The sequence below is a fragment of the Luteimonas colneyensis genome (genome assembly GCF_014836665.1).
GTDB lineage: Bacteria > Pseudomonadota > Gammaproteobacteria > Xanthomonadales > Xanthomonadaceae > Luteimonas > Luteimonas colneyensis.
Genome location: NZ_JACSQJ010000001.1, coordinates 601,822 through 657,876, shown reverse-complemented (window position 1 = coordinate 657,876; position 56,055 = coordinate 601,822). Strand labels below are relative to the sequence as shown.

53 protein-coding genes, 1 tRNA gene and 1 pseudogene (2 of these 55 cut by a window edge) are annotated in these 56,055 nt (G+C 71.7%); 29 read left to right on the top strand and 26 right to left on the bottom strand.

Annotated elements, in window-relative coordinates:
* The 3 genes in view from H9645_RS02965 to cysS are tightly spaced (at most 59 nt apart) and all read right to left on the bottom strand, a layout consistent with a single transcriptional unit that may run on beyond the window.
* Positions 1–1,171, bottom strand: partial view of an MFS transporter gene (locus tag H9645_RS02965; protein WP_191728461.1) — the 5' portion only. It extends 8 nt beyond the left edge of the window; 1,171 of the gene's 1,179 nt are visible here — the first part of the coding sequence; its start codon is at positions 1,169–1,171; the stop codon falls past the left edge of the window.
* A 59-nt stretch (positions 1,172–1,230) separates the two neighbouring features.
* Complete coding sequence (locus H9645_RS02960) at positions 1,231–1,674, bottom strand: SufE family protein (RefSeq protein ID WP_191728222.1); 444 nt, start codon at positions 1,672–1,674, stop codon at positions 1,231–1,233.
* Between the two features lie 5 nt (positions 1,675–1,679).
* Positions 1,680–3,122 carry a cysteine--tRNA ligase gene (gene cysS / locus H9645_RS02955; RefSeq protein ID WP_191728221.1) on the bottom strand — a complete coding sequence of 481 codons (1,443 nt, stop codon included), beginning with the start codon at positions 3,120–3,122 and terminating at the stop codon, positions 1,680–1,682.
* A gap of 102 nt (positions 3,123–3,224) precedes the next feature.
* Between cysS and H9645_RS02950 the strand changes: the two genes are divergently transcribed.
* The 9 genes from H9645_RS02950 (at position 3,225) to H9645_RS02910 (ending at position 12,298) form a co-directional block, all read left to right on the top strand.
* Entirely contained in the window at positions 3,225–3,704 is a 480-nt protein-coding gene (locus tag H9645_RS02950; protein WP_191728220.1) for a hypothetical protein, read from the top strand.
* Positions 3,701–3,865, top strand: a complete 165-nt coding sequence (locus tag H9645_RS02945; RefSeq protein ID WP_191728485.1) for a hypothetical protein — start codon at positions 3,701–3,703, stop codon at positions 3,863–3,865. Before H9645_RS02950 ends, H9645_RS02945 begins: the two co-directional genes overlap by 4 nt.
* Positions 3,866–3,945: 80 nt before the next feature.
* The gene (locus tag H9645_RS02940; RefSeq protein ID WP_191728219.1) at positions 3,946–4,962 is read left to right on the top strand and encodes an N-acetylornithine carbamoyltransferase; all 1,017 of its coding nucleotides are present in this window, start codon (positions 3,946–3,948) and stop codon (positions 4,960–4,962) included.
* 133 nt (positions 4,963–5,095) lie between these two features.
* Positions 5,096–6,304, top strand: coding sequence for an argininosuccinate synthase (locus tag H9645_RS02935; RefSeq protein WP_191728218.1), 1,209 nt, complete (start codon positions 5,096–5,098; stop codon positions 6,302–6,304).
* Positions 6,301–7,434, top strand: a complete 1,134-nt coding sequence (locus H9645_RS02930) for an acetylornithine deacetylase (protein WP_191728217.1) — start codon at positions 6,301–6,303, stop codon at positions 7,432–7,434. The genes H9645_RS02935 and H9645_RS02930 overlap by 4 nt, the downstream gene beginning before the upstream one ends.
* A gap of 216 nt (positions 7,435–7,650) precedes the next feature.
* A complete protein-coding gene (locus H9645_RS02925) occupies positions 7,651–8,988 on the top strand; it encodes an acetylglutamate kinase (protein WP_191728216.1) in 1,338 nt (445 codons plus the stop codon).
* Positions 8,985–9,947: an N-acetyl-gamma-glutamyl-phosphate reductase gene (argC, locus tag H9645_RS02920; protein ID WP_191728215.1), complete on the top strand. Its 963-nt coding sequence runs from the start codon at positions 8,985–8,987 to the stop codon at positions 9,945–9,947. The genes H9645_RS02925 and argC overlap by 4 nt, the downstream gene beginning before the upstream one ends.
* On the top strand, positions 9,944–11,236 hold the full coding sequence (argH, locus tag H9645_RS02915) for an argininosuccinate lyase (RefSeq protein WP_191728214.1): 1,293 nt from the start codon (positions 9,944–9,946) through the stop codon (positions 11,234–11,236). The genes argC and argH overlap by 4 nt, the downstream gene beginning before the upstream one ends.
* Positions 11,237–11,317: 81 nt before the next feature.
* The gene (locus H9645_RS02910; RefSeq protein WP_191728213.1) at positions 11,318–12,298 is read left to right on the top strand and encodes a magnesium transporter CorA family protein; all 981 of its coding nucleotides are present in this window, start codon (positions 11,318–11,320) and stop codon (positions 12,296–12,298) included.
* On the opposite strand, the gene H9645_RS02905 is transcribed toward H9645_RS02910, so the two are convergent.
* Positions 12,295–13,596 (bottom strand): MFS transporter, encoded by a 1,302-nt coding sequence (locus tag H9645_RS02905; RefSeq protein ID WP_191728212.1) that lies wholly within the window; start codon positions 13,594–13,596, stop codon positions 12,295–12,297. The genes H9645_RS02910 and H9645_RS02905 overlap by 4 nt on opposite strands.
* An 86-nt stretch (positions 13,597–13,682) precedes the next feature.
* Positions 13,683–13,759 (bottom strand) — tRNA-Pro (locus tag H9645_RS02900).
* Between the two features lie 133 nt (positions 13,760–13,892).
* Here H9645_RS02900 and hisS point away from each other — a divergent pair.
* From hisS to hisIE, 12 genes and pseudogenes are all read left to right on the top strand, one after another.
* A pseudogene (gene hisS / locus H9645_RS02895) lies at positions 13,893–15,239 on the top strand (histidine--tRNA ligase); the annotation flags it as partial.
* 125 nt (positions 15,240–15,364) lie between these two features.
* Positions 15,365–17,266: an HAL/PAL/TAL family ammonia-lyase gene (locus tag H9645_RS02890; protein WP_191728210.1), complete on the top strand. Its 1,902-nt coding sequence runs from the start codon at positions 15,365–15,367 to the stop codon at positions 17,264–17,266.
* Positions 17,263–17,619 carry a hypothetical protein gene (locus H9645_RS02885; protein WP_191728209.1) on the top strand — a complete coding sequence of 119 codons (357 nt, stop codon included), beginning with the start codon at positions 17,263–17,265 and terminating at the stop codon, positions 17,617–17,619. The genes H9645_RS02890 and H9645_RS02885 overlap by 4 nt, the downstream gene beginning before the upstream one ends.
* 219 nt (positions 17,620–17,838) lie before the next feature.
* Positions 17,839–18,165: a YerC/YecD family TrpR-related protein gene (locus tag H9645_RS02880; RefSeq protein WP_191728208.1), complete on the top strand. Its 327-nt coding sequence runs from the start codon at positions 17,839–17,841 to the stop codon at positions 18,163–18,165.
* Between the two features lie 11 nt (positions 18,166–18,176).
* The gene (gene hisG / locus H9645_RS02875; protein ID WP_191728207.1) at positions 18,177–19,091 is read left to right on the top strand and encodes an ATP phosphoribosyltransferase; all 915 of its coding nucleotides are present in this window, start codon (positions 18,177–18,179) and stop codon (positions 19,089–19,091) included.
* Complete coding sequence (gene hisD, locus H9645_RS02870; protein ID WP_191728206.1) at positions 19,088–20,383, top strand: histidinol dehydrogenase; 1,296 nt, start codon at positions 19,088–19,090, stop codon at positions 20,381–20,383. The genes hisG and hisD overlap by 4 nt, the downstream gene beginning before the upstream one ends.
* Entirely contained in the window at positions 20,380–21,459 is a 1,080-nt protein-coding gene (gene hisC, locus H9645_RS02865; RefSeq protein ID WP_191728205.1) for a histidinol-phosphate transaminase, read from the top strand. Before hisD ends, hisC begins: the two co-directional genes overlap by 4 nt.
* Positions 21,456–22,526, top strand: coding sequence for a bifunctional histidinol-phosphatase/imidazoleglycerol-phosphate dehydratase HisB (hisB, locus tag H9645_RS02860; protein ID WP_191728204.1), 1,071 nt, complete (start codon positions 21,456–21,458; stop codon positions 22,524–22,526). The genes hisC and hisB overlap by 4 nt, the downstream gene beginning before the upstream one ends.
* On the top strand, positions 22,523–23,122 hold the full coding sequence (gene hisH, locus H9645_RS02855; protein WP_191728203.1) for an imidazole glycerol phosphate synthase subunit HisH: 600 nt from the start codon (positions 22,523–22,525) through the stop codon (positions 23,120–23,122). The genes hisB and hisH overlap by 4 nt, the downstream gene beginning before the upstream one ends.
* Positions 23,119–23,904, top strand: coding sequence for a HisA/HisF-related TIM barrel protein (locus H9645_RS02850; protein ID WP_191728202.1), 786 nt, complete (start codon positions 23,119–23,121; stop codon positions 23,902–23,904). Before hisH ends, H9645_RS02850 begins: the two co-directional genes overlap by 4 nt.
* Positions 23,898–24,671, top strand: coding sequence for an imidazole glycerol phosphate synthase subunit HisF (gene hisF / locus H9645_RS02845; protein ID WP_191728201.1), 774 nt, complete (start codon positions 23,898–23,900; stop codon positions 24,669–24,671). The genes H9645_RS02850 and hisF overlap by 7 nt, the downstream gene beginning before the upstream one ends.
* Positions 24,664–25,269, top strand: a complete 606-nt coding sequence (gene hisIE / locus H9645_RS02840; RefSeq protein ID WP_191728200.1) for a bifunctional phosphoribosyl-AMP cyclohydrolase/phosphoribosyl-ATP diphosphatase HisIE — start codon at positions 24,664–24,666, stop codon at positions 25,267–25,269. The genes hisF and hisIE overlap by 8 nt, the downstream gene beginning before the upstream one ends.
* Positions 25,270–25,305: 36 nt before the next feature.
* Here hisIE and H9645_RS02835 read toward each other — a convergent pair whose 3' ends face one another.
* On the bottom strand, positions 25,306–27,135 hold the full coding sequence (locus tag H9645_RS02835; protein ID WP_191728199.1) for a sensor domain-containing diguanylate cyclase: 1,830 nt from the start codon (positions 27,133–27,135) through the stop codon (positions 25,306–25,308).
* Positions 27,136–27,267: 132 nt separating this feature from the next.
* On the opposite strand from H9645_RS02835, the gene H9645_RS02830 reads away from it, so the two are divergent.
* Positions 27,268–28,866 (top strand): calcineurin-like phosphoesterase C-terminal domain-containing protein, encoded by a 1,599-nt coding sequence (locus H9645_RS02830; RefSeq protein ID WP_191728198.1) that lies wholly within the window; start codon positions 27,268–27,270, stop codon positions 28,864–28,866.
* 60 nt (positions 28,867–28,926) lie between these two features.
* Here the strand turns inward: H9645_RS02830 and mtnC are convergent, their stop codons facing one another.
* From mtnC to H9645_RS02805, 5 genes are all read right to left on the bottom strand, one after another.
* Complete coding sequence (mtnC, locus tag H9645_RS02825; RefSeq protein ID WP_191728197.1) at positions 28,927–29,619, bottom strand: acireductone synthase; 693 nt, start codon at positions 29,617–29,619, stop codon at positions 28,927–28,929.
* A gap of 259 nt (positions 29,620–29,878) precedes the next feature.
* On the bottom strand, positions 29,879–30,433 hold the full coding sequence (locus H9645_RS02820; protein ID WP_191728196.1) for a 1,2-dihydroxy-3-keto-5-methylthiopentene dioxygenase: 555 nt from the start codon (positions 30,431–30,433) through the stop codon (positions 29,879–29,881).
* A 12-nt stretch (positions 30,434–30,445) separates the two neighbouring features.
* Positions 30,446–31,090, bottom strand: a complete 645-nt coding sequence (locus H9645_RS02815) for a methylthioribulose 1-phosphate dehydratase (RefSeq protein ID WP_191728195.1) — start codon at positions 31,088–31,090, stop codon at positions 30,446–30,448.
* 270 nt (positions 31,091–31,360) lie between these two features.
* Positions 31,361–32,662 (bottom strand): amino acid permease, encoded by a 1,302-nt coding sequence (locus H9645_RS02810; RefSeq protein WP_191728194.1) that lies wholly within the window; start codon positions 32,660–32,662, stop codon positions 31,361–31,363.
* Between the two features lie 22 nt (positions 32,663–32,684).
* On the bottom strand, positions 32,685–34,175 hold the full coding sequence (locus H9645_RS02805; RefSeq protein ID WP_191728193.1) for an amino acid permease: 1,491 nt from the start codon (positions 34,173–34,175) through the stop codon (positions 32,685–32,687).
* A gap of 193 nt (positions 34,176–34,368) precedes the next feature.
* Between H9645_RS02805 and H9645_RS02800 the strand changes: the two genes are divergently transcribed.
* Positions 34,369–34,941: an NUDIX hydrolase gene (locus H9645_RS02800; RefSeq protein WP_191728192.1), complete on the top strand. Its 573-nt coding sequence runs from the start codon at positions 34,369–34,371 to the stop codon at positions 34,939–34,941.
* Positions 34,942–35,202: 261 nt separating this feature from the next.
* Here the strand turns inward: H9645_RS02800 and serA are convergent, their stop codons facing one another.
* Complete coding sequence (gene serA / locus H9645_RS02795) at positions 35,203–36,435, bottom strand: phosphoglycerate dehydrogenase (RefSeq protein ID WP_191728191.1); 1,233 nt, start codon at positions 36,433–36,435, stop codon at positions 35,203–35,205.
* Positions 36,436–36,541: 106 nt separating this feature from the next.
* On the opposite strand from serA, the gene H9645_RS02790 reads away from it, so the two are divergent.
* The 3 genes from H9645_RS02790 to H9645_RS02780 all read left to right on the top strand — a co-directional run bounded on the left by H9645_RS02790 (position 36,542) and on the right by H9645_RS02780 (position 40,239).
* Entirely contained in the window at positions 36,542–37,936 is a 1,395-nt protein-coding gene (locus H9645_RS02790) for an FAD-binding oxidoreductase (RefSeq protein WP_191728190.1), read from the top strand.
* Positions 37,937–37,944: 8 nt separating this feature from the next.
* Positions 37,945–38,247, top strand: coding sequence for a DUF2388 domain-containing protein (locus H9645_RS02785; protein ID WP_191728189.1), 303 nt, complete (start codon positions 37,945–37,947; stop codon positions 38,245–38,247).
* Positions 38,248–38,373: 126 nt separating this feature from the next.
* Entirely contained in the window at positions 38,374–40,239 is a 1,866-nt protein-coding gene (locus tag H9645_RS02780) for a DUF7844 domain-containing protein (protein ID WP_191728460.1), read from the top strand.
* A gap of 127 nt (positions 40,240–40,366) precedes the next feature.
* Here the strand turns inward: H9645_RS02780 and yeiP are convergent, their stop codons facing one another.
* The 7 genes from yeiP to H9645_RS02745 all read right to left on the bottom strand — a co-directional run bounded on the left by yeiP (position 40,367) and on the right by H9645_RS02745 (position 48,524).
* Complete coding sequence (gene yeiP, locus H9645_RS02775; protein ID WP_191728188.1) at positions 40,367–40,933, bottom strand: elongation factor P-like protein YeiP; 567 nt, start codon at positions 40,931–40,933, stop codon at positions 40,367–40,369.
* 9 nt (positions 40,934–40,942) lie between these two features.
* Positions 40,943–41,713 carry an SDR family NAD(P)-dependent oxidoreductase gene (locus H9645_RS02770; RefSeq protein WP_191728187.1) on the bottom strand — a complete coding sequence of 257 codons (771 nt, stop codon included), beginning with the start codon at positions 41,711–41,713 and terminating at the stop codon, positions 40,943–40,945.
* Positions 41,714–41,745: 32 nt separating this feature from the next.
* Positions 41,746–44,307 carry a sensor domain-containing protein gene (locus H9645_RS02765; RefSeq protein WP_318240478.1) on the bottom strand — a complete coding sequence of 854 codons (2,562 nt, stop codon included), beginning with the start codon at positions 44,305–44,307 and terminating at the stop codon, positions 41,746–41,748.
* Positions 44,304–45,203, bottom strand: a complete 900-nt coding sequence (locus H9645_RS02760) for a hydroxymethylglutaryl-CoA lyase (protein WP_191728186.1) — start codon at positions 45,201–45,203, stop codon at positions 44,304–44,306. The genes H9645_RS02765 and H9645_RS02760 overlap by 4 nt, the downstream gene beginning before the upstream one ends.
* A 1-nt stretch (position 45,204) precedes the next feature.
* A complete protein-coding gene (locus tag H9645_RS02755) occupies positions 45,205–47,214 on the bottom strand; it encodes an acetyl/propionyl/methylcrotonyl-CoA carboxylase subunit alpha (protein WP_191728185.1) in 2,010 nt (669 codons plus the stop codon).
* A 58-nt stretch (positions 47,215–47,272) separates the two neighbouring features.
* Positions 47,273–47,656: a GxxExxY protein gene (locus tag H9645_RS02750; RefSeq protein ID WP_191728184.1), complete on the bottom strand. Its 384-nt coding sequence runs from the start codon at positions 47,654–47,656 to the stop codon at positions 47,273–47,275.
* Positions 47,657–47,741: 85 nt separating this feature from the next.
* Positions 47,742–48,524 (bottom strand): enoyl-CoA hydratase-related protein, encoded by a 783-nt coding sequence (locus H9645_RS02745; protein WP_191728183.1) that lies wholly within the window; start codon positions 48,522–48,524, stop codon positions 47,742–47,744.
* An 87-nt stretch (positions 48,525–48,611) separates the two neighbouring features.
* Between H9645_RS02745 and H9645_RS02740 the strand changes: the two genes are divergently transcribed.
* Genes H9645_RS02740 through H9645_RS02730 form a run of 3 tightly spaced genes read left to right on the top strand, consistent with a single transcriptional unit; the run spans position 48,612 to position 51,000 of the window.
* Positions 48,612–48,914, top strand: coding sequence for a FeoA family protein (locus H9645_RS02740; protein WP_191728182.1), 303 nt, complete (start codon positions 48,612–48,614; stop codon positions 48,912–48,914).
* A complete protein-coding gene (gene feoB, locus H9645_RS02735) occupies positions 48,911–50,773 on the top strand; it encodes a ferrous iron transporter B (RefSeq protein ID WP_191728181.1) in 1,863 nt (620 codons plus the stop codon). Before H9645_RS02740 ends, feoB begins: the two co-directional genes overlap by 4 nt.
* Positions 50,773–51,000 (top strand): DUF6587 family protein, encoded by a 228-nt coding sequence (locus H9645_RS02730; protein WP_191728180.1) that lies wholly within the window; start codon positions 50,773–50,775, stop codon positions 50,998–51,000. The genes feoB and H9645_RS02730 overlap by 1 nt, the downstream gene beginning before the upstream one ends.
* A gap of 154 nt (positions 51,001–51,154) precedes the next feature.
* Here the strand turns inward: H9645_RS02730 and H9645_RS02725 are convergent, their stop codons facing one another.
* The 7 genes from H9645_RS02725 to H9645_RS02695 form a co-directional block, all read right to left on the bottom strand.
* Positions 51,155–51,529: a hypothetical protein gene (locus H9645_RS02725; protein ID WP_191728179.1), complete on the bottom strand. Its 375-nt coding sequence runs from the start codon at positions 51,527–51,529 to the stop codon at positions 51,155–51,157.
* Entirely contained in the window at positions 51,526–52,077 is a 552-nt protein-coding gene (locus H9645_RS02720) for a bactofilin family protein (RefSeq protein ID WP_191728178.1), read from the bottom strand. The genes H9645_RS02725 and H9645_RS02720 overlap by 4 nt, the downstream gene beginning before the upstream one ends.
* A gap of 134 nt (positions 52,078–52,211) precedes the next feature.
* Positions 52,212–53,819, bottom strand: coding sequence for a carboxyl transferase domain-containing protein (locus tag H9645_RS02715; RefSeq protein ID WP_191728177.1), 1,608 nt, complete (start codon positions 53,817–53,819; stop codon positions 52,212–52,214).
* A gap of 48 nt (positions 53,820–53,867) precedes the next feature.
* Positions 53,868–54,296: a hypothetical protein gene (locus tag H9645_RS02710; protein ID WP_191728176.1), complete on the bottom strand. Its 429-nt coding sequence runs from the start codon at positions 54,294–54,296 to the stop codon at positions 53,868–53,870.
* 80 nt (positions 54,297–54,376) lie between these two features.
* On the bottom strand, positions 54,377–54,766 hold the full coding sequence (locus H9645_RS14280) for a hypothetical protein (RefSeq protein WP_191728175.1): 390 nt from the start codon (positions 54,764–54,766) through the stop codon (positions 54,377–54,379).
* A 117-nt stretch (positions 54,767–54,883) separates the two neighbouring features.
* A complete protein-coding gene (locus H9645_RS02700; protein ID WP_191728174.1) occupies positions 54,884–55,222 on the bottom strand; it encodes a hypothetical protein in 339 nt (112 codons plus the stop codon).
* 124 nt (positions 55,223–55,346) lie between these two features.
* Positions 55,347–56,055 carry the 3' portion of a thiolase family protein gene (locus H9645_RS02695; protein ID WP_191728173.1) on the bottom strand. The gene runs 467 nt beyond the window's last position, so only the last 709 of its 1,176 coding nucleotides appear in the window; its start codon lies beyond the right edge, outside the window — the gene reads right to left on this strand; its stop codon occupies positions 55,347–55,349.

Below are 56,055 nucleotides of genomic sequence, written 5' to 3'. Positions count from 1 at the left end.
GCTCGCGCAGGTCCAGCCGTCGCAGCTTCGGCGCCCGCCACGCAGTCACCGCGGCCACGGTCATGGTGACGCAGCCGCCCAGCACCACCGCCGGCACCAGCCCCAGCAGCCGCGCCATCGAGCCGGCGTAGAAGGCGCCGAGCTCGTTCGACGAGCCCACGAACAGTCCGTTGATCGACGACACCCGTCCACGCATCTCGTCGGGCGTGGACAGCTGCAGGATGGTCGAGCGCAGCACCACCGAGACGCCGTCGCACATGCCCGACAGCAGCAGGAAGACCGCCGATAGCCAGAACGAGGTCGACAGCCCGAAGCCGATGATGCTCAGGCCGAAGCCGACCACGGCGGCCAGCAGGATGCGCCCGGCGTGCCGCGTCGGCGGACTGCGCGCCAGCAGCACGCCCATGGCCACCGCGCCCAGCGCCGGCGCGCTCCGCAGGATGCCCAGGCCCTCGGGGCCGTAGTGCAGGATTTCCCGGATGAAGGCCGGCGCCAGCGAGATCGCGCCGCCGAACAGCACCGCGAACATGTCCAGGGCGAGCGCGCCCAGCAGGATCTGGTTCGAGAACACGAAGCGCGCGCCCTCGGCGATGCTGCTGAAGATCGGTGCGCCCTGCAGGGTGATCGCCGGCTCGGTCACCCGCAGCCGGCGGATCGCGAACGCGGCCACCAGCGCGAACGCGGCAGCCAGGGCATAGGCCACCCACATGCCCGCCGCGCCCACGATCACGCCACCGATGGCCGGCCCCAGCACCATCGCCGACTGGAACACGATGCTGCCGAGGCTGGCCCCGCGCGCGAACTGCGGGCGCGGCAGCACGCGCGCGAACAGCGCGTTGTAGACCGGGCCGAGGAAGGCGCGCACGGCGCCTGTGAGCACCAGCGCGGCATAGATCCATCCCACGCGCACCTGGCCGAGGACGCCCGAGGCGATCAGGGCCAGCGCGATCGGCGTCAGCGCCAGGCCGATGCACGCCACCATGCCGAGCTTGCGCCGCGGCAGGTGGTCGACCAGGTAGCCGGCGAACGGCGCCACGCAGAAATAGGGGATGAGCTCGGCCAGGCCGATCAGGCCGAGCATCCAGGGATTGCGCGTGAGTTCGTAGACGTGCCAGCCCACGGTCACCGCCACGATCTGGTAGCTCATGATCGTGCAGATGCGGTAGGCCATCAGGCCGCGGAATGCTTCGTTGCGCAGCGGCGCCAGGCGACCGTCGTCCGCCGGCCCACTCACGCCAGCGCGCGCTGCGCCGTGTCGCGGATGAAGGCGAGCAGCGAAGCGAGCCCGTTGCTGCGGGTGGGCGACAGGTGCTTCGCCAGGCCGATGTCGGCGATGTAGGCCGGGTCGGTGGCGAGGATGTCCTGCGCGCTGCGGCCCGAATACACGCGCAGCGCCAGGTAGACCAGGCCGGAGACGATGGCCGAATCGCTGGCCGCCGCGAAGTCCAGGCGCGAGGCGTCGCCCGAGGGCACGATCCAGACCATCGACTGGCAACCGTGCAGGCGGTGGGCCTCGGTGCGGAATTCGTCGGGGAAGTCGGGAAGCTTGCGGCCGAGGTCGATCAGGTACTGGTAGCGCTCGGACCAGTCGCCGAAGAAGGCGAACTCGTCGCGGATCGCGGCCTGGGCCTCGGCGGCGCTGGCTTCGAGCGGGAATGGGGTGCGGGTGTCCATGCGTGTCAGCCTCGCTTCCAGCGTACGCCCTGCGGCGTGTCTTCGAGCAGCACGCCTTCGCCGGCGAGCTGCTCGCGGATCGCATCGGCACGGGCGAAGTCGCGGGCCTGCTTGGCCGCGGCGCGCTCGTCGACCAGCGCCTGGATGCGGGCGTCGTCGTCGCCCGACGCGCCGCGGCCGAACCACGCCGACGGCGCCTGCTGCAGCAGGCCGAGCGCGCGCCCGCCCGCGCGCAGGCTGGCGGCCAGCGCGGCCACCGCCTGCAGCGGGCCGCGCCCGGAGGCATCGCCCTGGGCGATCGCATTGCGCAGCACGCGCGCGTTGCCGGCGATCGCCGCCAGCTCGGCCAGCGCCTGCGGGGTGTTGAGGTCGTCGTCGAGCGCGGCTTCGATGGCGTCGGGGATCGCGGCGTCCACCGGAGCCGTGATGCCGCCGTCCGCCTCTTCGTGCTGCGCCAGCAGCGCGTCGACGTCGCGCAGCGTGCCGTACAGCCGGTCCAGGGTGCGCACGCTCTGTTCGACCAGGCCATCCGACCAGTCCAGCGGCTGCCGGTAGTGCGCCGACATCAGCGCGTGGCGCAGCGCCTCGGGCGGGTGCTTGCGCACCAGGTCGTGCACCTTCTCGATGTTGCCCAGCGACTTCGACATCTTGGCGCCGCCGAAGTTGAGCATGCCGTTGTGCAGCCAGAAGCGCGCGAAGGGCGCGCCGCCGTGGGCGCACTCGCTCTGCGCGATCTCGTTCTCGTGGTGCGGGAACTGCAGGTCGACGCCGCCGGCGTGGATGTCGATGGTTTCGCCGAGGTGGGCGGCGGCCATCGCCGAGCACTCGATATGCCATCCCGGGCGGCCGCGGCCCCAGGGCGAATCCCAGCCGGGCAGGTCGCCGGTGGACGGTTTCCACAGCACGAAGTCGCCGGGGTCGCGCTTGTAGGGCGCGACGTCCACGCGCGCGCCGGCCAGCATGTCCTCCAGCGCGCGGCGCGAGAGCTTGCCGTAGCCGTCGAAGCTCGCGACCGCGAACAGCACGTGGCCTTCAGCCGCGTAGGCGTGGCCGCTTTCAACCAGCCGTCCGATCATGGCGACGATCTCGGCGATGTGGGCGGTGGCCTCGGGCTCGATGTCCGGCGGCGCGACGCCCAGCGCGGCCATGTCTTCGCGGTAGGCCTCCGCGAAGCGGCCGGTGATGGCCGAGATCGGCACCCCCTGCTCGGCGGCGGCGGCGTTGATCTTGTCGTCGACGTCGGTGATGTTGCGCGCGTAGGCCAGCGTGCCGAAGCGGCGGCGCAGCAGCGCGGCCAGCACGTCGAACACCACCGGGCCGCGCGCGTTGCCGATGTGCACGTAGTTGTAGACCGTGGGGCCGCAGACGTACATCGTCGTGCGCGCGGGGTCACGGGGCTGGAAGTCCTCCACCCGGCGGGTGAGGCTGTTGAAGAGTCTGAGGGTCATGCCTTGGGGCCGCTGGGCAGGCCGTCGATTCTACCGGCGGGGGCGCGTGACAGCCACGATTCAGCCCTTCATCGTGGCCAGCGCCTACACTTCCGGATCGCCATGCATTCCTTCCTGCCCGCAAAGCGGTGGCTGCCGCTCCTCCTGGCTCCGTCGCTCGCGGCGGCACCGGCGTGGGCGCAGCACACCGTCATCCAGGCGGAAAACGTGCGCTACGAGTATGCGCAGGTGCTGCGCGCCGAACCGGTGTACCAGACGCTGCGCGCCACCAGCATGGTCGAGCGCTGCGAGCAGTCCAGCATGGTGTCGCCCGAGGAGGACGAGGAGCGGCGCGGGCTGTCGCGCGTGGTCGGCGCGGTGCGCGACGTGCTCACCCCGGGCCGCGGCGACCAGGTCGAGGACGGCGACGAGGACTGCCGCATGGTGCCGGTGGAGCGCGAGTTCCGCCGTCCCATCGCCTACGACGTGGATTACGTGGTGCGGGGGGTGAAGTACCGCTCCCGGCTTCCGAACGACCCCGGCAACCGGCTGCGGGTCAAGGTCGCGGTCACCCCGGTCGTGCCGGGCGGCGGCGCCGAATGATCCCCACCGCCTGCCGGTTGCAGGCCGCCGCGGCCCGTGGGAAGATTGCCGCGATGCAACATGCCTGCGCCCCCGTCCACGGTCTGCTGACCTCCGCCTACATGGCGGCGGGCATGACCTCGCGCGCGCGCCGACCGGAAGCCCACATCCACCTGGGTTGAGGACCGGCAGCACCTGCCTTCCGTTTTCAGAAGCCCGGCCCGCGCCGGGCTTTTTCGTTTCCGACTCCATGGACACCGCCATGACCACCACGCCGCAGCATTTCCTCAACACCCAGGACTGGACCCGTGCCCAGCTCGACGCCGTGCTGGCCGAGGCCGCGCGCCTGAAGCGCGACCCGCTCGGCGATGCGCTGAAGGGCAAGTCCATCGCCTTGGTGTTCTTCAACCCGTCGATGCGCACCCGCACCAGCTTCGAGCTCGGCGCCTTCCAGCTCGGCGCCCACGCCGTGGTGCTGCAGCCCGGCAAGGACGCCTGGCCGATCGAGTTCGACCTGGGTACGGTGATGGACGGCGAGGCCGAGGAGCACATCGCCGAGGTGGCGCGGGTGCTCAGCCAGTACGTCGACATGATCGGCGTGCGCGCCTTCCCGAAGTTCGTCGACTGGGCGGTGGACCGCGAGGACCGCGTGCTGAAGGGCTTCGCGAAGTACGCCACGGTTCCGGTCATCAACATGGAGACCATCACCCATCCCTGCCAGGAGCTGGCGCACGCGCTGGCGCTGCAGGAGCACTTCGGCACCAGCGACCTGCGCGGGAAGAAGTACGTCCTGACCTGGACCTACCACCCGAAGCCGCTGAACACCGCGGTCGCCAATTCCGCGCTGACCATCGCCACCCGCATGGGCATGGACGTGACCCTGCTGTGCCCGACGCCCGAGTACGTGCTTGATGACCGCTACATGGGCTGGGCCGAGGCCAACGTCGCCGAGAGCGGCGGCTCGCTCACCGTCAGCCACGACATCGACAGCGCCTACGCCGGCGCCGACGTGGTCTACGCCAAGAGCTGGGGCGCGCTGCCGTACTTCGGCAACTGGGGGCCGGAGAAGCCGATCCGCGACCAGTACCGGCACTTCATCGTGGACGAGGCGAAGATGGCCCTCACCAACGACGGCGTCTTCAGCCACTGCCTGCCGCTGCGCCGCAACGTCAAGGCGACCGACGCCGTGATGGATTCGCCGCGCTGCATCGCCGTGCAGGAAGCCGGCAACCGCCTGCATGTGCAGAAGGCGGTGATGAAGGCGCTGGCCGGGCGCTGAGTCCCGACACCCATTTCTTTCCCGTCATCACCCTGTAGGAGCAGCTACAGCTGCGACCACTCCCTCGGCGCCGTCCCGCTATTGCGGTCGCAGCTATAGCTGCTCCTACAGTCAATTCCAAGAGAACCCAGACATGAACGCAGCATCCGAATCCAGGGACATCGTGCTCGCCTTTTCCGGCGGGCTGGACACCAGCTTCTGCGTGCCTTGGCTGCAGGAGCGCGGCTGGCAGGTGCACACCGTGTTCGCCGACACCGGCGGCGTCAGCGCGGCCGAGCGCGAGGCGATCGAGGCGCGCGCGGCCGAGCTGGGCGTGGCCAGCCACGTCACCATCGACGGCGGCCCGGCGATCTGGGAGGGCTTCGTGAAGCCCTTCGTGCACGCCGGCGAGGCCTACCAGGGCCAGTACCCGCTGCTGGTCTCGGACCGCTACCTGATCGTCGATGCGGCGCTTGCACGCGCCCGCGACCTGGGCACGAACGCCATCGCCCACGGCTGCACCGGCATGGGCAACGATCAGGTGCGCTTCGACCTGGCGGTGAAGGCCAGCGGCGACTACCGCATCGTGGCGCCGATCCGCGAGATCCAGAAGGAGCACACGCAGACCCGCGCCTACGAACAGGCCTACCTGGAAGAACGCGGCTTCGGCGTGCAGTCCAAGCAGAAGGCCTACACCATCAACGAGAACCTGCTGGGCCTGACCATGTCCGGCGGCGAGATCGACCGCTGGGAGGCGCCCGGCGAGGGCGCGCGCGGCTGGTGCGCACCGCGCAGCGCGTGGCCGGTGGAGCCGCTGCAGGTGACGCTGCGCTTCGTCGAGGGCGAGGCGGTGGCGCTGGACGGCGACGCGATGCCCGGCGCGAAGCTGCTGGCGCGCCTCAACACCATGTTCGCCCAGTACGGTGTCGGCCGCGGCATCTACACCGGCGACACCACCATCGGCCTCAAGGGCCGGATCGTGTACGAGGCGCCCGGCCTGGCGGCGCTGCTGGCCGCGCACCGCGCGCTCGAGGAAACGGTGCTGAGCAAGCAGCAGAACCGCTTCAAGCCCGACGTCGGCCGCAAGTGGGTCGAACTGGTGTACGAGGGCTTCTACCACGATCCGCTCAAGGCCGACCTCGAAGCCTTCCTGGCGTCGTCGCAGCGCATGGTCAACGGCGAGGTGGTGCTGGAAACCCGCGGCGGCCGCGTCGACGCGGTGGCCGTGAGTTCGCCACACATCCTCAACGCCAGCGGCGCGACCTACGCGCAGTCCGCCGACTGGGGCGTCGAGGAGGCCGAGGGCTTCATCAAGCTGTTCGGCATGAGCAGCACGCTGTGGGCCGAGGTCAACAAGCCGTGAGTGCCGGGCCTGCCAGCGCCGACCTGCTCGACGCCGTGCTCCGCCATCTGGCGGCGCTGGTGGCATTCGACACCCGCAATCCGCCGCGGGCGATCGATGCCGGCGGCATCTTCGACTACATCCGCGCCCAGCTGCCGGACTTCGAAGTGACGGTGACCGACCACGGCGCCGGCGCGGTGTCCCTGTTCGCGCGCCGCGGCACGCCGTCGCTGCTGTTCAACGTGCACCTGGACACGGTGCCGGATTCGCCGGCGTGGACCGCCGACCCGCACGTGCTGCGGGTCGAGGGCGACCGTGCGATCGGCCTGGGCGCCTGCGACATCAAGGGCGCGGCCGCGGCGCTGATCGCCGCCGCGCAGGCGGTGCCAGGTGACGCCGCGTTCCTGTTTTCCAGCGACGAAGAGGCCAACGACCCGCGCTGCATCGCCGCCTTCCTCGCCACGGACCATGGCTTCCGCCAGGTCGTGGTGGCCGAGCCCACCGGCTGCGAGGCCGTGCTCGCCCATCGCGGCATCGCCGCGGTGCAGCTGCGCTTCCACGGCGAAGCCGGCCATGCCTCGGGCGCGCAGGCGCTCTCGGCCAGCGCCGTGCACAAGGCCATGCGCTGGGGCGTGGACGCGCTGGCCCTGGCCGAGGCCGAGGCGCACCAGCGCTTCGGCGGCCTGACCGGCCTGCGCTTCAACATCGGTCGCGTCGAAGGCGGCATCAAGGCCAACGTGATCGCGCCCGCGGCCGAAGTGCGCTTCGGCTTCCGCCCGCTGCCCTCGCACGACGTCGGCCAGCTGCACGCCCGCTTCGCCGCGCTGGCGCCGGAAGGCAGCGACTACACCGCGACCTTCCACGGCCCCTCGCTGCCGGCCGGCGACACCGCCGCGGCCGAAGAGCGCCGCTTGGCCGCCCGCGACTTCGCCGAAGGCCTAGGCCTGCCGATCGGCAACGCCGTCGATTTCTGGACCGAAGCCTCCCTGTTCTCCGCCGCCGGCCTCGACGCCATCGTCTACGGCCCCGGCCACATCGCCCAGGCCCACACTGCCGACGAATGGGTGGGGCTCGACCAGCTCCGTACCCACGCCGAGGCAATGGTGCGGGTCATCGGGGGAAAAGCGTTTGCCACGGATGAACGCGGATGACCCGGATCTACACGGATAAAGCAGAAGCTTTTCTTGTAGGAGCAGCTACAGCTGCGACCGGGAGCTCGCCTCGTCCCATTCGCCCCATCGAGCGTGGGGAGTCGCAGCTGTAGCTGCTCCTACAGAAAGAAGCAGGGCTGTTGCTCTATCCGTGTAGATCCGCGTCATCCGCGCAAATCCGTGGCAAAAAAGAAATCCAACACCGAAGTGACAACCATGCAAGCACACGCACAGACCCGCCAGACCATCGTCCGCCTGCTGTCGAGCATGGGCAGCGCGAAGGAGATCAGCCAGTACCTGAAGCGGTTCTCGCAGGTCGACGCGCGCCGCTTCGCCGTGGTCAAGGTCGGCGGCGCGGTGCTGCGCGACGACCTGGATGCGCTGACCTCGTCGCTGGCCTTCCTGCAGCAGGTCGGGCTGACGCCGATCGTGGTGCACGGCGCGGGGCCGCAGCTCGACGAGGCCATGCAGGAGGCGGGCATCGCCAAGCGGACCGTCGACAACCTGCGCTACACGGACGCCGAGGGCCTGGGCATCGTGCGCCGGGTGATGCGGCAGCAGAACCTGCGCCTGGTCGAGGCGCTGCAGCTGGAAGGCGTGCGCGCGACCTCGATCCAGTCGGGCGTGTTCGAGTGCCGCTTCCTCGACCGCGAGCGCTACGGCCTGGTCGGACAGGTGGTGCGCGTGGATACCGATGGCATCGGGGCGGCGATCAAGGCCGGCTCGATCCCGGTGATCACTTCGCTGGGCGAGACCGCCGACGGCCAGATCGTCAACGTCAACGCCGACTGGGCGGCCAACGAGCTGATCAAGACCCTGCAGCCCTACAAGATCGTCTTCCTCACCGGCACCGGCGGCCTGCTCGGGCCCGACGGCAAGGTGATCGACTCGATCAACCTCAGCACCGAGTACGACGACCTGATGGCGCAGCCCTGGCTGCACTCGGGCATGCGGGTGAAGATCGAGCAGGTGCACGACCTGCTGATGGCGCTGCCGCCGTCGTCGTCGGTGTCGATCACCAGGCCCGACCAGCTCGCCCGCGAGCTGTTCACGCACAAGGGCTCGGGCACCCTGGTGCGCCGGGGCGAACGCGTGCTGCGGGCCACGTCCTGGAACGCGCTCGACCTGCCGCGGCTGCGCACGCTGGTGGAGTCGGCCTTCGGGCGGGCGCTGCTGCCGGACTACTTCGAGCGGACGGCGCTGCTGCGCGCCTACGTCAGCGAGAACTACCGCACGGCGCTGATCCTCACCGAGGTCGACGGCGTGCCCTACCTCGACAAGTTCGCCGTGCTCGACGATGCCCAGGGCGAAGGCCTGGGGCGCGCGGTGTGGCAGGTGATGCGCGAGGAGACGCCGACGCTGTTCTGGCGCTCGCGCCACGGCAACGGCGTCAACGCCTTCTACCATGCGGAGTCCGAGGGCTGCTTCCGCCAGGCGACGTGGCGGGTGTACTGGTACGGCATGGACGGCTTCCCGGCGATCGAGCGCGCGGTGGCGCACTGCGCCGAGCGGCCGGCCACGCTGGCCGATCCGGTGGAGGAGGCGAAGGCATGAAGAAGACCGTCGGCATCGTCGGTGCGCGCGGGCATACCGGCGCGGAGCTGATCGGCCTGCTCGCCGGCCATCCGGGATTCGAGCTCGCCGCGGTGTCCTCGCGCGAGCTGGATGGGCAGCGCGTGGGCGACCAAGTGCCGGCGTACGCGGGCGAACTGCGCTATTCGAACCTCGCGCCGGACGCCCTGGCCGCGCTCAGGCTCGACGCCTGGGTGCTGGCGATGCCCAACGGGAAATCCGGCGCCTTCGTCGAGGCGCTCGCGGCCGCCGGCGCCGACCCGGTGATCGTGGACCTCTCCGCCGACCACCGCTTCGATGCAGCCTGGCACTACGGGCTGCCGGAGCTGACCCGCGACGGCTACGGCGGCCAGCGCCGCATCGCCAACCCCGGCTGCTATGCCAGTGCCATGCAGCTGGCGCTGGCCCCGATGCTCGACCTGCTCGACGGCCCGGCGCAGTGCTTCGGCGTCTCGGGCTACTCGGGCGCGGGCACCACGCCGTCGGACCGCAACGACGTCGGCAAGCTGCGCGACAACCTGATGCCCTACGCGCTGGTCGACCACGTGCACGAGCGCGAGGTCACCCGCCACCTCGGCCACGCCGTGGAGTTCATGCCGCACGTGGCCCCGCACTTCCGCGGCATCACCCTGACGGCCAACATGCACCTGCACGCACCGGTCCGGGCCGAAGCGGTCGAGGCCGCCTACCGCGCCCGCTACGAGGACGAGCCGCTGGTGCGCGTGACCCCCGACGCGCCCTGGGTGAGCGCGATCGCCGGCCGGCATGACGTCGAGATCGGCGGATTCACGGTGTCGGCCGATGGCCACCGCCTGGTCGTGGTCGCCACGCTCGACAATCTCCTGAAGGGCGCCGCGACCCAGGCCCTGCAGAACCTCAACCTGGCGTTCGGCTACCCCGAGATCCAGGGCATCCCCGTCGCCCCGGAGCTGACGATATGAGCGACCTCCTTTGGCAGAAACCCGGCGTGACCGTCGACGCAGGCATCCAGGCCTTCCTGGCCGGCGACGACGTGGTGCTGGATCGCGAGTTCTTCCTGCATGACATCCAGGCCAGCCGTGCGCATGCCGAAGGGCTCCAGCGCATCGGCATCCTTTCGGCGGACGAGCTGGCCGGCATCGCGCGCGAACTCGACGCGCTCGCCGCCGACTTCGGCGCCGGCCGCTTCGTCCTCGACGAACGCTACGAAGACGGCCACTCGGCGATCGAGGCGCGCCTGACCGAGCGCCTCGGCGACGCCGGCCGGCGCATCCACACCGGACGCAGCCGCAATGACCAGGTGCTGGTCGCCACCCGCCTGTGGCTTAAGGAGAAGCTCGCGCGCACGCAGGCCCTGTGCGTTGAGATCGCCGGCATCTCGCTCGAGCGCGCCCGGGCCGAGGCCGACGTGCCGCTGCCGGGCTACACCCACCTGCAGCGCGCCGTGGTCAGTTCGCTGGGCATGTGGTGGGCCGCCTGGGCGGAGGCCTTCATCGACAACGGCGCGCGCGCGGCCGGCACCCTGGCCTGGGTCGACGCCAACCCCCTCGGCAGCGCCGCCGGCTACGGCGTCAACCTGCCGCTCGACCGCGACCACACCACCGCCGCCCTCGGCTTCGGCCGCATGCAACAGGCCGCGACCTACGCCCAGCTCTCGCGCGGCAAGTTCGAGATGGCCGCGCTCGAGGCCCTGTCCAGCGCGATGCTGGACCTGCGCCGCCTGGCCTGGGACCTGAGCCTGTTCACCTCGGGCGAATACGGCTTCGTGATGCTGCCGGCGCAGTACACGACCGGCAGTTCGATCATGCCCAACAAGCGCAACCCCGACGTCATCGAGCTGATGCGCGCGACCTACGCCAGCGTGGCTGCCGCGCGCTGCGAGATCGAACAGCTGCTGTCGCTGCCCTCGGGCTACCACCGCGACCTGCAGGTGTCCAAGGGCGCGCTGTTCCACGGTTTCGGCAAGGGCCTGCAGGCGCTGGCGCTGCTGCCGGACCTGCTGCGCAACCTCGACTGGAACGTCGAGCGCATGTGCGCCGCGCTGGAGCCGTCGATGTATGCCACCGACCTGGCCGTGGACATGGCCCGCGCGGGCCTGCCGTTCCGCGACGCCTATCGGCAGGCGGCCGACCCGGCGCGCTGGGCCGACGGGGATCCCGCGGCGAGCCTGGCCGCGCGCGTGTCGCCCGGCGCGGCCGGTGCACTGTGCCTGGATGCCCTGCGTGGGCGGCTGCGGGCCCTGGCGGGCTGAGCCGCGACCGCCGCGGCGTTCACCTGCCCGCGATCGCGCGCTGCGTAACGTACGACGTCCCGTCGTGACAGGCACGTCCGCATGGCGCGTCCGGAAACCACGCCGGCCTTCTTCGCGCGGCTGTTCGGCGAAGGCGAATCGCGCGAGCTGGCACTCGACCAGTTGGGCCAGGCGCTCGATGACGAGGCCCTGCTCTGGGTGGACCTGCTGGACCCACCGGTCGCGGTCCTCGACGCGGTATGGGAACACTGCGGCTTCCCGGAAGAGGCACGGCGCTTCATCGAAGAAGGCACCATGCCCGCGGCAGGACAGGACGGCGACCATTTCTGGGTGCGCTGCGTCGTGATCGACAAGGATGGCCAGGAAGATGCCCAGGGCACGCTGCTCATCTGCGTGGCCGGGCGCAACCGCGCGCTGTCGCTGCGTCGTCGGGCCATCCCGTTCCTGGAAGCGATGCGCGACGACGAGCACCGGCGCGTCGCGCTGGGGCGCCTGTGCGCGGAGAGCTTCGTGGCGACGCTGCTGGACCGCCAGCTGTCCACGTACTTCAATGCGGTCAGCAGCTACGAGATGGCCGTGGAGCGGCTGGAGGTGGACATCCTCGGCGACAAGGCCAGCGGCTGCCTGCCCGAACTGCGCCGCCTCAGGCGCTGGGCCTCGCGACTGCGGCGAATGCTGGCGCCGCATCGCAGCGTGTTCGGCGTGATGGCGCGCCCTGATTTCCGCCCCGACGAGAGCCAGCCGGCGGACCGCCACTTCGTTGCGCTCGACACCCGGTTCGAGCGCGCCATGGACATGGTGGAAAACGCACGCGAGCTGGTGATCGGCAGCTTCGAGTTGTTCAGCAACCAGACCGCGTTGCGCACCAATGACTCCATGCGCCTGCTCACGTTCGTCACCGTGGTCACCGGCGTCCTCGCCACCATCGTCGGTGCCCTGGGCATGAACTTCGCGGCCGGATTCTTCGAGACGCGGGACGCGGGCTTCTGGACCGTCCTGGGCGGACTGGTGATCGCCGCCGTGGTGTCGATGGTGGTCGGCAAGCGCCGCGGCTGGTTCTAGCGGGCGCGGACGAACGCGTCCTCCAGCAGGCGTGGCCGGCACGCCTGCCATGCCCCCAGCAGCATCACCACCACGCTCGCCGCCAGCATTGCGAATGGCCAGGCGAAACCGCCGCTGGCCTCGCGGAGGATGCCGAACAGCAGCGGCCCCAGACAGGCCAGCGTGTAGCCCAGGCCCTGGGTGAAGCCCGACAGGGCGGCGGATCCATCAGGCGTGCGCGTGCGCAGGTTGATCAGTGTCAGGCCCAGCGGGAAGGTGCAGCCGCCGATGCCGACCAGGGTCGCCCACAGCCACGGGGCCACCATCGGCGCCTGCCACAGGCCGTAGAAGCCGGCGAACTGCGCCAGGGCGCAGGCCAGCGCCATGGGGAAGCTGTTGCGCATGCGCACCGCGAGGCAGGGCACGACCAGGCCACCGAGCAGGCTGAAGCCGGTATAGAGCGCCACCATGGCGCCGCCGAAGGCGGGCGAGGCGCCGGCCTCGGTGAAGATCCGCGGCATCCAAGTGAACATGGCGTAGGTCGCCAGCGAGGTCATGCCGAACATCAGCGCCATGCCCCAGCCCAGCGCGGTGTGCCAGACGCGGTGGCGGGTCACCGGCGTGGAATCGAGGGCGGTGGCGCCGGCGGCGGGAATCGCGTCGTCGGCTGCGGCACTGGACGCGTCGCTGCCTGGTTCCGCCGCGGCGGACGGCAGGACCGGCGCCTGCGCCAGCCCGCGACGCAGCAGCACCAGCCAGGGCAGCATCGCGGCCACCGCGGCCAGGGTCCACGAGGCCATCGACAGCCGCCAGCCGAAGGCGTCCGCCAGTGGCACCGCCAGCAGCGCCGCCAGGATCGTGCCCGCCTGCAGGGCGGTGATGTAGACCACGCTGAGCGCGCCCACTCGGCCGGGGAACCAGCGCTTTACCAGCGGCGGCAGCACGACGTTGCCGATGCCCATGCCGGCCAGCGACACCAGCGAGCCGCCGATGAGCAGGCCGGTGCCGCCCGCGAGCGAGCGCAGGACCAGGCCCGCCGCCGCCAGCGCCATGGCCAGGAGCACCGTGCGCTCGAGCCCGAGGCGGCGGGCGATCGCGGGCGTGGCGGCGCCGAAGGCCGCGAAGGCCGCGGCCGGCAGCATGCCGATGACGCCCGCCATGGCGGCGCCGAAGCCGAACTCGCGGCCGACGACGTCCAGCAGCGGCGTGATCGAGGTGACCGCGGTGCGCAGGTTGAAGGCGGCGAGCGTGATGCCGGCGAGCGCGAGCAGCCAGCCGCGGGCATGCGTGCCGCCGGCGGACGTGGGGAAGGCCGGCATGGTCGGTCCTGGCGCCCGGGTCGCGCGCAAGCGGTGTGCGAAACGCAAAAAACCGGCCGCGGGGCCGGTTTCTGCGGGTCACCTTTTGGTCGGGGAGACAGGATTCGAACCTGCGACCTCTACGTCCCGAACGTAGCGCTCTACCAGACTGAGCTACACCCCGACAGGTGAGCTGCGCATTGTAATGACCCGGGGGCGGGGGAGGCAAGCACCCCCTGCGCAGGCGGCGGCGTGGCGGGTCGCTGCCGCTAGAATGACCGGCCCACCGCGGCCTCGCCCCGCACCGGAGACCGACCTTGATCAAGCCCCGCACGCCCCCGGGCGTCCTCGAGCTGCTCCCGCGCGAGCAGGTCGCCTTCCAGCGCATGCTCGACACCATCCGCCGCACATTCGAGGCCTACGGCTTCCTGCCGGTGGAGACGCCGGTGTTCGAGCTGTCGGAGGTGCTCCTGACCAAGACCGGCGGCGAGACCGAGCGCCAGGTGTATTTCGTGCAGTCCACCGGGGCGCTGGAGAAGGTCGCGGGCGGCGACGCCGGCGCGCTGCCGGAGATGGCGCTGCGCTTCGACCTGACCGTGCCGCTGGCGCGCTACGTGGCCGAGCACGAACACGACCTGGCGTTCCCGTTCCGCCGCTACCAGATGCAGCGCGTCTACCGCGGCGAACGCGCCCAGCGCGGGCGCTTCCGCGAGTTCTACCAGTGCGACATCGACGTGATCGGCAAGGACACGCTGTCGCCGCGCTTCGAGGCCGAGGTGCCGGCGGTGATCAACGCCGTGTTCGAGGCGCTGGGCATCGGCGAGTTCACCATCCAGCTCAACCACCGAAAGCTGCTGCGCGGCTTCTTCGCCGGCCAGGGCATCGGCGACGAGGCGCAACCGCTGGTGCTGCGCGAGATCGACAAGCTCGACAAGCGCGGCGAGGACGCAGTGCGCGCGACGCTGGAAGGCGAGGGCTTCGGCCTGGCGCCCGAGGTGGCCGAGCGCCTGCTGGCGTTCTCGCGCATCCGCTCCGAGGGCCATGACGACGCGCTGGCGAAGCTGGCCGCGCTGGGCGACGGCACGCCGCTGTTCGAAGAAGGCCGCGACGAGCTGCGCGCGCTGCTGGGTGCGCTCAAGGCCATGGGCGTGCCCGAGTCGCGCTATGCGATCAACCTGTCGATCGCGCGCGGGCTCGACTACTACACCGGCATGGTCTACGAGACCACGCTCACCGCGAACCCGGGCATCGGTTCGATCTGCTCCGGCGGCCGCTACGACGACCTGGCCGGGCACTACACGAAGTCGAAGCTTCCCGGCGTCGGCATCTCCATCGGCCTGACGCGCCTGTTCTGGCAGCTGCGCGAGGCCGGGCTGGTGCAGGCCGCGGAAAGCACGGTCGACGCGCTGGTGGCGCTGTTCGACGACACCGGCCTGGACGATGCGCTGGCGCTGTCGCAGCGCCTGCGCGCCGCCGGCCTCAACGTCGAGACCCAGCTGGAAGCGCGCAAGCTCGGCAAGCAGTTCCAGTACGCCGACCGCGCCGGCATCCGCCACGTGGTGGTGCGCGGCGAGGACGAGGTCGCGCGCGGCGTGGCGACCGTGAAGGACCTGCGCGGCGGCGAACAGTTCGAAGTGGCGCTCGACGGTCTGGCCGATTCGCTGCTGTCGCGGCGCGGAACGATCGCGCACGCGGCGACGGGCGAGGGCGCGGTCAGCGACGGCACGTCCAGGCCCACGTCCGACGGCGCTGCGGCGTCGTCCGGCCCCGATTCCAACGGAGGCACGCCATGAAGCCGGTCCTGCTCGACGGTCGTGCGCTGACGCGTCCGCAGCTGGTCGCCGTCGCCCACGGCGCCCAGGTGGCGCTGGACGAGGGCGCGCTGCAGGCCGTGGCCCGCGCCGCGGATTTCCTGGCCGAACAGGTCCGCCGCGAGGAGCCGATCTACGGCGTCTCCACCGGCTTCGGCAGCAATGCCGACAAGCTGCTCGGCGCGCATCCGCTGCGCGACGAGGTGCCGGGTGCGTCACCGTCGGGCCGCTCGCTGCACGCCGAGCTGCAGCGCAACCTGGTGATCACCCACGCCGTCTGCGTCGGCGAGCCGATGTCGGCGCCGGTGGTGCGGGCGATGATGTGCATCCGCCTCAACACCCTGCTGCGCGGGCATTCCGGCATCCGCGTGTCGACGCTGCAGGCGATGGCGGCGCTGCTCAACGCCGGCGTGGTGCCGGTGGTGCCGCAGCTGGGTTCGGTGGGCGCATCGGGCGACCTCGCGCCGCTGTCGCACCTGGCGATCGTGCTGCTGGGCGGCGGCGAGGCCTTCGTCGACGGCGAACGCCTGTCGGGTGCGGATGCGCTTGCGCGCGTGGGACTGGCGCCGGTCGAGCTGTCCTACAAGGAAGGCCTGGCGCTCAACAACGGCACCGCGCAGATGCTGGCGATGGGCGTGCTGGCGCTGGCGAAGCTGGAGGACCTGCTCGACACCGCCGACTTGGCCGCGGCGATGACCCTCGACGCCTTCGCCGGCCGCCTGGGCGCCTATGCCGAGGACGTGCACGCGCTGCGTCCGCACCCGGGCCAGGTGGCCGCCGCGGCGCAACTGCGCGCGCTGCTGGACGGCTCGACGCTGGCCGACATCGCCTACCACCTGGTGCCGCGCTTCCGGCCGTGGCTGCCGGGCAGCTGGGACGACGCGGACGCACAGGCGCTGCCCTTCGACATCGGCTGGGACTGGGTGCCCTCCAGCCAGCGCCACGGCCGCGAGAAGTTCTACCAGCGCTTCAAGCCTTTCCGCGGCGGCAAGAAGCACCAGCCGCAGGACAGCTACTCGCTGCGCTGCGTGCCGCAGGTGCACGGCGCAGTGCGCGATGCCGCGGCGCAGGCCGCGCGCGTGCTCGAGGTCGAGCTCAACGCGGTCACCGACAACCCGCTGGTGTTCCCGGACAAGTCGGCCGAGCACGTCGAGGAGCAGGTGATCTCCGCCGGCCACTTCCACGGCATGCCGCTGGCGCTGGCGATGAGCTACCTCAAGGCGGCGATCCCGGTGCTGGCCTCGATCAGCGAGCGCCGCCTCAACAAGCTGGTCGACCCGGCCACCAACGACGGCCTGCCGGCCTTCCTGATCGGCAACGAGGACGGCACCGAGTCGGGCTTCATGATCGTGCAGTACACCGCCGCGGCGATCGTCAACGACCTCGCCAGCCGCGCGCATCCGGCCAGCGTGTACTCGGTGCCGACCAGCGCGAACGCGGAAGACCACGTGTCGATGGGCGCCAACGAAGCACGCCACGTGCTGGCCATGGCCGAAGACCTCGGCAAGGTGCTGGGCCTTGAGCTCTACACCGCCGCCCAGGCCCTGGACCTGCGCCGCGACATGATCAACGCCGCGCGCGACCTGGCGCGGCGCGGCGACGCGGCGGCACTGGCGGCCAAGGTGTCGGGCGCGCCGGCCGCGGGTACGCCGGAGCATGCGCGCTTCATGGAGGAAGTCGAGGCCCTGCGCGTCGAGCTCGCGGGCAGCGAACCCTTCCATCCCGGCAGCGCTGTGGACGTCGCGCACGCGGTGATCCGCGGCCGCATCGACGGCATGGGCCGTGACCGGGCGATGGACGGCGACGTGGCCGAGGCCGTGCGCCTGGTCGGCGACGGCGTGCTGCTCGCGGCCGTGCGCGACGCGGGGCAGGGCGCTTGAACCTGCCCCTGCACCTGGGCTGGCCGGGTGCGCTGGAAGCGGGCCTGATCGCGCTGCTGGTCGGCCTGCTGGCCTTCGCGCTGTTCCACGCCATCGGCACGCGCGCGCGCTGGCCGCACGGCCACGCGATCGGCTGGTCCAGCCTGGTCGCGGTGGTGGTGGGCGCCGGCATCGATGCCTGGCACCTCTTCTACATGGGCGTGGTCAAGCTCGAGTCGCCGGTGTACGCGCGCATCGCGCTGTCGAAGATCCACGACCCCGACGGCCTCGGCATCCGCGTGCTGATGGAAGTCATCGGTGCGCTGTCCGGCGTCGCGCTGGGCTGGCTGCTGGCGGAGCGCCGCCGGGCCTGAAGCCCCTGGCCGGCGGCGGCGAGCGCCGCCGCTGCCGACTGGACCCGTCGCTCGTCACTCCTCACCTGTCACCGGCTGCCCGCCTGCGCGCGGATGCGGCCACGGGCGGCGATTGCCGCCATCCGCACGACGCTGCGTCGCCGACCCGCGCGCCCGCGGAGGCTTGCGCCGCCCTCCGGGCTGTGCATAATGTATTAACGCATTAATACATTGGTCCAAGTGAAGCAGCGTCCCGCCCCCGTGCCGAAGAAGGACACCGATGCCGGTTTCAAGGCATTGGCGAAGGCGCTGGCGTCCCTGCAGGACCCCGCCGAGGTCGCCGCGTTCCTGCGCGACCTGTGCACACCGGCCGAACTCGAGGCCATGACCGATCGCTGGCGCGTCGTGCCGCTGCTGCTCGAAGGCGTGCCCTACCGCGAGATCCACCAGCGCACCGGCGTCAGCGTGACCACCGTGGGCCGCGTCGCCCGCACCCTGGAGCACGGCGAGGGCGGCTATGCGGCCGCCGTCCGCGAGCAGTTCCCGCGCCTCCTCGACCGACACTGAAGGTCCCAACCATGAGTCCGATCTCCTCCGCGGCACCGCGCGAGCGGCTGCGCATCGCCATCCAGAAGTCCGGCCGCCTGGCCGAGCCCGCGCGTGCCCTGCTCGCGTCCTGCGGCCTGTCCTGGCGCGAGGGCCGTGACCGCCTGTTCTGCCACGGCGAATCGCTGCCGGTCGACCTGCTGCTGGTGCGCGACGACGACATCCCCGGCCTGATCGCCGAGGGCGTGTGCGACCTCGGCATCGTCGGGCGCAACGTGCTCGACGAGACCAACGCCGGACGCGAGGCGCTTGGCGCGGCCGCCGCGGCGCGCGAACTGCGGCCGCTCGGCTTCGGCGACTGCCGGCTCGACATCGCCATCCCCGACGGCGTCGAATGGACCGGCCCGACGCAGCTGTCCGGCCTGCGCATCGCGACCAGCTATCCGGGACTGCTGCGCCGCTGGCTGGACGGGCAGGGCATCGACGCCGGCGTGGTCACGCTGTCGGGCTCGGTCGAGATCGCGCCGCGGCTGGGGCAGGCGGACGCGGTCTGCGACCTGGTGTCGAGCGGCGCCACGCTGGCGGCCAACCGGCTGCGGCCGGTGCTGACGCTGCTGCGCAGCGAGGCGGTGCTGGCCGGTCCCCTGCGGGCCTTTGGCGACGCCCGCGACGAACTCGCGCAGATGCTGCAGCGGCGCATGGACGGGGTGCTGAAGATCCGCGACAGCCGCCTGCTGATGTTCCAGGCCACCCGCAGCGCGGTGCCGGGGCTGCTGGCGCTGCTGCCCGACGCCGAGCCGCCGACGGTGATGCAGGTGGACGGCAAGGACACGCTCGCGCTGCAGGCGCTGTGCCACGGCGCGATGAGCTGGCAGCGGCTGGAGGACCTGAAGCTGGCCGGCGCGCGTGGGCTGATGGTGCTGCCGATCGAGAGGACGCTGGCATGAAGCGGCTGGACTGGAACGCGCTGGATGCGGCAGGGCGCGCGGACGCACTGCGCCGGCCGGTGCAGGACACCGCGGCCGCGGTCGCCGCGACCGTGGCCGGGATCATCGATGCGGTGGCGGAAGGCGGCGATGCGGCGGTGCGCGAATTCGGCCGCAGGTTCGACGGCGTCGACCTCGACGATGCGCGCGTCGGCGAGGACGCGTTCGAGGCCGCGATGGCGTCGGTGCCGCCGGCGCTGCTCGCCGCGCTGCGCGCCGCGGCGTCGCGCATCGAGGCCTTCCACCGCGCCGGCATGCAGGCCGACTACGCGCTGGAGACCGCGCCCGGCGTGCGCTGCGCGCGCATGGCGCGGCCGGTCCGCCGCGTCGGCCTGTACGTGCCCGCCGGCAGCGCGCCTCTGCCGTCGACGGTGCTGATGCTGGGCGTGCCCGCGCGCCTGGCGAGCTGCCCCGAAGTGGTGATGTGCACGCCGCCGCGCGCCGACGGCAGCGTCGATCCGGTGGTGCTGGCGGCCGCGCGGCTGTGCGGGATCACCCGCGTGCATCGCGTCGGCGGCGCGCAGGCGATCGCGGCCATGGCCTGCGGCACCGACGCCATCCCGGCCTGCGACAAGCTGTTCGGGCCCGGCAACGCCTGGGTGACCGAGGCCAAGCGCCAGGTCGCGCAGCGCGGGTTCGCCTCGATCGACATGCCGGCCGGGCCGTCGGAGGTGCTGGTAATCGCGGACGCGGGCGCGAACCCCGACTGGGTCGCCGCCGACCTGCTGTCGCAGGCCGAGCACGGGCCGGACTCGCAGGTGCTGCTGCTGTCGGACAGCGATGCGCTGCTCGACGCCGTCGCCGTGGCGATCGAGGCCCAGCTTGCGGACCTGCCGCGCGCGGCGATCGCGCGCGAGGCGCTGTCGCGCTCGCGGCTGATCAGGGTGGACGGACTCGCGCAGGCCTTCGACGTCAGCAATGCGTACGCGCCCGAGCACCTGATTCTGGCGCTGCGCGAGCCGCGCGCCTGGCTGGAGCGCGTGCAGGCGGCGGGCTCGGTGTTCCTCGGCGACCACACACCGGAGGCCCTGGGCGACTACTGCAGCGGCACCAACCACGTGCTGCCCACCGCCGGCGCCGCGGCCGCGACCAGCGGCGTGTCGGTGGCGAGCTTCCAGACCTTCATCAGCGTGCAGGAGGCCACGGCGGCGGGCATCGCGGCCATCGGCCCGGACGCGCTGGCCATGGCCGACGCCGAGGGCCTCGGGGCGCACGCCAGCGCCGTGCGCCTGCGGCTGGAGCAGGCGGCATGAGCGCGCTCGCGCTGCTGCGTCCGGAGCTGCGCGGCTTCGCCGGCTACCGCTCCGCGCGCTCGGATACCGTCCGCGGCGAGGTCTGGCTCAACGCCAACGAATCCGCCTGGGCGAACGCCGCCGATCCCGCGGGGCGCTGCCGGCGCTATCCGGAGCCGCAGCCGGAAGCACTGCGCGCGGCGCTGGCGTCGCTCTACCGCTGCGCGCCGGAGCAGCTGCTCATCGGCCGCGGCAGCGACGAAGCGATCGACCTGCTGGTGCGCGCGCTGTGTCGCCCGGGCCAGGACGCCGTGCTGGTGACGCCGCCCGTGTTCGGCATGTACGCGGTCAGCGCGCGGCTGCAGGGCGCGCGCCTGGTGGAGGTGCCGCTGGAGGAGGCGGGCGGCGGCTTCGCGCTGGATCCGGAGGCCGTCATCGGCAAGGCGCTGCGCACCGGCGCGCGCATCGTGTTCCTGTGCTCGCCGTCGAATCCCACCGGCGGCCTGGTGCCGCACGCGGACATCGAAGCCATCGCCCGCGCGCTGGAGGGCCGAGCGCTGGTGGTGGTCGACGAGGCCTACATCGAATACGCGGACCAGCCTTCGGCGGTGGGCCTGCTGCCGCGCCTGCCCAACCTGGCGGTGCTGAGGACGCTGTCCAAGGCACATGCGCTCGCCGCCGCGCGCATCGGCTGCGTGATCGCGGACCCGGCCCTGGTGGCGGCGCTGCGCGCCTGCCAGGCGCCGTATCCGGTGCCCGGGCCGTGCGCGGCGCTGGCGTTGGCGGCGCTCGCGCCCGATGCGCTCGCGGCCACGCGCAAGCGCACCGCCGAGGTGGTCGCGGCCCGCGAACCGATGCGCACCGCGCTGGCCGCGCGGCCCGGCGTGCGCCGGGTGTATCCGTCGCAGGGCAACTTCCTGCTGGTGCGCTTCGAGGACGCCGGTGCGGCGCTGGCGGCGCTGCTGGCCGCAGGCGTCGTGGTGCGCGACCAGCGCGGGGCCGCGGGCCTCGACGATGCGCTGCGCATCACCCTGGGCACGGAGGCGGAGAACGCGCGCGTGCTGGCCGCGCTGTGGGCGCAGGAGGTGGCGGCATGACCCCGATCCTCTTCATCGACCGCGACGGCACCCTGATCGAGGAGCCCGACGACTTCCAGGTCGACGCCCTGCACAAGCTGCGCTTCTGCCGCGACGTGGTGCCGGCCCTGCTCAGGCTGCGCGACGCCGGCTACGCCTTCGTCATCGTCAGCAACCAGGACGGCCTGGGGACGCCGGCGTACCCGCAGGCGGATTTCGACGGTCCGCAGGCGCTGATGCTGCAGGTGCTCGAGAGCCAGGGCATCACCTTCCGCGACGTCCTCATCGACCGCAGCCTGCCGGAGGACAACGCGCCCACGCGCAAGCCCGGACTCGGGCTGGTGGTGCCGCTGCTGCGCGACCGCGGCATCGACTGGGCGCGGTCGGCGATGGTCGGCGACCGCGACACCGACCTCGAGTTCGCTGCCAACCTCGGCATCCGCGGCTTCAAGCTGCGCGGTCGCTTCGGCGGCGACTGGGACTGGCCGGCGATCGCGCACGCCCTGGTGGACGCACCGCGACAGGCGCGGGTGGAGCGCGTCACGCGCGAGACCCGCATCCGCGTCGAGCTCGACCTGGACGCAGCCGCGGCGCCGCGCATCCGCACCGGACTGGCCTTCTTCGACCACATGCTCGAGCAGATCGGCACCCACGGCGGCATCGCCCTGGCGATCGACGCCGACGGTGACCTGCACGTCGACGAGCACCACACCGTCGAGGACACCGCGCTGGCGCTGGGGCAGGCGCTGCGCGAAGCGCTGGGCGACAAGCGCGGCATCGGCCGCTACGGCTTCACCCTGCCGATGGACGATGCCCTGGCGAGCGCCGCGCTCGACTTCGGCGGACGGCCGTGGCTCGAGTTCAGCGGCAGCTTCCGCCGCGAGCGCGTGGGCGACCTGCCGACCGAGCTGGTGACGCACTTCTTCCGCTCGCTCTGCGACGCCGCCGCGCTCAACCTGCACCTCGAGGTGCGCGGCGAGAACGACCACCACCAGGTCGAGGCCTGCTTCAAGGCCTTCGCGCGCGCGCTGCGCCAGGCCGTCGCGCGCACTGGGCGCGACCTGCCCAGCACCAAGGGGGCCCTGTGAGCGCACCGGTCGCGGTGATCGACGCCGGCGGGGCCAACCTCGGCTCGGTGCGCTATGCGCTGGAGCGCCTGGGCGCGACGCCGCGCATCGTGCGCGATGCCGACGGCCTGCGCGGTGCCGCCCGGGTGATCCTGCCCGGGGTGGGCGCGGCAGCGCCGGCGATGCGCCTGCTGCGCGACGGGGGCTTTGCCGACGTACTGCCGGCGCTCGACGTCCCGCTGCTCGGCATCTGCCTCGGCATGCAGCTGCTGTTCCAGCGTTCGGAAGAGGGCGACGTGGAGGGCCTCGGGCTGCTGCCGGGCGTGGTCCGCCGCTTGGTGCCCGCGCCGGGACTGCGCGTGCCGCACATGGGCTGGAACCGCCTGCGCCTGCGGCGCCCCTCTCCCCTGATGGCGGGCATCGACGACGGCGCATGGGCCTACTTCGTGCATGGCTATGCGGTGGAGCCGGGCGCGGACTGCGTCGCCGAGGCGGAGCACGGGACGGCGCTGGGCGCCGTCGTCGAGCGCGGTCGCATCGCCGGCGCGCAGTTCCATCCCGAGCGCTCGGGCGCCACCGGCGCGCGCCTGCTGCGCAACTTCCTGGAGGCCGCATGAGCTTCACCGTGTATCCCGCGATCGACGTGCGCGAAGGACGCGTGGTGCGCCTGGCGCAGGGCGACTATGCGCGCGAATCGCGCTATCCCGCCGATCCGCTGGCGCAGGCGCTGGCCTATGCCGGCCAGGGGGCGCGCTGGCTGCACCTGGTCGACCTCGATGCCGCGCGCGCCGGCGGCTACACGCTGGCGCCGCTGCTGCGCGCCATCCGCGCCAACAGCGCGCTGCAGGCGCAGACCGGCGGCGGCGTCCGCCACGAGGACGACGTCGCCGCAATCCTCGATGCCGGGGCCGCGCGCGTGGTCGTGGGCTCGCTGGCCGTGCGCGAGCGCGAGCGCGTGGCCGGCTGGATCGAGCGCTTCGGCGCCGAGCGCATCGTGGTCGCGCTCGACGTGCGCCGCGGTGCCGACGGCGCGTGGCGTCCCGGGGTGCACGGATGGACGGAGGAGGGCAGGGAGCGGCTCGAGGAGCTTGCCGGCTTCTTTGCCGGTGCCGGCCTGCGCCACCTGCTGTGCACCGACATCGGGCGCGACGGCATGCTCGCCGGGCCCAACCTGGCGCTGTACGACACCCTGGGCGCCTGCGCCCCCGGGCTGCAGGTGCAGGCCAGCGGCGGCGCCCGCGACGCCGGCGACGTCGCGGCCGCGCGACGCGCCAGCTGCGCCGGCATCGTGCTCGGCAAGGCCCTGCTGGAAGGCCGGGTCGAGCTGGCGGAGGCGCTGGCCGCGGGGGCGCCCGCCACCGTCGGACGCGACGCCGGCTTCGGCGAGCCGCCATGCTGAGCCGGCGCATCATCCCCTGTCTCGACGTGCGCGACGGCCGCGTGGTCAAGGGCGTGCGCTTCCGCGACCACGTCGACGCCGGCGACATCGTCGAGCTCGCCACGCTGTACGCGCGCGAGGGCGCCGACGAACTGGTGTTCTACGACATCACCGCGAGCCCCGCGGGTCGCACCGTCGACGTCGCCTGGGTCGAACGCCTCGGGCGCCTGCTCGACATTCCGTTCTGCGTGGCCGGCGGCATCCGCAGTGTCGCCGACGCGCGCCGCGTGCTGCATGCCGGCGCCGACAAGGTGTCGGTCAACACGCCTGCGCTGGAACGTCCGGCGCTGGTGTCCGAACTCGCCGACGCCTTCGGCCGCCAGTGCGTGGTCGTGGGCATCGACTCGCTGCGCGACGACGACGGCCACTGGCGGGTCCGCAGCCACACCGGCGACGCCACCGCGATGCGCGCCAGCGGCCGTGCCACCCTCGACTGGATCGGGGACGTGCAGGCGCTGGGCGCGGGCGAGATCGTCCTCAACTGCATGGGCAGCGACGGCGTGCGTGCCGGCTACGACATCGCGCAGCTGCGAGCCGCGCGAGCGCACTGCGAAGTGCCGCTGGTGGCGTCCGGAGGCGCGGGCGCGGCCGAGCACTTCTCCGAGGTGTTCGAAGAGGCGGACGTCGACGGTGCGCTCGCCGCGAGCGTCTTCCACTCCGGAGAGGTCCGGATTCCCCTGCTCAAGCGCGGGCTGCGTGCCCGCGGGATCGAGGTGCGCGATGACTGAGCCGCTCGTGATGCCGGCGCTGGACTGGGACAAGCAGGGCGGCCTGGTGCCGGCCGTGGTCCAGGACGCGGCGAGCCATCGCGTGCTGATGCTGGGCTACATGAGTCCGGAATCGCTGGAGCGCACGCTCTCCACCGGCCTGGCCACGTTTCACAGCCGCAGCCGGCAGCGGCTCTGGACCAAGGGCGAGACCAGCGGCCACCACCTGCGCGTGGTCGCGCTGGAGGCCGACTGCGACGCCGACGCACTGCTGCTGCGCGTGGTTCCTGAGGGACCCACCTGCCACCTTGGCCGCACCAGCTGCTTCCCCGGCGCCGCCGGCAGCGCACTGGGCGCGCTGGATGCCGTGGTCGCCGCACGCGCACGCACGATGCCCGAAGGCCGCTACACGACGAGGCTGCTGGCCGCGGGTGTGCGTCGCGTGGCGCAGAAGGTCGGCGAGGAGGGCGTGGAGACCGCGCTTGCGGCGGTCGCCCAGGACGACGAGGCGCTGCTGGGCGAGGCCGCCGACCTGGCCTACCACCTGCTGGTGCTGCTGCGCGCCCGCGGGCTGGGCCTGGCCGACGTCGAGCGCGTACTGGCCGACCGCGCGGCCTGAGGCGCCGACGCGTCGCCGCGCGCGGGCGCCGACCGGTCAGGCCGCCGAAATCGAGGTGCGCACGCAGTCGCGGCCGTTGGCCTTGGCCGCGTACAGCGCCTGGTCGGCCACCTGCAGCGCGTCCTCGATGTCGTCCACGGTGCCCGGCACCACCGTGTGCACACCGACGCTCGCCGATACCCGGACCGGCGGGCCGTGCTGCGACTCGCATGGCGAGTCGGCGATGGCGCGGCGCACCGCCTCGGCCACCGCCACCGCGGCGTGCAGGTCGGTGCCTGGCAGCACGATCACGAACTCCTCGCCGCCGAAGCGGGCCAGCAGCGCCTCGCGGGGCCGCAGCGCCATGCCGATGCGCTGCGCGGCGGCGCGCAGTACGTCGTCGCCCACCAGGTGGCCGTGCTCGTCGTTGATCGACTTGAAGTGGTCCAGGTCGACCATGAGCAGCGACAGCGGGCGCCGCTCCCGGTTGCACTCCAGCAGCAGGCCTTCGAAGGCGTCGTGGAAGTGGCTGCGGTTGTAGAGGCCGGTGAGGCCGTCGAGCCGGCTGGACTCGTGCAGGCGCGCGTGCGCCTGCTCCAGTTGCGCGAGGGTGCCGCGCAGTTCCTGGGTGCGCTCCGCGACCTCGCGCTCCAGCCGGACGTTGGCCTCGCGCACGATGCGCCCGTTCTCGTTGCGCAGCGCGGCATACCGGTAGCTGAGCGCCACCGACAGGAACAGCATCTCCAGCGCCGAGCCCAGCTGCACGCCGTACTCGGTGAAGAAGTTCTTGGGGATCACGCCGAAGGCCACCAGCGTGTAGATCGCGGTGCCGGCGAGGAACATCGCCCACGAGAGCAGGAACAGCCGCGCTGGCGCGTAGCGCTTGCGCACCGAGTCGATGCTGGCCACGGTGATCCAGACGATGCTGGCCAGCACCGCCAGCGACACCGCCGGCGTGATCAGGCGGTAGGGCACGAACACCGCGGCGATGCCGAAGCAGACGAAGGCGACGATCGCGACGATGCTGACGCGGTTGCCCAGCGGCCAGCGTTCGTGCAGGCCGAGGAACACGCGCGCGAACTGGTGCATGCCGATCAGGGCCAGGCTGATCGACAGCGGCACCGATTTGTCGGCCAGCCAGGTGTTGTCGGGCCAGAGGTACTCGAAGCCCAGGCCGTTGAGGCAGAACAGCACCAGGCCGAAGGCGCCGATGTGGAACAGGTACCAGAAGTAGCTGGCGTCGCGCAGCACCAGCCACAGCACCAGGTTGTAGAAGAACAGCGCGACCAGGATGCCGTAGTAGAGGCCGATCGCGAACTGCGCGTCGCGCGAGAGCTCGGTGAACGCGCCCGGCGTGTACAGCACCAGCGGCAGCTGCATGGAGCTCTGGCTCTGCACCCGCAGCAGGATGTCGACCGGCTGGCCGGCGGGCAGGTCGAGCAGGAAGTTCGGATGCCGGTAGCGGATCGCGCGCTGGCCGAAGGGCAGGGTGTCGCCCCCGGCATGGTGGACCACGCGGCCGTCGGGGTAGCGCAGGTAGAGGTCGAGGTGGTCGCTGAGCGGATAGGTCTGCACCAGCAGCCAGCGCGGCTCGTCCGCATCGCGGTTGAGCACGCGGGCATGCACCCAGAAGGCGCCGTCCTGGAAGCCGAAGGCCGGGTTGCTGCCCGGCAGCGGCGCGAAGGCCTCGGTGCCGATCCGTGCCCATGCGTCGTGGACCGTGTCGCGGCCGTCGGCGTCATGGAAGAAGGTGACATGCGGCGAGAGCGCCAGTTCGCCGGTGCCCGGCGACAGTTCGATCACGCCGGCCCTGGCGGAGCCGGATGCCGACAGCAGCGCAGCGAAGACGAGCGCGATCCAGGCCATCCAGGGCCTTGCAACGATCATCCTGACGTCCCCTCAGATGCGTCCACGGCACCCCGTCCGGCCACAGCCCAACCAATCATATGCCTGCCGGCAACCCAAGGGACAACGCGATGGGGCACGATATGCGGCCATTCCCCGCGTTGCGGAGCCACGATGCCCCAGTCCCTGCGCGTCTTCTGCATGCTGTGCCTGCTGGCGGCGGCCGGAACGGCCGGAGCGGCCCGGTGGGAAGGACGGGTGTTCCACGACATGGACGGCAACGGCGTCGCGGATCCGGGCGAGCCCGGGGTGGCCGGCGTCGTGGTCTCCGATGGCCGCACGCTGGCGCGCACCGGCGCCGACGGCCGCTACCGGTTCGACGCCCGCGACGACGCGCCGGTGTTCGTGGTCAAGCCGGCCGGCTGGCATCTGCCGGCGCGCGCGGACGGACTGCCCGCGACGTGGCATGCGCCGCGGGCCGGCGGACGCGAGGACGGCGACTTCGCGCTGCAGCGCCGGTCGATGCGGCGCGACGGCGCGCTGTCGGTCCTCGTCTTCGCCGACCCGCAGGTGAAGTCGCTGGCCGACGTCGACTACTACGCGCGCGACATCGTCGATCCGCTGGCCGCCGCCGGTGGCCGCGAGGCCGACCTCGGCATCAGCCTGGGCGACATCGTCGACGACGTCGCCGCGCTCTATCCCGACGTCAACGCGGTCACGACGCGCCTGCGCGTGCCCTGGCTGCACGTGCCTGGCAACCATGACGTCGATCCCGGCGTGCGCGACGACGATGCGTCGCTGGCCGCCTTCCGCGCCAGCTACGGCCCCGACACCTTCGCCTGGGAGGAGGATGCGGCGACCTTCCTGATGCTCGACGACGTCGTGATGCAGCCGGGCGGGCGGCCGGCCTACGTGGGCGGGCTGCGCGAGGACCAGTTCGCCTTCCTCGAGGCCTGGCTGCCGACGCTGCCGAAGGACCGGCTGCTGGTGCTGGGCGTGCACATCCCGCTGTTCGACACCGCCGCGCCTGGGCGGCCCGCCACCTTCCGCGCCGCCGACCGCGAGCGCCTGTTCGCGCTGCTGGCCGACGTCCCGAAGCTGCTGGTGCTGAGCGGCCATCGGCATACGCAGCGCCATTACCGGCACGGGCCTGCGGATGGCTGGCGAGGCGACGAGCCGCTGCACGAGTTCAACGTCGGTGCGGCGAGCGGCGCCTTCTGGTCCGGTGCACCGGACGCGGAAGGCATCCCCGACGCGACCATGGCCGACGGCACGCCCAACGGCCACGCGCTGCTGGAGGTCGACGCCGATGGCCGCTACCGCCTGTCCTGGCATCCGGCGCGGCGGCCGCAGGGCGACCCGGCGCGCACGGATGCGATGCACCTGCATGCGCCGCGCGTGCTGCGCCGGGGCGCGTATCCCGCCTGGGCGGTGTACGCCAACGTCTACATGGGCGAGGCCGACACCCGCGTGGAGTACCGCATCGGCGACGGCGAATGGACCGCGATGCAGCGCGTGGAGCGTCCGGACCCGTGGCTTGCGGCCGAGAATGCGCGCGACGACGCGGCCGTCGCGCTGCGCGGCTACGACCGCTCGCCCGAAGCCGAGCCGTCCCTGCACCTGTGGCGCGGCGCGCTGCCGACCGACCGCGACGCCGGCGAGCATGCCGTGGAGGTCAGGGCCTTCGACCGCTGGCACGGCGAGCAGCGCGCCGGGACGCGCTATCGCCTGCAGGACCGGGAAGAGACTCGCGGGCCGGCACCGCACCCGTAGCCCTGCCTGCGGGAGCGGCTACAGCCGCGACCGGCCGCCCGAATCGTCCATGGCGTCGCGCTACGGCTCGATCGCGTCGAAGCTGTCCACGCGCGGGTGCCCGTTGCACTCGTCAGCGCCGCGCGGCTGCGGGTAGTCCTCGAGGCGGTCGACCAGTACCGTGCGCATGCCGGCGTCGCGCGCGGCGTCGAGTTCGGCGACCACGTCGGAGAGGAAGAGGACCGCGCCCGGGTCGACGCCCAGCGCCGATGCGATCCGCGCGTAGCTTGCCGCCTCGCGCTTGCCGCCGACCTCGGTGTCGAAGAAGGCCTCGAACAGCGGCAGCATGTCGCCGGCATCGGAATGGCCGAAGAACATCCGCTGCGCCGGCACCGAGCCCGACGAGTACACCGCCAGCCGGTGGCCGCCCGCGTGCCAGCGGCGCAGGCCCTCGACCGCATCGGGATACACGTGCGCGGTGAAGTCCGCGCGCCGGTAGCCGTCGGTCCAGATCATGCCCTGCAGCGCCTTGAGCGCGGTGTGCTTGCGATCCTCGTCGATCCAGCCCTGCAGCACCTCGACGATCACCGCGTCGTCGCACACCGCCCCGTGCTCCGTCGCCACCTGGTCCAGCCAGCGCCGAACGTCCGGCTCGTGGCCGCGCTCGCGCACGAACCGCGGCAGCTCGCGCCGCGCATACGGAAACAGCACCTCGCGCACGAACGAGATGCTTCCGGCGGTGCCTTCGATGTCGGTCAGGATGGTGGTTGTCATAAGAGCTCTTTTGCCACGGATGAACGCGGATGACGCGAATCTACACGGATAAAGCACTTGCTTTTGTAGGAGCAGCTACAGCTGCGACCTTCGGCGACTGGTGGCTGGTGGCTGGTGGTTGGCGGTTTGAGGCTGGCGACTGGCTGCAGGTCGCAGCTGTAGCTGCTCCTACAGGCGTTTTCACGCATGACGGCTTCTGCTCTATCCGTGTGAATCCGCGTCATCCGCGTTCATCCGTGGCAAGAGCTTCTGACTTCCGTCAGCGCGCGGACTTCTCGTAGCGCGGGAAGCGCTGGGCGATGTCGGTGCCGGTGAAGTGGCCGACCCAGCCGTCGGGCTGCTGGAAGAAGCGGATGGCGACGAATTCGGGCTCGGGGCCCATGTCGAACCAGTGCGTGGTGCCGTCGGGCACCGCGATCAGGTCGTCCTTCACGCACTCGATCTCGTACACGCGGTCGCCCACGTGCAGGGTGAACAGGCCGGAGCCGGCGACGAAGAAACGGACCTCGTCTTCCTTGTGGAAGTGCTCGTCGAGGAAGGTGCGGCGCATGTCCTCGCGCTTCGGGTGATCCGGCGCGATGCTGACCACGTCGACCGTGGTGAAGCCGCGCTCGGCGCTGATGCGCGCGATGTCGTCGGCATAGGCGGCCAGCACCTCGTCCTGCGAGGCGCCGGCGGCGACCGGCTGGCTGGCCTGCCAGCGCTCGAAGGTGACGCCGATGGCGCCCAGTTCGCGCGCGATGGCGTCGCCATCGCGGGTGTCCAGCAGCGCGGTGCCGGGGGCGTCGTCGGCGAAGATGCGCAGGCGGCTCATGGCGGTCTCCAGTCAGTGGCCGGCGGTGAGCCGGCGCAGCTCCAGCTCGCAGTCGAGCAGGAATTCGAAGGCGTCGAGGTGGCGGCGCGCCTCGGCCATGTCGCGGCCCCAGGCATAGAGGCCGTGGCCGTCGATCAGGTAGCCCCACAGCGGCCCGCGGTCGAACAGGGCGTCGACCTGGGCGGCGAGCGTGGACATGTCCTGCGAGTTCGGCAGGACCGGCACGTCGACCGCGGCCTCGTGGGTGTCATTGCCGCGGAAGGCCTTGAGCAGCTCGTAGCCCTCCAGGCGCACGTGGCCGGCGCCGGCGAACAGCCGCGAGGCGATCGTCTGCGCGCGCGAATGCGTATGCAGCACGCAGCCGATGTCGGGGAAGCGCGCGTAGAGCTGCGTGTGTAGCAGGGTCTCGGCCGAAGGCCGGTGGTCGCTGCCGACGGCGCGGCCGTCCATGTCGACGACCATGATGTCGCCTTCGCGCAGCTTGCCCTTGTCGCGTCCGGACACGGTGATGGCCGCATGGGCGTCGTCGAGCCGGTGCGAGAAATTGCTGCTCGTCGCCGGCGTCCACCCGAGGGCCGCCAGCTCACGCACGTTGACGATGATCTCCCCGGCCAGCTCGCGCAGCCGGTGGACGTCATAAGGCACTGTCTCGCTCATGGCCGGATTCTACCGCTGTGGGAGGCGCCGGGGCACCGCGAGAAGCTTTTTGCCACGGATTTGCGCGGATGACGCGGATTTACACGGATAAGGCAAAAGCATCCTGGAAGGTGGAGCCCTCCCTGTAGGAGCAGCTATAGCTGCGACATGAGCTTCGCCACCATGGGTCGCAGCTTTAGCTGCTCCTACACAGGAGCAACAAGGGCTTCTGCTCTATCCGTGTGAATCGGCGTCATCCGCGCAAATCCGTGGCTGAAGCTTTTCCCTTCCTCACCCGACCGCCGGCTTCCTCCGGCCGAAGCCGCGATAGGCGGCCAGGGCGAGGAGGGCGATGATGACGGCGCCGATCAGGGTGTCGATCGGGGTCGACCAGACCAGGAGGCCGCAGGCGACGAGTGCGCCCATGCCCAGCAGGCGGTCGGAGGTGGAGGCCGGGCGCGCCGGGCTGCCCAGCAGCAGGCTCAGGCCGGCGGCCACGTAGGCCATGACCACCAGCGTCACCGCCATGTTGATGATCACTTCGAACTGAGAGGACACCGAGTCCGACAGGGTGGTGAGCGCGATCAGGGTCATCGCCAGCACGATCAGCAGCAGGCCGGTGGACGCGGCGCCGTTGCGGCGGACGCGGCCGAACACCGCCGGCAGGAAGCCGCGCTGGGCGGCGCGCGCGCCGGATTCACCGGTGACCATCATCCAGCCGCCCAGGGTGCCGGTGGCCTTGAGCGCGGCCGCCGCGGCGATCACCGGGATCGCCCATTCACCGAACATGCGCCCGGCCACCAGTGCGAACGGCGCGCTCGAGCCGGCCAGTTCCTGAACCGGCACGATGCCCATCATCAGCACCGACGAGGTCAGGTAGACCACGCCTGCCAGCAGGATGCCGCCCAGCGTCGCGATCGGCACGTTGCGCTCCGGATCGCGGACCACGCCGGCCACCATCGCGCCGGTCTCCAGGCCGATGAAGGCCCAGAACACCACCGCCAGCGAGCCGAAGGCCACCATCGCGTCGGATTCGCCGCTGACGTTCCAGCCGGCGCCGAACAGCTCCGGGTTGAAGTGGGTCCAGCCCGCCACCAGGATCGCGGCCACCGGCAGCAGCCCGAACACCACGCAGAACGACTGGAAGCGGGCGATGCTGCGCGGTCCCAGCAGGTTGAGCCCGAACATCGCCCAGATCAGCAGCACCTGGCCGGCCAGGCGCACGCCCAGCGTGTCCTCGATCGGCAGCAGGATGATCAGGTAGCCGAAGGCCGCCACCGCGATGGCGTTGTTGCCGATCCACGACGACAGCCAGTAGAGGGTCGAGGCGAGGAAGCCCATGTCGCGGCCCAGCGAGGGGCGCACGTAGTCGTCTGGCGAGGTCAGGTCGGGATGCTGGCGGGCGATGCGCGCGAAGGCCGCGCCCAGCGCCACCGCCAGCAGGGTGCCGAGCAGCCACGACAGCGCGGTCACCGTGCCGGACTTGGCGAGAGTGGCCGGCAGCAGGAAGAAGCCGGAGCCGATCATGTTGTTGGCGACCATGAAGGTCGCCAGCACCGGGCCGATCTTCCGGACGGCGGTGGTGGTGGACATCGCGTGGATCCCCTGGTCGGCGTCAGCGCGCCTTGTTGAGCTTGCTGTTCCGGTAGCCGTAGCCGAAGTAGATCACCTGCCCCAGCAGGGTCCACAGCACGAAGATCAGCCAGTGCTCCATGAACGACTGGAAGAACAGGAACAGGCATGCGATCACGCCCAGCGGGCAGATCAGCCAGAACATCGGCACCCGGAAGGGGCGGGTGAGGTCGGGGCGCGTGTAGCGCAGCACGAACACGCCCAGGCAGACCGTCGCGAAGGCGATCAGCGTGCCCATCGAGACCAGCTCGCCGAGCACGCTCAGCGGCATGAAGCCGGCCAGCAGGCAGGCCAGCCCGCCGACCACGATCGTGCCGACGTAGGGCGTCTGGTGCTTCGGATGCACCTTGCCGAACATCTTCGGCATCAGGCCGTCGCGCGACATCGAATAGAAGATGCGCGGCTGCGCCATCAGCATCACCAGGATCACCGAGGACAGGCCGGCGATCGCGCCGATCTCCACCGCGGTCTTGAGCCAGCCGAGGTTGGCGCCCGGGTCGGCGCGCATGGCCAGCTCAAGGGCGGTCGCGACCGGCTTGGCGGTGTCGAGCTCGCGATACGGCGCCATGCCGATCAGCACCGCGCAGACGGCGATGTAGACCAGGGTGCAGACCACCAGCGAGCCGAGGATGCCGATCGGCATGTCGCGCTGCGGGTTCTTGGCTTCGCCGGCCGCGGTCGAGACCGCGTCGAAGCCGATGTAGGCGAAGAACACGATGGTCGCCGCGCGGAACACGCCGTCCATGCCGAAGCGGCCGGGGCCCTCGTTCGCGGGAATGAACGGCGTGAAGTTGGCCGGATCGATGTACTGCATGCCGAAGCCGAGGAAGGCCGCGATCACCGCCACCTTGATCGCCACCACGATGCCGTTGACGAAGGCCGACTGGGTGATGCCGACGTAGCACAGGCCACTGACCGCCGCGACGATCGCCACCGCCGGCAGGTTGATCACGCCGGCAGTGCGCACGAAGCCCGAGCCGTCCCAGGTGATCGGCGCCGAGGCCAGTTCGGCCGGGAACGGCAGCCCGAGCGTGGTGGTGAGGAAGCTGACCAGGTAGCCCGACCAGCCCACCGCCACCGTGCTGGATGCGAACAGGTACTCCAGCACCAGGCACCATCCGATGAACCAGGCGACGTATTCACCCAGCGTGGCGTAGGAGTAGGAATAGGCGCTGCCGGAGACCGGCATCATCGCCGCGAACTCGGCGTAGCAGAGGCCGGCGAAGGCGCAGGCAAGTCCCGCGAGCACGAAGCTCAGCATGATCGCCGGGCCGGCGTGGTTGGCGGCGGCCTGGCCGGTGAGCACGAAGATGCCCGCGCCGATCACCGCGCCCACGCCCAGCAGCACCAGGTGGCGCGCGGTCAGCGTGCGCTTGAGGGTGGCTTCGCCCTGCAGGCTGCCCTCGACGGGTTCGCCGGCATCGACGTGCGGAGCCGGCTCGACCGGCTTGACCCTCATCAGCGCTTTCAGCATCCGCGGCTTCTCCCCTCGTTGGTCTGTTGCCGCGGCATGCCTTCCCCTCGGCCGTGCCGCGATGGATGGCGCGACGCGCCACGGCCGCCGTACCTTGCCAAAGCGCCGGACCATGCACAAGCGGCAGTGCAGCGCGTCGCACGGCGATAATGGCGCTCCTTCCACACCGGTGCCGCGCGTGCGGCGATGCAGCATGCCCCCGAACCCGATCACCGCGCTCGAAGCCGCATTCACCGCACATGCCGGGGCCTGGCCGGAGGAAGCCGCCGAGGCAGGGCTGTTCATCGAACTGCTGAGAGACGGCATGCACGCGTTCCTGCGCGAGCGGCTCGAGGGGCATTTCACCGCGTCGGCGCTGCTGGTCAGCGCGGACGGGCGACGCACGCTGCTGACCCACCACCGCAAGCTCGACCGCTGGCTGCAGCCGGGCGGGCACGCCGACGGCGATACCGACCTGGCGCGGGTGGCGCTGACCGAGGCGAGCGAGGAAAGCGGCCTCGCGGGACTGCGCGTGGAGGGCGGCATCTTCGACCTCGACCGCCACTGGATCCCCGAGCGCAAGGGCGTGCCGGGCCACTGGCACCACGACGTGCGCTACGTCGTCCGCGCCGGTGACGACGAGCGCTACGTGGTCGGCGAGGAATCCAACGACCTCGCCTGGATCGACGTGGAGACGATCGCCGCTGACGAAACGATGGACCCCTCGCTGCGCCGCATGGCCCACAAGTGGCTCACGCGGACACGCCCCCTGCAGGAGCAGCTATAGCTGCGACCGCGCCGCCAACAGCCAAAAGATTCGCCACGGATGACGCGGATTCACGCGGATCTACACGGATAGGGCAAAGGCTTTCCAGCGGCGAAAGCCTCCCTGTAGGAGCAGCTACAGCTGCGACAGTGGGTTGGCACCATGTGTAGCAGCTGTAGCTGCTCCTACACAAGTCAAGAAAAGAGCTTTTGCTCTATCCGTGTAGATCCGCGTGAATCCGCGTCATCCGTGGCAAGAAAGCTCCTGCCGCGATCCCGCCCCTCAGTGCAGCACGCGCGTGCGCAGCGTGCCCGCGATCTCCGCCAGACGCGCGCGCAGCGCCTGGGCCTGCTCCGGCGTGGCGGCGACGTCGATCACCACGTAGCCGATGTCGGCATCCGTGCGCAGGTACTGCCCGTCGATGTTGAGCCCGGCCTGCGAGAACACCTCGTTCACCTGCGACAGCACGCCGGGCACGTTGCGGTGGATGTGCAGGATGCGCTGGCTGCCCTCGTGGCCCGGCAGGGTCACCTCGGGGAAGTTGACCGCCGACAGCGTGCTGCCGTTGTCGCTGTAGCGCACCAGCTTCGACGCCACCTCGGTGCCGATGTTGTCCTGCGCCTCCAGCGTGCTGCCGCCGACGTGCGGGGTCAGGATCACGTTGTCGAAGCGGGTGAGCGGCGATGCGAAGGCATCGTCGTTGCCCTTGGGTTCGACCGGGAACACGTCGATCGCGGCGCCACCGACGTGGCCGCTGTCCAGCGCCGCGGCCAGCGCATCGATGTCGACCACCGTGCCGCGCGAGGCGTTGACCAGGTGGGCGCCGGGCTTCATCGCCGCGAGCTCCGCCGCGCCGAACATCATCCGCGTGGCCGGAGTTTCGGGCACGTGCAGCGTCACCGCGTCCGCACGCGCCAGCAGATCGTCGAGGCCGGCGGCGGCGCGCGCGTTGCCCAGCGAGAGCTTGGCCTCGATGTCGTGGAACAGCACGCGCATGCCCAGCCCTTCGGCCAGCAGGCCGACCTGGGTACCGATGTGGCCGTAGCCGACGATGCCCAGGGTCTTGCCGCGCACCTCGCGGCTGCCCGTCGCGGACTTCAGCCAGCCGCCGCGCAGGCAGGCCGCGTGGCGCGCGGGCACGCCGCGCATCAGCATGATGATCTCGGCGATCACCAGCTCGGCCACGCTGCGGGTGTTGGAGTAGGGCGCGTTGAACACCGGCACGCCGGCGCGCGCCGCGGCTTCGAGGTCGACCTGGTTGGTGCCGATGCAGAAGCACCCCACCGCCATCAGCCGCCGCGCTTCGGCGAGCACGTCGGCGCTGAGCCGGGTGCGCGAGCGGATGCCGACGATGTGCGCACCGGCGATGCGTTCGCGCAGCGCGTCGCCGGACAGGGAGCCGGCGTGGGTCTCGATGCTGGAGTAGCCGGCGCTGCGGAAGACCTCCACCGCACTCGGGCTGACGCCCTCGAGCAACAGCACGTGGATGTCCTTGCGCGGATAGGAGGTCTTCATCGTCGGCGGCCTGTCGGGATGCCCGCAGTGTGCCAGCGGCGACGGGATGTTGCACTGCGGCGATGGACGCTGGCAGGCTGGACGCCCGGCACTGGCAGGCACCGACATGCCCGATCCCCGACTCGATTCCCTGCGCGCCGCGGTGCCCGGGCTGCGCCTGGCCACGACGCCGGCGGAGCTGGAGCACTACGGCCGCGACTGGACCCGGCGCTGGACGCCGGCGCCGCTTGCAGTGGCGCTGCCGGCCGACATCGGCGAGGTCCAGGGCGTGCTGCGCTGGGCCAGCGCCGGGGGCGTGGCGGTGGTGCCCTCGGGCGGACGCACCGGCCTGTCCGGCGGCGCCGTGGCCGCGAACGGCGAACTGGTGCTGAGCCTGGAACGCATGCGCCGCGTGCTGGACTTCGATCCGGTCGACCGCACGCTGACCGTGGAAGCCGGCGCTCCGCTCGAGGCGGTGCAGGAAGCGGCGCGCGGGCACGGCCTGCAGTATCCGGTCGATTTCGCCGCGCGCGGTTCCTGCACCATCGGCGGCAACATCGCCACCAACGCCGGCGGTATCCGCGTGCTGCGCTACGGCAACACCCGCGAGCAGGTGGCCGGGCTGAAGCTGGTGACGGCCACGGGCGAGCTGCTCGATCTCAACCGCGGCCTGGTCAAGAACTCCAGCGGCTACGACCTGCGGCACCTGGCGATCGCGTCGGAAGGAACGCTGGGCGTGGTGGTGGAGGCGACGCTGAAGCTGGCGCCGCCGCCGCCGCCGGTGGCGACCCTGCTGCTGGCGCTGCCCTCGTTCGAGGTGCTGATGCAGGTGTTCCAGGCGTTGCGCGAGCGGCTGGCGCTGGAGGCCTTCGAATTCTTCACCGACGTCGCGCTGCGCCACGTGCTCGCGCACGGCGCGCAGGCGCCGTTCGACAGGGCCTATCCGTATTACGTCGTGCTCGATGCCGCGGCCGAAGGGCCGGACGACGCGCGGCTGCTCGACGCCTTCGGCCACTGCGCCGGGGAGGGCTGGGTCGAGGACGGCGTGGTCGCGCAGTCGCAAGCGCAGGCCGCGCAGCTGTGGCGCCTGCGCGAAGGCATCACCGAAGCGCTGGCCCCACACCTGCCGTACAAGAACGACGTCGCGGTGCGCGTCTCGGCGATGCCGGCCTTCCTGGCCGAAGCGCAGGCGCTGCTGGCGGCGGAATACCCCGGGTTCGAGGTGGCCTGGTTCGGACACATCGGCGACGGCAACCTGCACATCAACGTGCTGAAGCCGGCGGCGCTGGGGCAGGAGACCTTCGTCGAGCGCTGCGGCGCGGTGACCGCGCACCTTGCCGGCCTGGTCGAGCGCCACGGCGGCACCATTTCCGCCGAGCATGGCATCGGCCTGGTCAAGAAGCCCTACCTCGGCTGTACGCGGAGCAACGCCGAGATCGCCGTCATGCGCGCACTGCGCGCGGCGCTGGATCCGGCGGGTATCCTGAACCCCGGAAAGCTGTTCGATCCCCCCTCCCGGTAGACCTGACCATGATCCGTATCGCCCTCGGCTGCGCGCTCGCGCTGGCCTTCGCCGCCCCCGTCCATGCCTCCAGCTTCGCCGGCACCAGCGCCGGCGCGGGCTCGGCGTCCAGCGGGGCCAGTTCCGGCTCGACGTCCGGCAACGACAAGGTGGTGCTGCAGGCGCGCGAGGACGCCGCCGGCTTCGTCGCCAGCGACGGCCGCATCCGCGGCGCGCGGCTCGAGGCCGCGCTGCGCCAGCTGCGCGAGGGCTCGGCCGAAGCCCGCGAGGCCAGCGACCTGGAGCTGGCGCGGGCGATCCTGGCGCGCTGACGCCGCGCGTGTTCCCGCGACGGACGGCGGGATGCCCCGGGTGATCGTGCCGGACAGGCGCCCGTCGTGAAGCGGACGGTGCCTGCCGCCGCCAGCGCGTCCGCGCGGCTGGCCGGGCTGGCGGCGATGGCGCTGCTGCTGGCGTTCGCCGCCGCGCCGGCTGCCCGTGCGGAACTCCGCGTCGAGCCCGGGGAGGGATCCGCGCCGGGGGACCGGTTCACGCGCGCGCTCGTCGACGAGGTGCTCGGCAGGCTGCCACCGAGTTGGCGGCAGCAGGAGCGGACGCTGTGGCTGGACTGGCGCGACGATCTCCCCGACGGCGTGCACGGCCGCATCCGCGGACGCCGCATCGGACTGTCGCGGGCGCTGCTGCCGGCGGAACCGGCAGCGGAACCGGCGGCGGAGGCGGTTCCCGAGGCGGCCGTCGCCGCCCTGGTGCACGAACTCGCCCACGCCTGGGACCGCGAGCACGGCCTGTCGCGCGATCCGCGGCTGCTCGACCTGGCAGGCTGGCAGGTGCGGCCGCTGCTGCCGGGGCGCTCGCGCGGCAATCCCTTCGGCGCGCGCAGCCCGGACCGCTACGAGCTGGCGTCGCCGGCAGAATTCGTCGCGGTGAACCTCGAGCATTTCCTGCTCGATCCGGCCTACGCCTGCCGCCGGCCGGCGCTGCACGCCTTCTTCGCGGAGCATTTCGGCGGGGCGCCCGCGCGCGCGGCCTGTGCCGATGCGCTGCCCTGGGTCGACGCCGGCGCGCTGTCGGACGGGGACGCGGCGCCGCTGCTGGAGCTCGATCCGGCGCGAGTGTACGCCGTCGACTACCTGCTGGCCGGCGACGGCGAGGCGCTGATGAGCCGCTGGGGCCACAGCATGCTGCGCCTGGTGGTCTGCGCGCCCGGGCGCGCCCCGGGGCCGGACTGCCGCCTCGACCTCGAGCATCATCGGGTGCTGTCGTTCCGTGCCTTCGTCGACGACCTGCAGCTGTCGAGCTGGCGGGGCCTGACCGGCGGCTATCCCTCGCGCCTGTTCGTACTGCCGCTGCAGCAGGTCGTCGACGAGTACACCCGGGTGGAGATGCGGCCCCTGGACTCCATCCCGCTGGCGCTGTCGCGGGCGGACGTCCAGGCGCTGCTGCAGCGCGCCGCGCGCGTGCACTGGAGCTACGACGGCCGCTACCGCTTCGTCGGCAACAACTGCGCGGTCGAGACCTGGAAGCTGCTGCACGACGGCGTGCCGCGCGCGGCCTCGGCGCGGCTCGACAGCATCACCCCGAAGGGCCTGCTGCGGCGCCTGCGCCGCGCCGGACTGGTGGACGACGCGCAGGTGCCGGCGGATCCGTCCGAAGCGCTGCGCCTGGGGTATCGCTTCGAGCCCTGGAGCGCGCACTACCAGGCCCTGTACGACACCGCGCGCGCGGCCATCGGCTCGGGACCGGCGGACGTGGAGTCCTGGCTGCGCATGCCGCCTTCGGCGCGCGCGCCGGCGCTGGAGCGGGTGGACATGCGCGCGACCGCCGCCCTGCTGCTGCTCGAGGAAGCCGCGCTGCGTCGCGAAGAGCAGCAGGCCCGCGACGTCCTCAAGCGCGCGCTGTTCCGGCAGGAGCTTTGGGGCGTGCCGGCTGCCGACGTGGCCGATGCGGGGACGGCGGAGATGGGAGAGCCGGGGCTTGCGGACCTGCTGGCCGGCGCGCTGCGCGAGGGCGGTGTCTTTGCGAGCCCTGCGGAGCTGCTGTCACTCCCCGGTTATGGGCTGCCGCAGGCCGCGGAGCGTGAACAGGCCCGTGCCCGCGCCGGGGAGCGCGCCGCGCGCCTGCACGCGCTCGACGGGCGCCTGCAGGCGGCGGCGCGCGAATGGCTGCCGCCTGCACGACGGCTCGCGCTGGAGCAGGCCGAGGCGAACATCGCCGCGCTCGGCCGCCGCCTGCGCGAACTCCACGACGCCGCGGGCGGCCTCGCGCTGCCCATCACCCCCGAAGACCCCGGTCCCGCCCTGTAGGAGCAGCGACAGCTGCGACGCGTTTGCGCGAAGCAGCGCTACAGCCGCGATTGCATCGCCTCGGACGGCAACACTCCGCCAGGGCGCTCGCGGCCATGGCCGCTCCTGCAGATGGATGTCCCCGCGGCTAGTCCGCGCGGCCGGAAAACTCGCCGCTGGTCGTGTTCACCAGCACGCGTTCGCCGTTGACGATGTACTCGGGCACCTGGATCTCGATGCCGGTCGACAGGCGCGCGGGCTTCGGACGCTTGGTCGCGGTGCCGCCCTTGAGCTCCGGCGGGGTCTCGACCACTTCCAGCGCCACCGTCTGCGGCAGCTGCACGGCCACCGGCAGCTCGTCGATGACCTGCACGTAGCAGCCGGTGAGGCCGTCGGTGATGTAGCCGGCGGACTCGCCGACGACGTCGGCGTCGAGGGTGTAGGGCGTGTAGTCCTCGTCGTCCATGAACACGAAGGCCTCGCCGTCGCGGTAGGAATAGCTGGCCTGGCGGCGCAGCAGCTCGACTTCCTTCAGCTCGTCGTCGCCGTCGAACGAGGCGTCGGTCTTGTTGCCGCCGGGCACGCTGTACATGGTGAAGCGGAAGCGCACGTTGCCGCCGCGGCCCTGCGGCGAGCTGCGCTCGATGTCGCGCACCTGGTAGACGGTGCCGTTGTGTTCGACCACGTTGCCTTTCTTGACGTCGTAAGCCTTCATTGCCGTTCCTTACTTCGGGGCCAGGCGCACCGCGCCGTCGAGGCGGATGGTCTCGCCGTTGATGTAGCGGTTGCCGGCGATATACGCCACCAGGTCCGCGAATTCCTCCGGCCGGCCGAGGCGCGACGGGAAGGGGATCGAGGCCGACAGCGACTGCTGCACCTCGTGCGGCATGCCGTCGACCATCGGCGTCCAGAAGATGCCGGGCGCGATGGTGTTGACGCGGATGCCGAAGCGGGCGAGCTCGCGCGCCATCGGCAGGGTCATGCCGACCACGCCGCCCTTCGAGGCGGAATAGGCCGCCTGGCCGATCTGGCCTTCGTAGGCCGCGACCGAGGCGGTGTTGACGATCACGCCGCGCTCGCCGTCATCGCCGGCCTCGTTGTGCTGCATCAGTTCGGCGCCGGCCTTGGCGACGTTGAAGCTGCCGACCAGGTTGACCATCACCGTGGACTGGAATCGGCCCAGCGGCATCGCCCCGTCGCGGCCGAGCACGCGGCCGGCGCCGAGGATGCCGGCGCAGTTCACGACCATGTTCAGGCCGCCGAGGAACGCCTTCGAGTCGGCCATGTTCGCGGCCACGGCGGCCTCGTCGGTGACGTCGGTGGCGAAGTAGCGCGCGTTGGCTTCGCCCAGCGCCGCGACGGCCTCGGCGCCCTTGTCGGCGTTGACGTCGAACAGCGCGACCCTGCCGCCGTCGGCGACGATGCGGGTGGCGACGGCGAGGCCGAGGCCGGAGACGCCGCCGGTGACGACGGCGCGGATGGAATCAGCTTGCATGGCGGTCCCTTGGACGGGGGAAACGCCGGATTTTACAGGGGGCCACCGCGCGCGTGCAGGCGGTCGGCGAACTCCGACGGCGGCAGGCCGGGTGCGAACAGGAAGCCCTGGCCGACCGGGACCCCGAGCTCGAGCAGGAAGCGGCGCTGGGCCTCGTTTTCGATGCCCTCGGCCACCAGCGCCAGCCGCAGGCTGCGCGCGATGCCGGCCACCGCCTCGCAGACCGCGACGTCGGACTGGTTGTCCGGGACCCCGGACACGAACATCGGACTGAGCTTGAGGCCGTGGATCGGCAGCCGGCGCAGGTAGTTCAGCGCGCTGTAGCCTTCGCCGAAGTCGTCGATGGCCAGGCTCACGCCGAGCGCGCGCAGCGCGGCGAAGTTGCCCAGGGTCTCCGGGGCGTCCTCGATCAGCACGCGTTCGGTGAACTCCAGCTCCAGGGCCCCGCCGGGCAGGTCGTACTCGCGCAGCAGGTCGCGCACCGACGCCATCAGGTCGCTGCCCAGCAGCTGCCGGTACGACACGTTCACCGCCACGCGCACGATGCCCAGGCCGTCGTCGCGCCAGGCCGCGACCTGCCGGCAGGCCTCGCGCAGGACCCAGTCGCCGATGCGCACGATGTCGCCGGTGCCCTCGGCCTGGGCAATGAAGTGGTCCGGACGCATTTCGCCCAGGCGTTCGCTGCGCCAGCGGATCAGGGCCTCGGCGCCGACCACCCGTCCGCTGCCGAGGTCGACCTGCGGCTGGTAGACCAGATGGAACTCCTGGTTGTCGGCGGCGTGGCGCAGCTGGGTCTCGAACTGCAGGCGGTCGCGCTGCGACTGCGCCAGCGCCGGCGTGTAGGCCAGGCGTCCGTTGCGGGTGCGGCGCTTGCTCTCGTACATCGCCGCGTCGGCGTGCTGGATGAGCGTCTGGGCGTCCACGCCGTCCTCGGGCGAGCGCGCCAGCCCGATGCTGGCGGTGACCACGAACTCGTCGCTGCCGAAGCCGAAGCCGACCGCGAACGCGTCGAGGATCGCGTCGGCCAGCCGCTCGGGGCGCGCCGGTTCCTCGCCGCAGCCGCACACGACCAGGAACTCGTCGCCGCCGAAGCGCGCGATGTGGCCGTCATCGCCCACCGCGCGGCGCAGTCGCTCGGCGGCCGCGGCGAGCAGGTCGTCGCCGGCGGCGTGGCCGAGCACGTCGTTGACCAGCTTGAAGCGGTCGAGGTCGATGTACAGCACCGCGACCGGCTGCGCGCTCGCCAGTATCCCGTCGATCCCGGAGAGCATGGCGTCGCGGTTGAGCAGCCCGGTGAGCGGATCGCTGCGCGCCAGCACGCGCAGCGTGTGCTCGCCGTGCTTGCTGACGGTGATGTCCTGCAGGGTCCCGGTGACCAGCGCGGAGCCCGCCTCGCCGCGGCCGTTCTCGCCGATCACGCGCACCCAGAACTCCTGGCCGTCGGCGTGCTGGCCCTGCAGGTCGAGGTCGAAGCCGCTGCCTTCGCCCGCGTCCGCGAGCGCCTGGCGCAGGCGCGCGGCGTCGGGCGCCTGCAGGCAGGCCAGCATGGCGTCCATCGAGGCGGGGGCGCGTGCGCGGTCCAGGATGCGGGCCGCCTCGCGGGTGAGGTAGAGCTGGCCGCCGGCGCGGTCCCATTCCCAGCCGCCGATGCTGGCCAGCGCCTGGACGCGATCGAACAGCGCGCTGTCGCGCTTGAGCCCGGTGACGTCGGAGAACATCGACAGCACCTGGTCGGGGCGGTCGCCGCCGGCGGAGTAGTGGGGGATCGATGTGACCGACAGCCACAGCAGCCGGCGCTGCTCGCGGTGGAAGAGGCCGAGCACCGTGCTGCGCACCACGCGGCCCTCGCGCAGCGCGCGCATCGAGGGATATTCGTCCAGGGGGAGTTCGCTGCCGTCGGCGCGCAGCGCCATCCACTGCGGGGGCAGGTTGCCGTTGTGCGCCGCCGGCGTGCCTTCGCCGATGCGCAGCATTCGCAGCGCCGCGGAGTTCGCGTGCAGCAGGCTGCCGTCGGCGGACTGGATCACGATGCCCTTGTCGATCTGCTCCAGCAGGTCGTGGTAGCGCACCTCGGCTTCGCGGCGGCGGCTGAGGTCGCGCGCCACCGCCACCACGCAGCGCCGTCCGTCGTAGTCGAAGCCGGCCGAGTGCACTTCGACCGGGAACCGCGTGCCGTCGGCGCGCATGTTGCTGACTTCGATCACGTAGGTCTCGCCGCGGCCGAGCGCTTCCAGCACCGGCGCCATGTGCTCCTCGGGAAGGTCCGGGTTGAGCACGTGGATCGGCTGGCCGACGATCTCGTGCCGCGGCCGCCGGTAGGCCGCCATCCCGGCCCGGTTGAGGTCGAGCACGGTGCCGTCGGCGGCGATCACGCTGACCGGGTCGGGCACCGCGTGGAACAGCGCGTGGTAGCGGGTCTGTGCGTCCCTGGCATCGGCGCTGGCCGCGCGCAGCGCGTCGGCGGCCTTCTGCAGCAGGTCGCGGGTGTGCGCCGGCAGCGTGGGGTCGCGCGCCGCCGCCTCCAGTTCCGCCGGCACCGCGCCGCTGCCGTCACCCGGCGCCTGCGACATCGGATCCGGCGGCGGCCCGTTCACGCGCTGGCCCTGGCCCGCGTGACCCGGCTGCCGGTGGCGCGCCCGAGGATGCCTGACAGCCACGCCCCGGTGTCGACCAGGGCATCGAGGTCGACGCCGGTCGCGACGCCGAGCCCGTGCAGCATGTAGACCAGGTCCTCGGTGGCGAGGTTGCCGCTGGCGCCGCGCGCATAGGGACAGCCGCCGGTGCCGGAGACGGCGGCGTCGACCACCGCCACCCCCTCCTCGAGGCAGGCCAGCACGTTGGCCAGCGCCTGGCCGTAGGTGTCGTGGAAATGGATCGCCAGCGCGGGCATCGGCACCTCGGATGCCACCGCGCGCAGCATGTCGCGCGCCTTCGCCGGCGTGCCAACGCCGATGGTGTCGCCCAGCGACACTTCGTAGCAGCCCATGGCGTGCAGCGCGCGCGCCACGCGCGCCACGTCGGCCAGCGGCACCTCGCCCTGGTAGGGGCAGCCGAGCACGGTCGAGACGTAGCCGCGCACCTGCACGCCGTCGGCGCGGGCGCGTTCGAGCACCGGCGCGAAACGCTCCAGCGACTCGTCGATGCCGGCGTTGGTGTTGCGGCGGTTGAAGGCCTCCGAGGCCGCGGTGAACACCGCCACCTCGTCGGCGCCCACCGCGCGGGCGCGCTCGTAGCCCTGCAGGTTCGGCACCAGCACCGGATAGGCCACGCCGGGGCGTCGCGTGATGCCGGCGAACACCTCGGCGGCGTCGGCCAGCTGCGGCACCCACTTCGGGCTGACGAAGCTGGTGGCCTCCACCGTGCGCAACCCGGTGGCGGAGAGCCGGTCGACCAGCTCGATCTTGGCCGCGGTCGGGACCATCGCGGACTCGTTCTGGAGTCCGTCGCGCGGGCCGACCTCGACGATGCGTACCGCGGACGGAAGCGCCACCTCAGTCCTCCAGCGTGACCAGCACGGCGTCAGCGTCGACGAAGTCGCCTTCGCGGGCGCGCACCTCGCCGACCACGCCGTCGCGCGGCGCCTTCAGCGCGAGCTCCATCTTCATTGCTTCCATCACCAGCAGTTCCTGCCCTTCCCTGACGCTGTCACCGGCCTGGACCCGCGTGACCACGATACGCCCCGGCATCGGCGCCGCAACCCGGTTGCCGCCGCCGGCGCCTTCGCTGTGCTCGGGTTCGTAGGCCCCGACGCGCTCGAAGCGCCAGTGGCGGCGGCCATCGTGCAGGCGCACGGCGCCGGCCCCGGTGTCCAGCGCGAAGCGGAGTCCCCGGCCGTTGAAACGCGCATGCAGGGCGCCGGAGGCCAGCATCGCGCCTTCGACCACCAGGGGCCGCGCATCGCCGAAGTCGATGCGGTAGTCGCCGCCGGTGCCGTGGGCGACCGCGACGTGGCGGCGGTCGCCTTCGCCCAGGACCACCCGGCGCTGCCCGGCATGTCCCAGGCGCCAGCCGTCGGTGACGGCCCAGGGCGAGCCGGGGTCGCCGCTGCCGGCGGCGGCGCAGCGCGCCTCGGCCTCGGTGGCCAGCAGCATCGCGACCACCGCGGCGGCGCGCGCGTCGTCGCCACCCGCGGCCTGGTCACCGTCATCGCCGATGAACTCGTCCAGGTGGCGGTCGAGATAGCCGGTGTCGATGCGGCCCTCGACCACGGCCGGGTGCCGCGCCAGGCGCTCGAGGAAGGCGATGTTGGACTTCGGTCCCTCGATGACGCAGGCCGCCAGCGCCGCGCGCAGCCGCGCCAGCGCGCCGGCACGGTCGTCGGCGTGGACGATCAGCTTGGCGATCATCGGGTCGTAGAAGATCGTGACCACGTCGCCCTCGACCACGCCGGAATCGATGCGCACGCCCTCGACGTCGGCCGGCAGGCGCAGCCGCTGCAGCCGGCCGGAGCCGGGCAGGAAGCCGGCATCCGGATCCTCCGCGTACAGGCGCACCTCGATCGCATGGCCGCGCTGCGGGATCGCGTCCTGCGCCAGCGGCAGCGGCTCGCCGGCGGCCACGCGCAGCTGCCATTCCACCAGGTCCAGCCCGGTCACCATCTCGGTCACCGGATGCTCGACCTGAAGGCGGGTGTTGATCTCCATGAAGAAGAATTCGCCGGACGGCGCAACGATGAACTCCACGGTGCCCGCGTTCTGGTAGCCGATCGCGCGTGCCGCCAGCACCGCCGCCTCGCCCATGCGCGCGCGCAGCTCCGGCGTCAGGAACGGCGAGGGCGCTTCCTCCAGCACCTTCTGGTAGCGCCGCTGCGCCGAGCACTCGCGCTCGTTGAGATGGAGGGTGTTGCCCTGCGCGTCGGCGAACACCTGGATCTCGATGTGCCGCGGCGATTCGATGTAGCGCTCCAGCAGCACCCGGTCGCGGCCGAAGGCGTTGCGCGCCTCGCGCTGGCAGCTTTCCAGCGCCGGCAGGAACTCGTCGGCCGCGCGCACGATGCGCATGCCCTTGCCGCCGCCGCCGAACGCGGCCTTGATCATCAGCGGGTAGCCGATGCGGTCGGCCTGGCGCTGCAGCAGCTCCGGCGCCTGGTCCTCGCCGGTATAGCCCGGCACCACCGGCACCCCGGCCGCGGCCATCAGCTCCTTGGCCCCGGCCTTGCTGCCCATGCGCCGCATCGACTCCGCCTTCGGCCCGATGAACACCATGCCAGCGGCCTCGACCGCATCGGCGAAGTCAGGGTTCTCGCTCAGGAAACCGTAGCCGGGATGGATGCCCCGCGCGCCGCTGGCCAGCGCCGCCTCGATGATGGCCTCGCCGCGCAGGTAGCTGTCCTGCGGCCGCGGCCCGCCGATCGGATACGCCTCGTCGGCCAGGCGCACGTGCTGCGCATCGGCATCGGCCTCCGAGTACACCGCCACGGTGGCGATGCCCATGCGGCGGGCGGTGCGGATGACGCGGCAGGCGATTTCGCCGCGGTTGGCGATCAGGATCTTCGGGAGCATTTTTTTGGCCACGGATGACGCGGATGGACGCGGATTTACACGGATAAAGCAGGGGAGTCTAAGAGAAAACGCGGCGTCTGAAGTCTGGACGGGGACCGAAGTTGAAGAGCAATCCCAGGCGGATGCCTGTGGCCTTCAGGTAGTTGAGCAGCTGTGCCTCATGGGCGACGGCAATCTGCGAGCCTGCCTTGATCTCGATGAGCAGGCGTCCTTCCACCAGCATGTCGGCGCGGAACTGGCCCACCACCTGTCCATGGAAACGGACCTCGATGGGGACCTGGCGTTCCACCTGGAGCCCGCATTCGCCGAGCCGCACGGCCAGCGCGTTCTCGTAAACGCTTTCCAGGAACCCGTATTCAAGTTCGTTGTAGGTATCGAAGAACGCTCCGATCACCCGATCGCTCAGGTCCCGAAGCACGAGTGAACCAGTTGCCGCATCCATGCATGGCTCTCCATCCAGTCCTGCCTTTGCTTTATCCGTGCAAATCCGCGTCCATCCGCGTCATCCGTGGCAAGTGCTGTTTGTTTTACTCCATCCACGAAGCCGGGCGCTTGTCGAGGAAGGCGCCCAGGCCTTCCTGGCCTTCGGGGGAGACGCGCAGGGCGGCGATGAGGGCGGCGTTGTCCTGGTCGAGGCGGTCGCGGTCGGTGGCGGCGGCGGTTTCGCGGACCAGTCGCTTGGCGTCGGACGCGGCGAAGGGTGCGGCCTTCAGCAGCAGGGCGAGCTGGCGGTCCACCGCGGCGTCGAGTCCGTCGGCCGGCACCACCTGGTGCAGCAGGCCGATGCGCAGCGCCTCGGCGGCGTCGAAGATTTCCGCAGTGGCGAAGTAGCGGCGGGCGTTGCGGGCGCCAATGGCGCTGATGACGTAGGGCGAGATCACCGCCGGCAGCAGGCCCAGGCGGCTCTCGGTGAGGCCGAACTTCGCCTCCTGCGCCGCGATCGCGATGTCGCAGCAGGCCACCAGTCCGACGCCGCCGCCGAAGGCCGCGCCCTGCACGCGGGCGATGGTCGGCTTTGGCAGCTCGTCCAGGGTGCGCATCAGCCGCGCCAGGCGCAGCGAGTCCTCGCGGTTGGTGTCCTCGCTGGCGGCGGCCATGCCGCGCATCCAGTTGAGGTCGGCGCCGGCCGAGAACGAGGCGCCGGCGCCCTCCAGCACCACCGCGCGCACGCCCGGGTCGCGGCCCAGCGCCTGCAGGGCGTCGGTCAGCCCCGCGATCAGGGCGTCGTCGAAGGCGTTGTGCAGGGCGGGGCGGTCCAGGCGCAAGCGCGCGACCGCGCCCTCGCGGGCCACCGTGAGGTTTGCCGACATGGGAAGGCCTCGAAAATGGGGAGGCGGAATGATAGCCGTCGGCCCGTACGGCCCTATAATGAGAACCATTCCCAAATGGATGCGCCCGTGAGGCTTTCCGAACTTCCCCGCCGCGTCCGCGGCGTGGTCGAGCGCGTCGAGGCGCGCTCGGAGAACGACCCCATCGCCCGCCGGCTGCGCGAACTCGGCTTCGTCGCCGGGGAGGACGTGCAGGTGACCGCCGCCGGTCCCTTCGGCGCCGAGCCGCTGCTGGTGCAGGTCGGCTACACCCGCTTCGCGCTGCGGCGCGAGGAGGCCGCGCGCGTCCTGCTGGCGTCGCCCGGCGAGGCGGCGAACGCCGCGCCCGCCGCTGGCGCCGCGGACCGCCCGGCCGGAGGTGCCGCCGCATGAGCGGGACCACCGCTCCGCTCGTGCGCCTGGCCCTGGTCGGCAACCCCAACTGCGGCAAGACCGCACTGTTCAACCAGCTGACCGGCAGCCGTCAGAAGGTGGCGAACTACGCCGGCGTCACGGTCGAGCGCAAGGAGGGCCGGCTGCTGGCGCCCTCGGGCCGCAGCTATGCCGTGCTCGACCTGCCGGGCGCCTACAGCCTGGTGCCCTCGAGCCTGGACGAGGCGATCACCCGCGATCTCTGCCGCGGCTTCTATCCCGGCGAGCCGGCGCCGGACGTCATCGTCTGCGTGGTCGATGCCACCAACCTGCGCCTCCACCTGCGCTTCGCGCTGGAAGTGCGCGAGCTCGGCGTGCCGATGGTGCTGGCGTTGAACATGGTCGACGTCGCGGAGCGCCGCGGCATCCGCGTCGACCGCGCGATCCTGGAGGCCGAGCTGGGCGTGCCGGTGGTGGAGACGGTGGCGGTGCGCCATGACGGCGCGGCGGCGCTGGTCGAAGGCATCGAGGCCATGGCCGCGGCGCCGCGGCCGCCGGCCAGGCGCCTCGATGGCGACGACGTGCTCCACGCCGAAACCCGCCGCCTGCTCGCGCTCGCGGTGACCATGCCCACGCGCACCGCGCGCGTCGACGACGCGCTCGACCGCTGGCTGCTGCACCCGGTGTTCGGGCTGCTGACGCTGGCGGGGGTGATGTTCCTGATCTTCCAGGCGGTCTACGCCTGGGCGACGCCGGTGATGGACCTGATCGAGGCCGGCACGGCCTGGCTGGGCGAAACGGTGGGCTCGGCGATGCCCGACGGTCCGCTGCGGAGCCTCGTCGTCGACGGCATCATCGCCGGCCTCGGCGGGGTGGTGGTGTTCCTGCCGCAGATCCTGGTGCTGTTCGCCTTCATCCTCGCGCTGGAGGAGTCGGGCTACCTGCCGAGGGCGGCCTTCCTGCTGGATCGCATGATGGCGGCAGCGGGACTGTCGGGGCGCTCCTTCATCCCGCTGCTGTCGAGCTTCGCCTGCGCGGTGCCCGGCATCATGTCCACGCGCTCGATCCAGGACCCGCGCGACCGACTCGCCACGATCATGGTCGCGCCGCTGATGACCTGTTCGGCGCGGCTGCCGGTGTACGCGCTGCTGATCGGCGCCTTCATCCCCGCGCGCACCGTGGCCGGCGGCTTCAACCTGCAGGGCCTGGTGCTGTTCGGGCTTTACATGGCCGGCATCGCCAGCGCGCTGGCGGTGTCGTGGGCGATGAAGCGCTGGCGCCGCGACCGCAGCGAGCACCCGCTGCTGCTGGAGCTGCCGTCCTACCGCGTGCCGCACCCGCGCGACCTCGCGATCGGGCTGTACGAGCGCGGCATGATCTTCCTCCGCCGCGTGGGCGGCATCATCTTCGCGCTCACCGTGCTGCTGTGGGTGCTGCTGAGCTTCCCGGCGGCGCCGGCGGACGCGGTGGGGCCGGCGATCGACTACAGCTTCGCCGGCCGCATCGGCCACGCGCTGGCGGCGGTGTTCGCCCCGGTCGGCTTCAACTGGCAGATCTGCATCGCGCTGATCCCGGGGCTCGCGGCGCGCGAGGTGGCGGTGTCGTCGCTGGCGACCGTCTATGCGCTGTCGGCCGTGGACGACGAGGCGGCGAGCCAGGCGCTGCTGCCGATCATCAGCGACGGCTGGTCGCTGGCGACGGGGCTGTCGCTGCTGGTCTGGTTCATCTACGCGCCGCAGTGCATCGCCACCTGGGCGGCGATCCGGCGCGAGACCGGCTCGTGGAGGCTGATGGCGGCCAATGCGCTGGGGCTGTTCGGCCTGGCCTATCTGGCGTCGCTGGTCACCTACCAGGTCGCGAAGGCGCTGGGGGCGGGCTGATGGGGCTTGCGCTGCAGTACGCGGTGATCGCGGCGGTGGTCGCGCTCAGCGCGTGGATGGTGCTGCGGCGGCAGTTCCCGGGCGCCGCGCGGCGTCTGCGCGTGGCGCTGGCGGTACCGCTGGTGCGCGACGGCCGCCCGGCGTGGATGCGCGCGCTGGGGCTCAGGATCGCGCCGCCCGTGGCGGGCGGCGGCAGGGGCTGCGGCGGCTGCAACGGCTGCGACTGAGCGCCGCCGCACTACCGGACAACCGGACAACATGCATGTAGGAGCAGCTATAGCTGCGACCGGAGGGACGGGTCGCAGCTATAGCTGCTCCTACAGGAAACATGCGTGCGGGTCGCAGCGATAGCTGCTCCTGCAGGGCATGGGCGCGCCAGGGCTAGTGGCGTGAGCGGGAGTTCGGGCGCTTCGGCATGCGGCGCATGTCGCTGGTGGGGGTGAGCTCCACGGCGAGGGTGAACGTACGCGCATCGCCCGGATGGATCGCGCCGACGCCCACCACCTGGTGGGAGACCTCTTGGCCGTCGTCGTCGCGGATGGTCAGCACCACCGAGTATTCCCAGGCGCCGCCTTCGGCTGGATGCCGGATCTCGCCCTCGACCTGCAGTGCACGGGTGGTCTCGACCGCCTGCGCCTTGTCGTCGAAGCGCAGGTAGTGGCGGCACGACGGGCAGACCGTCGCGCTTTCCAGGATGGTGGTCTTGCAGTGGGGGCCGGCGCGCGGGGCGCCGGCCTGGCCCGGGCGCTGGCTCACTGGACGACGTCGAGGCCGGCCTTGTCCTTGCTGTCCTTCTGCGCCTTGTCGTCCTTGCCCTTGGCGGCAGCGGCGTCATCCCAGCCGCACTCGACGTGGCCACGGATGCGCGAGCCGGCGGCGACGGTCAGGGTGCCGGCCTTGACGTCGCCGACCAGCACCGCGGAGGGCTGCAGGTCGACGCGCTCGGCGGATTCGATGTTGCCTTCCAGCTCGCCGGCCACGGTCACGCGCTTGGCGCGCACGCCGCCGTTGAGGCGGGCGCCGCCATCGATGGTCAGGTCGCCCTCGACGTTGACGTCGCCCTTGAACTTGCCGGCGATGCGGACGTGCCCGCTGCCGGAAATCTTGCCTTCGATGGTGAGGTCGGACGCGATCACGGATTCACGGGCCTGCGGGGCCGCGGGCGCCGCCTGGCGCTGGGTGGCCGGGAACGGGGCTTCGGCGGGTTCGAACGAGGCGACCGCCGGGCCCTGGTCGCGCGCGGGGGCGGCGGAGTCCTTGAAGGGCAGGTCTTTCTTGGCGGAGCCTTGCGGGAAGATGGACATGGGGCGGTATTCCTCGGAGCGGGCGGGGGATCGGGGGAGGCCGACGATAGCACGCGCGCGTCTTCACATGACTGTGACGCGGCTCACCAAATTCGAAGTCTGACAATGACTTACGGATGAATCCCGCGGCTCCCCTACATCCGGAAAACGCCGAAGCGTGCCGGCTCGATGGGCGCGTTCAGCGAGGCGGAGATGCCCAGGCCCAGCACCCGCCGGGTGTCGGCGGGATCGATGATGCCGTCGTCCCAGAGGCGGGCGGTCGAATACCACGGGCTGCCCTGGTGTTCGTACTGCTCGCGGATCGGGGCCTTGAAGGCTTCTTCCTCGCCGGCGCTCCAGTCGCCGCCGCGGGCCTCGATGCCGTCGCGCTTCACCGTCGCCAGCACGCTCGCCGCCTGCTCGCCGCCCATCACGCTGATGCGCGCGTTCGGCCACATCCACAGGAAGCGGGCGCCATAGGCGCGGCCGCACATCGCGTAGTTGCCGGCGCCGAAACTGCCGCCGATGACCACGGTGAACTTCGGCACGCTCGAGCAGGCCACGGCGGTGACCATCTTCGCCCCGTCCTTGGCGATGCCGCCGTTCTCGTACTTCCGACCCACCATGAAGCCGGTGATGTTCTGCAGAAAAACCAGCGGGATGCCGCGCTGGTTGCACAGCTCGATGAAGTGCGCGCCCTTGAGCGCGCTCTCGCCGAACAGGATGCCGTTGTTGGCGACGATACCGACCGGGTAGCCGTGCAGGTGCGCGAAGCCGGTCACGAGCGTCTTGCCGTAGCGCGCCTTGAACTCCTGGAAGTCGCTGCCGTCGACGATGCGCGCGATCACCTCGCGGATGTCGAAGGGGCGCCGCGTGTCCTTCGGCACGATGCCGTATAGCTCTTCCGCCGCGAAAAGCGGTTCGACCACCGGGCGCGTGGCCACCGGCAGCACCTTGCGGCGGTTGAAGCCGCCGACGATGTCGCGCGCGATCTGCAGCGCATGCCGGTCGTCCTCGGCGAAATGGTCGGCGACGCCGGAGACCGCGGTGTGCACATCGGCACCGCCCAGTGATTCGGCATCCACGACTTCGCCGGTCGCGGCCTTCACCAGCGGCGGGCCGCCGAGGAAGATCGTGCCCTGTTCCTTGACGATCACCGACTCGTCGCACATCGCCGGCACGTAGGCGCCGCCGGCGGTGCAGCTGCCCATCACCACCGCGACCTGCGGGATGTTCTCGGCCGACATCCGCGCCTGGTTGTAGAAGATGCGGCCGAAGTGCTCGCGGTCGGGGAACACCTCGTCCTGCAGCGGCAGGAAGGCGCCGCCGGAGTCGACGAGGTACACGCAGGGCAGGTTGTTCTCGCGCGCCACGTCCTGCGCGCGCAGGTGCTTCTTCACCGTCATCGGGAAGTAGGTGCCGCCCTTGACCGTGGCGTCGTTGGCCACGACCACCACCTCGATGCCCATCACCCGGCCGATGCCGCAGACCATGCCGGCCGCGGGCGCGGCGCCGTCGTACATCTCCTCGGCCGCCAGCGGCGCGATCTCGAGGAAGGGCGAACCGGGGTCGAGCAGGGCGGCGATGCGCTCGCGCGCCAGCAGCTTGCCGCGCGCGACGTGCTTTTCGCGGGCCTTGTCGCCGCCGCCGTCCGCGGCCCGCGCCAGCCGCGCGTCGAGCTCGTCCACCAGCGCGCGGTGGAAGGCGACGTTGTCCTGGAACTCCTGCGAGCGTGGATCGAGGCTGGACTTCAGTGCGGGCATGCGTGGACCGGAGCGGCTTCAGGGCCGCCCAGCATACCCGCAGTGCGATCAGTCGCCGCCGTCCCTGTCGTCGTCGTTGTAGCCGGCTTCGACCGCGTCGCTCGCGACCGGCGCGCGTTCGTACTGGTTGGAGTTGTCGTCGCGGGTCGCGCCCTCGGCGCCGGCCACTTCGGCGGCGGCGGAGTCGGTGGCGTCCTGCCCGGTGGCGTCGATGGCGACGGTCTCGGCTTCGGCGGCGTGGCGGCCGCCTGCGACGGCGGGGCCGCTGGCGCCGGCCGTGGTCGTGCCGGCCGTGGCGGGTGTTGGAGCGCCCGTGGCGATGCCGGTGGCGTCGGCCGGGTCGTCGCCGCCGGTGGCGTCGGCGGGCACCGTGGCGCGGTCATCGCCATCATCGCCGTCGGCGACGGGCTCGTGGTTCGTGCATGCGGCCAGGGCGATGCCCAGTGGCAGCAGGAGCAGCAGCGAGCGGATGTCCATGGATCGGTCCTCCCGATGGCGCGATGGTGGCGCGTGGAACCGACGGCCCGCCGTGGCGGACCGTCGGGGTGTCGCATGGATCAGTTGCGGACGTCTTCAGCAGCCGCGTCGGCGGCGTCGGAGGCGTTCTCGAGCGCGTTGGAGGTCGCCTCGCGGGTGGCGGCTTCGGCCTCGGCGGCGGCGGCGCGGGCTTCCTCGCTGGCGTTCTCGGCGGCGGCCTCGACGTTGGCGGCGGCTTCGGCGGCAGCGGCCTCGGCTTCGGCGGCGGCGTCGCGGGTCGCGGCGGCGGCGGCATCGGCACCGGCTTCGACGGCGTCACCGGTGGCAATGGCGGCGTCCTGGGCGGAATCGCCGGCACGCTCCAGCGCGGCATCGGCCTCGGCGGCGTGCTGCTCGCTGGTGGCGTCGTTCTGGCAGGCGGCCAGCGCGAAGACGCAGGCGGTGGCGAGCAGGGCGGTCTTGATCTTCATGGTGTCGATCCTCTCTGTGGGTGGAACCGCGTCGCGGCCCGGTTGGCAGTAGATACGGAAAAGCCGCTGGAGATCCAGCGGCTTTCCGGTTTTACATCCGATGGTGCCGAGCAGTGATTACTGCTCGACGGCCTCGTCGGCAGCCTCTTCGGCGGCGTCGGCAGCGTCCTCGGCAGCGTCGGCGGCGTCCTGCGCCACGTCGGCGGCAGCGGCTTCGGCCGAGCCTTCGACGGCGGCAGCGGCGTCGGCCGCAGCGTCGGCGGCGGCGTCGGCAGCGGCTTCGGCGCTGTCGGCGGCCGAGTCGGCGGCGGTGGTGCCGGCCAGCGCGGCGTCGGCGGCGGCCTGGTCAGCGGCCTCGGCGGCGTCGGCGGCGGCGTTGTTGGCCTGTTCCTGGTTCGAGCAGGCGGCCAGGCCCAGGCCCAGCGCCAGCGCGATCAGCAGCTTGTTCATGCTCATTGTTGCTTTTCCTCGTCGTGGAATTTGGAGAACGCACGGAAGTGCGCCGCATATCATGAGGGCAAGCCCCGGACGGCTGTCAAGCGCCAGTTTGAACCGGCGCCGTCAAGGCCGCGTCAACCGTTCAGGCCAGTTCGATCGCGATCGCGGTCGCTTCGCCGCCGCCGATGCACAGCGAAGCCACGCCGCGCTTTCCACCGCGCGCCTGGAGCGCGTGCAGCAGGGTCACCACCAGGCGTGCGCCGCTGGCGCCGATCGGATGGCCGAGCGCGACCGCGCCGCCGTTGACGTTGAGCCTGTCGTGCGGGATGCCGAGGTCCTTCATCGGCGCCATCGCCACCACCGCGAAGGCCTCGTTGACCTCGAACAGGTCAACGTCGTCCACGGCCCATCCGGCCTTTTCCAGCACGTTCGCCATCGCCTTCACCGGCGCCGTGGTGAACCACTCCGGCGCCTGCGCATGGGTGGCGTGGGCGACGATGCGCGCGAGCGGCTTCACGCCCCGCGCCTGCGCCTCGTCGGCCGACATCACCACCGCCGCGGCGGCGCCGTCGGAGATCTTCGACGAGGACGCGGCGGTCAGCACGCCGTCCTTGCCGAAGGCCGCGCGCAGCGTCGGGATGCGGTCGAGGGCGATCCTGCCGGGCTCCTCGTCGGTGTCGACCACGGTCTCGCCCTTGCGGCCCTTCACGGTCACCGGGACGATCTCGTCCCTGAACGCGCCGTCGGCGATCGCGGCCTGCGCGCGGCGCGCGCTCTCGGCCGAGAACGCGTCGACCTCCTCGCGGCCCATGGCGTACTGCGCGCAGGTGGCGTCGCCGAACACGCCCATG

Coding starts and splice junctions, on each gene's coding strand:
- hisF (WP_191728201.1), top strand. CDS start 23,898: ATGCTGAGCCGGCGCATCATCCCCTGTCTCGACGTGCGCGACGGCCGC.
- hisB (WP_191728204.1), top strand. CDS start 21,456: ATGACCCCGATCCTCTTCATCGACCGCGACGGCACCCTGATCGAGGAG.
- H9645_RS02815 (WP_191728195.1), bottom strand. CDS start 31,090: ATGAGCGAGACAGTGCCTTATGACGTCCACCGGCTGCGCGAGCTGGCC.
- H9645_RS02730 (WP_191728180.1), top strand. CDS start 50,773: ATGGGGCTTGCGCTGCAGTACGCGGTGATCGCGGCGGTGGTCGCGCTC.
- H9645_RS02890 (WP_191728210.1), top strand. CDS start 15,365: ATGAAGCCGGTCCTGCTCGACGGTCGTGCGCTGACGCGTCCGCAGCTG.
- H9645_RS02950 (WP_191728220.1), top strand. CDS start 3,225: ATGCATTCCTTCCTGCCCGCAAAGCGGTGGCTGCCGCTCCTCCTGGCT.
- hisG (WP_191728207.1), top strand. CDS start 18,177: ATGAGTCCGATCTCCTCCGCGGCACCGCGCGAGCGGCTGCGCATCGCC.
- H9645_RS02810 (WP_191728194.1), bottom strand. CDS start 32,662: ATGTCCACCACCACCGCCGTCCGGAAGATCGGCCCGGTGCTGGCGACC.
- H9645_RS02830 (WP_191728198.1), top strand. CDS start 27,268: ATGCCCCAGTCCCTGCGCGTCTTCTGCATGCTGTGCCTGCTGGCGGCG.
- H9645_RS02905 (WP_191728212.1), bottom strand. CDS start 13,596: ATGCCGGCCTTCCCCACGTCCGCCGGCGGCACGCATGCCCGCGGCTGG.
- cysS (WP_191728221.1), bottom strand. CDS start 3,122: ATGACCCTCAGACTCTTCAACAGCCTCACCCGCCGGGTGGAGGACTTC.
- H9645_RS02835 (WP_191728199.1), bottom strand. CDS start 27,135: ATGATCGTTGCAAGGCCCTGGATGGCCTGGATCGCGCTCGTCTTCGCT.
- H9645_RS02790 (WP_191728190.1), top strand. CDS start 36,542: ATGCCCGATCCCCGACTCGATTCCCTGCGCGCCGCGGTGCCCGGGCTG.
- hisC (WP_191728205.1), top strand. CDS start 20,380: ATGAGCGCGCTCGCGCTGCTGCGTCCGGAGCTGCGCGGCTTCGCCGGC.
- H9645_RS02940 (WP_191728219.1), top strand. CDS start 3,946: ATGACCACCACGCCGCAGCATTTCCTCAACACCCAGGACTGGACCCGT.
- H9645_RS02800 (WP_191728192.1), top strand. CDS start 34,369: ATGCCCCCGAACCCGATCACCGCGCTCGAAGCCGCATTCACCGCACAT.
- H9645_RS02770 (WP_191728187.1), bottom strand. CDS start 41,713: ATGCAAGCTGATTCCATCCGCGCCGTCGTCACCGGCGGCGTCTCCGGC.
- H9645_RS02755 (WP_191728185.1), bottom strand. CDS start 47,214: ATGCTCCCGAAGATCCTGATCGCCAACCGCGGCGAAATCGCCTGCCGC.
- serA (WP_191728191.1), bottom strand. CDS start 36,435: ATGAAGACCTCCTATCCGCGCAAGGACATCCACGTGCTGTTGCTCGAG.
- H9645_RS14280 (WP_191728175.1), bottom strand. CDS start 54,766: ATGAAGATCAAGACCGCCCTGCTCGCCACCGCCTGCGTCTTCGCGCTG.
- H9645_RS02715 (WP_191728177.1), bottom strand. CDS start 53,819: ATGCCCGCACTGAAGTCCAGCCTCGATCCACGCTCGCAGGAGTTCCAG.
- argH (WP_191728214.1), top strand. CDS start 9,944: ATGAGCGACCTCCTTTGGCAGAAACCCGGCGTGACCGTCGACGCAGGC.
- H9645_RS02805 (WP_191728193.1), bottom strand. CDS start 34,175: ATGCTGAAAGCGCTGATGAGGGTCAAGCCGGTCGAGCCGGCTCCGCAC.
- feoB (WP_191728181.1), top strand. CDS start 48,911: ATGAGCGGGACCACCGCTCCGCTCGTGCGCCTGGCCCTGGTCGGCAAC.
- yeiP (WP_191728188.1), bottom strand. CDS start 40,933: ATGAAGGCTTACGACGTCAAGAAAGGCAACGTGGTCGAACACAACGGC.
- hisIE (WP_191728200.1), top strand. CDS start 24,664: ATGACTGAGCCGCTCGTGATGCCGGCGCTGGACTGGGACAAGCAGGGC.
- H9645_RS02925 (WP_191728216.1), top strand. CDS start 7,651: ATGCAAGCACACGCACAGACCCGCCAGACCATCGTCCGCCTGCTGTCG.
- H9645_RS02745 (WP_191728183.1), bottom strand. CDS start 48,524: ATGTCGGCAAACCTCACGGTGGCCCGCGAGGGCGCGGTCGCGCGCTTG.
- H9645_RS02960 (WP_191728222.1), bottom strand. CDS start 1,674: ATGGACACCCGCACCCCATTCCCGCTCGAAGCCAGCGCCGCCGAGGCC.
- hisD (WP_191728206.1), top strand. CDS start 19,088: ATGAAGCGGCTGGACTGGAACGCGCTGGATGCGGCAGGGCGCGCGGAC.
- H9645_RS02820 (WP_191728196.1), bottom strand. CDS start 30,433: ATGAGCCGCCTGCGCATCTTCGCCGACGACGCCCCCGGCACCGCGCTG.
- H9645_RS02710 (WP_191728176.1), bottom strand. CDS start 54,296: ATGGACATCCGCTCGCTGCTGCTCCTGCTGCCACTGGGCATCGCCCTG.
- H9645_RS02780 (WP_191728460.1), top strand. CDS start 38,374: ATGGCGCTGCTGCTGGCGTTCGCCGCCGCGCCGGCTGCCCGTGCGGAA.
- H9645_RS02910 (WP_191728213.1), top strand. CDS start 11,318: ATGGCGCGTCCGGAAACCACGCCGGCCTTCTTCGCGCGGCTGTTCGGC.
- H9645_RS02720 (WP_191728178.1), bottom strand. CDS start 52,077: ATGTCCATCTTCCCGCAAGGCTCCGCCAAGAAAGACCTGCCCTTCAAG.
- argC (WP_191728215.1), top strand. CDS start 8,985: ATGAAGAAGACCGTCGGCATCGTCGGTGCGCGCGGGCATACCGGCGCG.
- H9645_RS02785 (WP_191728189.1), top strand. CDS start 37,945: ATGATCCGTATCGCCCTCGGCTGCGCGCTCGCGCTGGCCTTCGCCGCC.
- H9645_RS02700 (WP_191728174.1), bottom strand. CDS start 55,222: ATGAGCATGAACAAGCTGCTGATCGCGCTGGCGCTGGGCCTGGGCCTG.
- H9645_RS02750 (WP_191728184.1), bottom strand. CDS start 47,656: ATGGATGCGGCAACTGGTTCACTCGTGCTTCGGGACCTGAGCGATCGG.
- mtnC (WP_191728197.1), bottom strand. CDS start 29,619: ATGACAACCACCATCCTGACCGACATCGAAGGCACCGCCGGAAGCATC.
- H9645_RS02945 (WP_191728485.1), top strand. CDS start 3,701: ATGATCCCCACCGCCTGCCGGTTGCAGGCCGCCGCGGCCCGTGGGAAG.
- H9645_RS02935 (WP_191728218.1), top strand. CDS start 5,096: ATGAACGCAGCATCCGAATCCAGGGACATCGTGCTCGCCTTTTCCGGC.
- H9645_RS02850 (WP_191728202.1), top strand. CDS start 23,119: ATGAGCTTCACCGTGTATCCCGCGATCGACGTGCGCGAAGGACGCGTG.